Consider the following 56652-nt stretch of genomic DNA (forward strand, 5'->3'; position numbering starts at 1 on the left):
AACGGTCAGCCGGCCTTCGGGCTCTACATGCTCGGCGAGGACGGCGTGCATCGCGCGTTCCAGTTGCACGTCCTCGAGATCGTCGACGGCAAGGTCGGGCACGTGGCGTGCTTCTTCGATCTCGACCTGTTCGAGCGGTTCGGGCTGCCCGCCACCTACCCGGGCTGACGGTCGGGCCCGTATCAGGCCACGGCGGCGTGCAGGTGCTCCTGCGCGAGCAGGCGGTAGGACGCGAGACGCTCGTCGACGTCGTCGATGCCGCTGGCCACGATGACCTCGTCCACCCCGTAGCGGTCCGCGAACTGCGTGATGTAGCGCGACGCCTCGGCCGGCGTGCCGACGGCGGTGAACCTGGTCATTCCCTGGATCTGCCGCCCGGCGGGCGAGTCCATGATGAGGTCGACCTCCTCGGGGGTGAAGGTCTGTCCCCGGCCGACCATCTGCACCACGCGGCGGCGCAGGCCCTGCTCGCGCAGCTCGTGAGCCCGCGCAGCGCTGTCGGAGACCACCGCGTTGACGCCGGCGATCACATAGGGCTCGGCCAGGCTCGCCGACGGGCGGAACGTCTCCCGGTAGACCGAGACGGCCTCACCCAGCGAGTCGGGAGCGAAGTGGGAGGCATTGGCGTAGGGCAGGCCGAGGTGGGCGGCGAGCTGCGCGCCGAACAGCGACGATCCGAGAATGTAGAGCGGCACGTTCGTCCCGGCTCCGGGGACGGCCGCGACGCCCGGTACCCGGCTCGCGCCGGCGAGATACGCCTGCAGTTCGAGGACGTCCTGCGGGAAGGTGTCGGCGGACGACGGATCGCGACGCAGCGCCCGCATGGTGTTCTGGTCCGATCCCGGTGCACGGCCGAGGCCGAGGTCGATGCGCCCGGGATGGAGGGTCGCGAGGGTGCCGAACTGCTCCGCGACGGTCAGCGGGGAATGATTCGGCAGCATCACACCGCCGGCGCCCAGGCGAATGGTGGACGTGTGCGCGGCGACGTGCGCGATGACCACCGAGGTCGCCGACGAGGCGATGGACGGCATGTTGTGGTGTTCGGCGTACCAGACCCGGCGATAGCCCGACTCCTCCGCCGCCTGCGCCAACGCCACACTGGCAGCGAAACTGTCGGCGGCCGTACGGCCCTCGGCGATATGGGCGAGATCCAGAACGGACAGCGACACGACCACGGCAATACCTCTTTCGATAGCGACTTCTCGGAGTGCAACCGCGGGGGTGCCGTCGTTGTTCCCCGGACCTACCGCTCGGTTCCGACGTGCCCGAATCGCCGTCGATAAACCCACTCTCGCATTGTTCCGGGCATCATGGATAAACTCCGGGTCGGAACCGAATTCCACCCGACTCGTCCGTCAGGTCGACCCGTCGCGGTCGGTGTCGGTCGGGGAGTCTCCATCGCATCGAAGAGAAGGGCCGTCATGGCGAAGCAGGTCTACGTGGAATTGGTCGACGACATCGACGGTTCGCCCATCAAATCGGGCAAAGGGGAAACCATCGGATTCGCGGTGGACGGCGTCGATTACGAAATCGATCTCGGTACCAAGAATGCCAAGGAATTCCGGAAGCAGCTCGACTACTGGACCGGCTACGCCACCAAGCTGAACGGGCGCGCCAAGAAGGCGAGTGCGAAGAAGGCGGCACCCACCACCTCGACCCGAGACCCGTTGCAGACCAAGGCGATCCGAGAGTGGGCGGGGCAGAACGGATTCACCGTGTCCGCACGCGGCCGCATTCCGGCCGAGGTCGAAGCGGCCTACAACGCCGCTCAGTAACGCCGCTCGGTCACGCCGCTCGGTCACGCCGCTCGGTCACGCCGCTGCACCACGGCACGTCCGACCAGCCCGAGGGAGACCACGGCCGCACCCACCGCGACGGACGTCGGCGGCAGCGACACCACGAGCGCGCCGCAGCCGAGCAGCCCCACCCACTGCAGAATTCGGGGATAGCGCCGAGCGGTTCCGCGCTGCCGTGCCGCGGCGATATCGGCCACCGCGTAGTACAGCAACACTCCGAACGACGAGAATCCGATCATCTCGCGGATATCGATCGTCGCCGCGAGAATCACGATCACCGCCGCGATCGTCAGGGTGGCCGCCCGCGGGGTCGACCGCGCGTCGTCGATGCGCGCGAGTCGTGCCGGCAGATCACCCTCCCGCGCCATGGCCAGGGTGGTCCGGGAGAGTCCGGCGAGCAGCGCGAGCAGCGCACCCGACGACGCGAGCACGGCGGCGCCGCGCACCGCGGCGTCCAGCGCCGGATGCTCCAGCTCGGCGACGGCCGCCGCGAGCGGAGCGGAGGAGCCGGCCACACCGTCGACCCCGAGAATGCCGAGCACGGTCACCGCGACGGCCGCGTACGTCACCACCACGACCGCGAAGGCGAGCACCACGGCCCGCGGGATGGTGCGCGCCGGATCGCGCACCTCCTCACCGAGAGTGGCGATCCGGGCGTACCCCGCGAAGGCGAAGAACAGAATCCCCGCTGCCCCCAGCACTCCGCCGAGGCCCGGACCGCTCGACGGGACGACGGCGGCCAGGTCGGGTGACGACGCCGCCCCGGCGACCACCGCGGCCAGCAGCACCGCACCCACCACGGCCACGACGACGCGAGTGGCGAACGCGGTGCGGGTGATGCCGGCGAGGTCGATCGCGGTGACCACGAGGACCACCACGACGGCGACCGGGCGAGCATGGTCGGGCCAGGCGTAGGCGCCGACGGTCCAGGCCATCGCAGCGCAACTCGCGGTCTTGCCCACCACGAAGCACCAGCCCGCGGCGAACCCCCACCACTCGTTCAGTTCGGCTCGGCCGTAGGCGTAGACACCGCCCGACGTCGGATGTTGCGCGGCCAACTGGGCGGTGGACGTCGCGTTGCAGAAGGCCACCACGGCGGCGACCGCCAGAGCGGGCAGCAACCAGGACCCGGCAGCCGCCGCGGCCGGACCCAGCGCGGCGAAGATCCCCGCCCCGATCATCGATCCCACCCCGATGGCCACCGCGTCGAACGTTCCGAGTCGTCTCGCGAGCGGCACGGCGGTCACTCTAGGTGGACGGCGGCCGGTGCGCGTTTCGATGAATGGCGATTAACCGAAACCGGCCCGCCGCAGGGTGTGCTGCGTTAGCGTCGGTCGCACCGCTGCCCGCTGTGCTCGTCCCACCCACCCGGAGGAACCCGTGTCCGAGCCGTCCCTGTCCGCCGGTGAGACCACCACACCGCTGCTCACCGACACCATCGGCGACGACTTCGACCGCACCGTCGCCCGCGTCGGGTCGAACGACGCGCTGATCGACGTGGCGTCGGGACGTCGGTGGACGTACGACGAGCTGCGTCGCGACGTCGACGCCGTCGCCCGCGGGCTGCTGGCCGACGGGGTCGCGGTGGGGGATCGCGTCGCCGTCTGGGCACCCAATCGGCCCGAGTGGACGATCCTGCAGTACGCCACCGCCAAGATCGGCGCGGTGCTGGTGACCGTCAACCCGGCCTACCGCGCGCGAGAGCTGCAGTACGTGCTGACGCAGGCGCAGGTGTCGATCCTGGTGGCCGTCACCGCACACGCGACCAGTGACTACGCCGCGATGATCGAGGAGGTCCGCGGCGACTGCCCCGATCTGCGCCGCGTGGTGTTCATGGACACCGACGACTGGGCGGCGGTCGCGCAGGCGGGGGAGACGGTGTCGGCGGAGACGCTGGCGACCCGCTCGGCCGAGCTGACGGCGGACGACGCGATCAACATCCAGTACACCTCGGGCACCACCGGCTTCCCCAAGGGCGCGACCCTGAGCCACCGGAACATCCTCAACAACGGCTACTTCGTCGGCGAGCTCTGCCACTACACGGAACGCGATCGCGTCTGCATTCCGGTGCCGTTCTATCACTGCTTCGGCATGGTGATGGGCAACCTGGCCTGCACCTCGCACGGTGCAGCGATGGTGATTCCGGGTCCGTCGTTCGACCCCGCCGCGGTGCTGCGGGCGGTGTCGGCGGAGCGATGCACGTCGCTCTACGGCGTGCCGACCATGTTCATCGCCGTCCTCGCCGCGCTCGACGGCGCCGGCGACGACAGTGCAGCCGACCACGACCTCGGCAGCCTGCGCACCGGCATCATGGCCGGTTCACCGTGCCCCACCGAGGTGATGAAGCAGGTGATCGAAGTCCTCGGCATGACCGAGGTGTCCATCGCGTACGGGATGACCGAGACGTCACCGGTCTCGTTGCAGACCCGCTCGGACGACACCCTCGAGCAGCGGGTGTCCACCGTCGGTCGCGTCGGCCCGCACCTCGAGGTGAAGATCGTGGACCCGGTGACGGGGGAGACGGTGCCGCGCGGCGAGCCGGGCGAGCTGTGCACCCGCGGCTACTCGGTGATGCTGGGGTACTGGAACAACCCCGAGAAGACCGCCGAGGCCATCGACGACGACCGGTGGATGCACACCGGCGACATCGGGATCATGGACGACGACGGCTACGTCGCCGTCACCGGCCGGATCAAGGACATGGTGATCCGGGGCGGCGAGAACATCTACCCGCGCGAGATCGAGGAGTTCCTCTACACGCACCCCGACATCCTCGACGCGCAGGTGGTCGGCATTCCCGATGCGAAGTACGGCGAGGAACTGCTGGCCTGCGTGCGGCTGCGCGACGGGGCGGCGACCCTCACTGCGGACGACCTGCGCGAGTTCTGTCGAGGACAGCTGGCGCACTACAAGATTCCCCGCTACGTCGAGGTGCTCGACGAGTTCCCCATGACCGTGACGGGCAAGGTCCGCAAGATCGAGCTGCGGGAGCGGTTCGCGCGGTAGGTCAGGCCCGGAACAGCATGGTCTCGGCGGTGAGGCCGGGTCCGAACGCCATCGCGCAGCCGCGACCGGTGTCGCCGCGGTCCATCATCTCCTTCAGCACGAAGAGCACCGTCGCCGAGGACATGTTGCCGTAGTCGTTCAGGACCGTCCGGGACGCCGACAGCCGGTCCGGCGCCAAGTCCAGCGCGCCCTCCACGGCGTCGAGAATGGACCGGCCGCCGGGATGGATCGCCCAGAGGTCGATCGACGACGCCTCCGCGCCCGAGAGCACCGCCTTCATCGTGGGGGCGTCGAGCGCGCGCGACAACGACCCCGGCACCTTGCCGGACAGCACCATGTCGAACCCCATCCCGCCGATCCGCCACGTGATGAGATCACGGGAGTCCTCGATCATCAACGCCTGGAACGATTCCAGGGCCAGGCCCTGCTCCTCGGCCGTGACCAGCACCGCCGCGGCGCCGTCGCCGAAGACGAGGAAGGACAGCATGGTCTCGAGATCCTGCGTGGCCTGCATGTGCAGCGAGCACAGCTCGACGCTGACCACCAACACCCGCGCGGTCGGCTCGGAGCGCACGATGTGGTGCGCGAGCTTGAGTCCGTTGATGCCGGCGAAGCAGCCCATGAAGCCGACCTGCGTGCGCTCGACCGTGGTGGGGACGCCGCACCGGCGCATGATCTCGAAGTCGATGCCCGGCGCGTAGAACCCGGTGCAGGTCAACACGATCAGGTGGGTGATGTCGGCAGTACCGGCGCCCAGCCCCAGGCCGTCGACGGCCCGCACCGCGAGATCCGGTGCGCTGCGCTCGAACTCGATCATGCGGGTCTCGGTGTCGACGGCGTTGGGATCGTCACCGTAGAAACTCGCGACCGACGGGAACGCCGCCCACCGATGGCCGATCTGCGCGCGCTCGGCCATCCGACGGAACAGCAGGTGCCCCCGCCGCTCGGCGAAGGAGTTCTGCGCGTACGCGACGAAGTCGTCGTGCACGTCGTACTCGGGAACCGCGGTGGCGATCGCGTTGACGTAGGCGGTGGTGGGGCTCACCCGAAGGGGGTTCCCGCCCACTGCACGGCCAACCACGACGACAATGGCGGGCATGCGCATCGAAGATCGTGACTGGGTGGAGAACGCGCTGCGGATCGTCGAGGCCGACGCGAACCGCAGCGCGGACACCCACCTGCACCCGTTCCCGCTGCCCGCGTCGTGGGGAATCGACCTCTACCTCAAGGACGAGTCGGTGCACCCCACCGGATCGCTCAAGCACCGTCTGGCGCGTTCGCTGTTCCTGTTCGGACTCGCGAACGGCGACATCGGCCCGCACACCACCCTCGTCGAGGCGTCGTCGGGATCGACCGCGGTGTCCGAGGCCTACTTCGCCCGCCTGATCGGGCTCGAGTTCGTCGCCGTCATGCCGGCGTCCACCTCGCCCGCCAAGATCGCGTTGATCGAGCGATACGGCGGAATCTGCCGCCTGGTCGAGTCCTCGGGCGCGGTGTACGACGTGGCGGAAGAGCTGGGCGCACAGGAGAACTGGTTGTACCTCGACCAGTTCACCAACGCCTCGGTGGTCACCGACTGGCGCGGCAACAACTCCATCGCCGCTTCCATCTTCGACCAGATGTCCCTCGAGCGGTTCCCCGTCCCGTCGTGGGTCGTGGTCGGCGCGGGCACCGGCGGCACGTCGGCCACCATCGGCCGCTACGTCCGCTACCGCCGCGTCCCGACGCGCGTCTGCGTCGTCGATCCCGAGGGCTCGGCGTTCCACGATGCCTGGCTCACCGGTCGACGCGACGTCGTCGGCACGGGGTCCCGCATCGAGGGCATCGGTCGTCCGCGCGTCGAGCCGTCGTTCGTCCCTGCGGTCATCGAACGGATGGAGCGCGTGCCCGACGCCGCGTCGGTCGCCGCGGCCCGCATGCTCGGTCGCGTCACCGGACTGCACGCGGGCGGGTCCACCGGAACCAACCTGATCGGCGCGTTCCGACTGGTGTCGGAGATGCGCGCGGCGGGCGAGCGCGGCAGCATCGTCACCCTGCTCTGCGACGGTGGGGAGCGGTACGAACACACCTACTACGACGACGCGTGGGTCGCCGAGCGCGGCTGGGACCTCGCCGCCGAGCACGAGCGCATCGACCGGTTCCTCGCCACCGGTCAGTTCGCCGACGAGGCGTGAGCGCGGACTAGCCTGGCGGTATGGCCGAGAACGAGCACGAGACCGCGGACTCCCAGCCCGTGTCGTCCGAACCCGCGTCGTCCGAACCCAAAGGCGGCCGCCCGGGCCCCGTCGATCAGGGCGGCGCCGGCGGCATGGCGACCCGGGAGAACGCACCCGAGGTGGCCGAGACCGACGCGCGCGAGGGTACCGACTGACGTGGCCACCATCGGGCGCGCGACCGTCCGGGACGCCGATCCGACTGTGCTGTACCGGATTCTGCGTCTGCGGACGCAGGTGTTCGTCCACGAACAGCGCATCGTGGACGACGAGGAGATCGACGGTCGGGACCTCGAGGAGACGACCACGCTCTTCTGGGTGGAGGAGAACGGCGCCGACGGGACCACCGAGGTCCTGGCCACCCTCCGCCTGCTCCAGGACGACCTGCCGGCGCATGTCGGCCGCGTCGCGACGGCGCAGCAGGCCCGTGGACGCGGCCTCGCGGCCGACCTGGTGCGGGCCGCGCTCGAGCACGCGGGAACCGACGTCGCCATCTCCGCGCAGGCGTACCTCGAGGGCTGGTACGGCCGCCTCGGCTTCGTCCGGACGGGGGAGAACTACCTCGAGGCGGGCATCGACCACGTGCCCATGCTGTTCAGGCGACCCTGACCGGTCAGGCGCGCGGCCACTCGGCGAGCTCCGCGGCGACGGCGGCCGTACTGCGCAGGAAGTCCAGCAGCAGCGCGTCGGGATCGTCGGCCCGACGGACGTCGGCGTAGGGCAGGACGAACTCGCCCAACGCGGAGTCCCAGTACGCGGCGGCCGGGGTCACGGCGGCCTCCTCGTAACCGTCGGGCTGCGGATAGGCGTAGGAGTAGAACACCCCTTCCGACGCTCCGCCGGGCCAGTAGCCCGCGCTCGAGAGTTCGGCGCGGTACGCCTCGTGCATCACCCAGTCCGGGCAGTGGGGGATACCGCCGGGATGGGTCGGCGCGGACCGGCCCGAGAATCGGGTGACCGCCAGATCGAAAGCACCCCAGAAGAAGTGCGACGGACTGGACTTGCCGTCGAACTCCGCGCGGAACCGGGAGAAGACCCGATCCGCCGAGACCAGGGAGCGCCAGAACCGGGTGACCGCCTCGGCGTCGTAGCTCGCGTGCACGGTGTCGTCGGCGAAGGGGATGGCCGTCTCGAGTTCCACCGGCACGGGCAGGTAGGTCACCTCGACGTCGAGAGCCCGCAGCATCGCGTCGAACTCCCGGTGGAAGTCGGCGACGGGCATGGGGCGCAGATCGATGCGGCGGGTGTCGCCGCGCGTGGTCGTGGCGACGAGGGCGTGCGCGACGAAGTCGAAGCGGATCTCCAGGCCGCCGTCGCGGTACGGCATCAGCGAGGTCGTCAGACCCGTCGCGTCGACGTACAGGGTGACGCCCCACCAGTGATTCACCGGCGGCGCGAGCGCCATGCGGACCTTGCCGACGATCTGCGTCCAGAGATGCAGGGTGTCGCGGGTGTCCTGCCAGGACGCCACCTCGAGCTCGGGCCAGAATTCGTGCGTCACACGGCGAATCCAATCACGGTTCGGTGCAGAAATCCCCCGTGAGCGTGGAGAACTGCACCGAAGATCCGGCCCGGTCCGCTAGCGTCGGGCGGGTGACGGACGAGTCGGTGACGGTGCTGGTCTACAGCAGTCGGGCCGAGACGCGTGCGCTGGTGCACGCCGCCCTCGGCACCCGCCCCCATCCCGATCTGCCGCCCGTCACGTATCTCGACGTCGCGACGGGCCCCATGGTGGTCCGACATCTCGACGCCGGAACCGTCGATCTCGCGATCCTCGACGGCGAGGCCGCGCCCGTCGGCGGCATGGGGCTGGCCAAGCAGCTGCGCGACGAGGTCGCACCCTGCCCGCCGCTGCTGGTCCTCACCGGGCGGCCGCAGGACGCCTGGCTGGCGGACTGGTCGCGCGCGGACGCGATCGTCTCGCACCCGATCGACCCGTTCGAGCTCGGCCGCGCGGTCACCGCGCTCCTGCGACCCCACACCTGACCCGAGAGGTCGCGCGGGGATCACGATTCCGACACCGCCGGCGAACCCGAGTGTCGAAACCGAACCGCCCGGGACGGGAACGTCCTAGTGTGTGACTCGGATCACGTGAGAAGAGGTCACCACCTTCGACACGGGCAGGAGTGAGCGGTGAACGCCGACGCATACGTTCCGATTCTGGTTCTCGGTGCGATAGCCGTTGCGTTCGCGGTGTTCTCGGTGTTCGTCGCGTCCGCGGTGGGCCCGAGGCGCTACAACCGAGCGAAGCTCGAGGCGTACGAGTGCGGCGTCGCGCCCACCCCGCAGCGTCCCGGCGGCGGCCGCTTCCCGGTCAAGTTCTACCTGACCGCAATGCTTTTCATCATCTTCGACATCGAGATCGTCTTTCTCTACCCCTGGGCGGTGCACTTCGAGGCGCTCGGCATGTTCGGGCTGCTCGCCATGGGGTTGTTCATCGTCAACGTCTCCGTCGCCTATGCGTACGAGTGGCGACGCGGAGGACTCAGCTGGGAGTGATCGCAGCCGTACACGGGTCCGAGACCCGCGAGAGGTGAGGTGCGCATGGGCATCGAGGAGAAGCTGCCGAGCGGCTTCCTGCTGACCACCGTCGAGGGGCTGGCGGGCTTCGCTCGGAAGGGCTCGCTGTGGCCCGCGACCTTCGGACTGGCCTGCTGCGCGATCGAGATGATGTCCACCACCTCGGGGCGATTCGACCTCGCGCGGTTCGGCATGGAGGCGTTCCGCGCGTCACCGCGTCAGGCCGACCTCATGATCGTCGCCGGACGGGTCAGCCAGAAGATGGCACCGGTCCTGCGGCAGGTCTACGACCAGATGGCGGAACCCAAATGGGTTCTGGCCATGGGGGTCTGCGCCTCGTCGGGCGGAATGTTCAACAACTACGCCGTGGTGCAGGGTGTCGACCACGTGGTGCCGGTGGACATCTACCTGCCGGGCTGCCCGCCGCGTCCGGAGATGCTCATCAACGCCATCCTCACCCTGCACGCGTCCATCGCCCGGATGCCCCTCGGCGTCGACCGCGAGCGGGCCGTGCGGGACGCGGAAGCCGCGGCTCTCTCGGTGCCCGGCACGGACCCGACGTTCCTCGACGTGCCGGCGGTCCCGCGGTGACGGGCCCGACCGATCCGATCGCACCGCGCGGCATGTTCGGCGTGCACGGCTCCGGCGACACGTCCGGCTACGGCCGTCTCGCACCTCCGGCTCCCCGGCACGACACCGCGTCCCGGCCGTACGGCGAGCCGTTCGACACCGTGACGGACGCTCTCGAGCAGGCGCTGGGGCCCCTCGCGGACGACGCCGTCGAGCGGGTGGTGATCCACCGCGGCGAACTCACCGTTCACGCCGCACGGGATCGCCTTCCGGCGGTGTTGTCGGCGTTGCGGGACACCGACTCCCTGCGCTTCGAGCTCTGCCTCGGTGTCAGCGGAGTGCACGTCCCCGCCGACCCGGGCCGTGAGCTGCACGCCGTGTACCACCTGTCCTCCCTCACGCACGGCCGCCGGATCCGCGTGGAGGTCTCGGTCCCGGATTCCGATCCGCACGTGCCGTCCTCGTGCGGGATCTACCCGACCAACGACTGGCACGAGCGCGAGACGTACGACTTCTTCGGGATCCTGTTCGACGGCCACCCGTCGCTCACCCGGATCGAGATGCCCGACGACTGGGAGGGGCATCCCCAGCGCAAGGACTACCCGTTGGGCGGCATTCCCGTCCAGTTCCACGGCGCCACGATTCCACCCCCCGACCAGCGGAGGTCCTACTCCTGATGACACCGCACCAGCAGGTCACCGACGCGCCCGGCGAGCCCCGGGTCTACACCGCGGGCGGGCAGGACTGGGACGAGATCGCCGACCTCGCGAGTTCCGCCGGGGACGAACGCATCATCGTCAACATGGGCCCGCAGCACCCCTCCACCCACGGCGTGCTCCGCCTGATCCTCGAGATCGAGGGCGAGACCGTGACCGAGGCCCGGTGCGGAATCGGCTACCTGCACACCGGTATCGAGAAGAACCTCGAGTTCCGCACGTGGACGCAGGCGGTCACCTTCGTCACGCGCATGGACTACCTCTCCCCGTTCTTCAACGAGACGGCCTACTGCCTCGGAGTCGAGAAGCTGCTCGGCATCACCGACGACATCCCCGACCGCGCCTCCGTGATCCGTGTCCTGCTCATGGAGCTGAACCGGATCTCCTCGCACCTGGTGGCCCTGGCCACGGGTGGCATGGAACTCGGCGCGGTCACGGCCATGCTCTTCGGATTCCGCGAGCGGGAGCTGATCCTCGACATCTTCGAGACGATCACCGGTCTGCGCATGAACCACGCGTACATCCGTCCCGGCGGTGTCGCGATGGACCTCCCGAACGACGCCGTCCCGATGATCCGAGAACTGCTGCAGCTGCTGCCGATTCGACTCCGCGACATGAGCGCGATGCTCGACGACAACCCCATCTGGAAGGGCCGCACCCGCGGGATCGGCTTCCTCGACCTCACCGGATGCATGGCACTCGGGGTGACCGGTCCGTGCCTGCGTGCGACGGGTCTGCCCCACGATCTGCGGCGCGCGGAACCGTACTGCGGCTACGAGAACTACGAGTTCGACGTGATCACCGAGACCGAATCCGACTGCTATGCGCGCTATCTGATCCGCGTCGACGAGATGAAGGAATCGCTGAAGATCGTCGAGCAGTGTCTGGACGCTCTGCGCCCCGGCCCGGTGACGATCGCGGATCGCAAGATCGCCTGGCCCGCGAACCTGGTGTCCGAGGCCGACGGGCTGGGTCAGTCCCGTGACCACGTGAGCACCATCATGGCCGGCTCCATGGAATCGTTGATCCACCACTTCAAGCTGGTCACCGAGGGCATCTCGGTCCCGTCCGGCCAGGTGTACTCCGCGGTGGAGTCGCCCCGGGGCGAACTGGGTGTGCATCTGGTGTCCGACGGCGGAACCCGCCCCTACCGTGTCCATTTCCGAGACCCGTCCTTCACCAATCTCCAGGCGGTCGCGGCCATGTGCGAGGGCGGCATGGTCTCCGACGTCATCGCCGCCGTGGCCAGCATCGACCCCGTCATGGGTGGGGTGGACCGATGAGCGGGCGGGAACCGGTGCTGGTGCCGTTCGGCCCCGCGCCCGAGGAACGGGTCCAGCTGGTGCAGCCCGGCGCTCGTCGGTCGTACCCACCCGAGGTGCGGGAGCGGCTCGAGCGGGACGCGGCCACCGTCGGCGCTCGCTACCCCCGGCCACGCTCGGCCATCATCCCGCTCCTGCATCTGCTCCAAGCGGAGGACGGATACCTCACCCCAGCAGCCGTCGACTTCGTCTCGCACACACTCGATCTCACCGGTGCCGAGGTGGCGGCCGTCGCCACCTTCTACTCGATGTATCGACGCGAGCCCACGGGCGACTACCTGGTGGGCGTGTGCACCAACACCCTCTGTGCGGTGATGGGCGGCGACGCGATCCACGCCGCCCTCACCGAGCACCTGGCGGACGATCCCGGCTCGGTCACTCTCGAGCACCTCGAGTGCAACGCTGCCTGCGACTACGCGCCGGTGGTCATGGTCAACTGGGAGTTCTTCGACAACCAGACTCCGGAATCGGCACGCGCCCTGGTCGACGACCTGCGGTCCGGGCACCCCGTCACTCCCACCCGCGGCGCCACGCTGTGCACGTTCCGCGAGACCTCGCGCATCCTCGCCGGTTTCCCCGACCCCCGGCCGGGCGCCAACGACGCCGCCACCGCGGGCGACGCGACGCTGGCCGGACTGCGGCGGGCACACGAGACCGGTTCCGCCGCAACCGATCCGAGCTCCACCCGGGAGTCGACGACGGCGGCACCGGACGTCCCCACCGACTCCACTCCCGACGAGCCGGCACCCGCGCCGTCCGCCGACGTCCCCGGGAAGGAAGCGCGATGACGCTCACTCCGGTTCTCAGTCGCTACTGGGACCACCCTCGGTCCTGGACGCTCGAGACCTACCGCGAGCACGGCGGATACGACGGATTGGCCGCCGCTCTCGCGACGACGCCCGACGCGGTCATCGGCCTCGTGAAGGACGCCGGGCTGCGCGGTCGCGGCGGCGCGGGATTTCCCACCGGCGTCAAGTGGAGTTTCATCCCGCAGGACGGCCCGACGCCGGCGGACCAGGCGGTGCCGCATTACCTGGTGGTGAACGCCGACGAGTCCGAGCCCGGGACGTGCAAGGACATGCCGCTGCTCCTGGCGACCCCGCACGCGCTGATCGAGGGCATGATCATCGCGGCGTACGCCATCCGGTCCTCGCGCGCGTTCGTCTATCTCCGCGGCGAGGTGGTCCCGGTCCTGCGTCGCCTGCAGACCGCAGTGGCGGAGGCGTACGACGCCGGGTATCTCGGCAGCGACATCCTCGGATCCGGGTTCGATCTCGAGCTCGTGGTCCACGCGGGCGCGGGTGCCTACATCTGCGGCGAGGAGACCGCGCTGCTCGACTCGCTCGAAGGCCGACGCGGCCAGCCGAGATTGCGCCCGCCGTTCCCCGCCGTCGCCGGCCTGTACGCCGGACCGACGGTGGTCAACAACGTCGAGTCGATCGCGAGCGTGCCGTCGATCCTGGCGAACGGGGTGGACTGGTTCCGCTCGATGGGCAGCGAGAAGTCGCCCGGGTTCACCCTGTACTCCCTCTCGGGCCACGTGGAACGGCCCGGCCAGTACGAGGCGCCGCTCGGCATCACCCTGCGCGAGCTGCTGGGTCATGCCGGGGGCGTGCGTGCCGGGCACGAGCTGAAGTTCTGGACGCCGGGCGGATCCTCGACGCCGATCTTCACCGCGGAGCATCTCGACGTTCCGCTGGACTACGAAGGAGTCGCCGCGGCCGGGTCGATGCTGGGCACCAAGGCGCTGCAGATCTTCGACGAGACCACGTGCGTCGTCCGCGCGGTCCGTCGGTGGAGCGAGTTCTACGCCCACGAATCGTGCGGCAAGTGCACCCCGTGCCGGGAAGGCACCTACTGGCTCGTGCAGATTCTCGCGCGGATGGAGGAGGGAACGGCGTCCGAGGACGACCTGCAGAAGCTCCTGGACGTGGCCGACAGCATCCTCGGAAAGTCGTTCTGCGCGTTGGGTGACGGCGCGGCCAGCCCCATCGTCTCCTCGGTGAGGTTCTTCCGCGAGGAGTACCTCGAGCACGTGCGCGGCGGCGGGTGCCCGTTCGACCCCCACGCCTCCACCCTGATGGCCGGGGTGCCGGCATGACCGCCGCGCCGGAGACCCGGACGGTCGACCTCACCATCGACGGTGTCCCGATCAGCGTGCCGGCCGGCACCCTCGTCATCCGCGCCGCCGAGATGCTGGGGATCACCGTGCCGCGGTTCTGCGATCACCCGTTGCTCGATCCGGTCGGGGCGTGCCGACAGTGCCTCGTGGATGTCGAGGGGCAGCGAAAGCCGTTGGCCTCCTGCACCACCACGGTCAGCGACGGCATGGTCGTCCGTACGCAGCACAGCTCCGAGGTCGCCGAGAAGGCGCAGCGCGGTGTGATGGAACTGCTTCTCATCAATCACCCACTGGACTGCCCGATCTGTGACAAGGGCGGTGAGTGTCCGCTGCAGAACCAGGCGATGTCGACCGGCCGCACGGAGTCCCGCTTCACCGAGACCAAACGGACGTACCCGAAGCCGATCCCGCTCTCCACCGAGGTCCTGCTCGATCGGGAGCGGTGCGTGCTCTGCGCCCGCTGCACCCGGTTCTCCGAGCAGGTGGCGGGCGATCCGTTCATCGATCTCCTGGAACGCGGTGCGCTGCAACAGGTCGGCATCTACGGCGCGGAGCCCTTCCGGTCCTACTTCTCGGGCAACACCGTGCAGATCTGCCCGGTCGGGGCCCTCACCAACACCGCGTACCGGTTCCGGGCGCGGCCCTTCGACCTGGTGTCCACCCCCAGCGCCTGCGAGCACTGCGCCGGCGGCTGCGCGCAGCGCACGGACCACCGTCGTGGGAAGGTGCTCCGCCGCCTCGCTGGCGACGATCCCGCGGTCAACGAGGAGTGGAACTGCGACAAGGGCCGATGGGCGTTCGCCTACCTCACCGAGCCCGACCGCCTGACCACGCCGTTGGTGCGCGGTCCGGACGGCGAGCTCGTCTCCGCGTCCTGGCCCGAGGCGCTGGCCGTCGCCGCACGGGGCCTGGCCGCGGCCGGCGGCGACGCAGGCGTGCTGGTGGGCGGACGATCCACCGTCGAGGACGCCTACGCGTACGCGAAATTCGCGCGGGTCGCGCTCGGCACCAACGACGTCGACTTCCGGATGCGCGCGGTCTCGGAGGAGGAGTCGGACTTCCTCGCCGCTCGCGTCGCGGGGCGCGGGCTGGGGGTCACCTATGCCGACCTCGCCGCCGCGCCGATCGTCCTCCTGCTCGCTCTCGAGCCCGAGGAGGAGAGCCCGATGATCTTCCTCCGCGTGCGGAAGGCGGTGCGCACCGGTCGAACTCGCGTCGTCACCGTCGCGTCGCACCGGTCGGACGGCGCGCGCAAGTTGTCGGCCGACCTCGTGCAGGCCGTGCCCGGCGCCGAGGCCGAGGCCCTGCGGACGCTGCCCGACGACGTCCGGGCGCTGCTGGCGATGCCGGGTGCGGTGATCCTGGTGGGCGAGCGCGCCGCCGGTCGCCCCGGCCTGCCGACCGCGGCGGCCGAGACGGCCGACAGCACCGGGGCGTCGCTGGCCTGGGTCCCCCGTCGGGCCGGCGATCGGGGCGCACTCGACGCCGGCGCGCTGCCGACTCTGCTGCCCGGTGGGCGGCGGGTGGACGACGACACCGCGCGCCGCACGGTGGCCGAGGCGTGGGGAGTCGGGGACCTGCCGTCGACGCCCGGTCGCGACGTCGCCGCGATGGCGGACACGTCGTACGCCGCCCTGGTCCTCGGCGGGGTCGACGCCGCCGACGCACCCGACCCCGATGCCGTCCGTGACGCGGTGGATCGCGCGGAATTCGTGGTGGCGCTGAACATTCGCCGGTCGGAGCTGACCGATCGTGCCGACGTCGTGTTCCCCGTCGCCGCGGTGACGGGGAAGGCCGGCACCTACGTCGACTGGGAGGGCCGGCGCCGAGCGTTCCCCGCGGCACTGCCCACGGCGTCGCTGCTTCCCGACGGCCGCGTGCTCGACGCACTGGCGAACGCGATGGGCCACACGCTGGGGACGAGCGATCCGGTGACGACGCTCGCGGAACTCGACCGGCTGGGGTCGGACCCCACGGACCGACCGATGGTCGCCCCGGTGTCGCCCCCGCGTGAAGCCGCCGCTGCCGGCACAGCCGTGCTCGACAGCTGGCGGATGCTGCTCGACGGCGGCAGCCTGCAGGACGGGGAGGACGCCCTCGCCGGGACCGCGCGCACCCCGGTCGTGCGCCTGTCCGAGGCGACGGCCGTCGAGGTGGGCGTCGCCGACGGCGACCCGGTGACGCTGTCCACCGACCACGGCGCGGTGACGTTCCCGCTCGAGATCGCCGATCTGCCGGACCGCGTGGTGTGGGCGCCGCTGCACGCCCCCGGTGCGGCGCTGCAGGAGCATCTCGGCGTCGGCCCCGCCGCGACCGTCCGGGTGGCGGGAGGTGCCCGATGACCCCCGAGGCTCCCGATCTGTCGCTGTTCGGCACGGACCCGCTCTGGCTGGTCGTCGGGAAGGCGCTGGCGGTCTTCGTGTTCCTCGTGCTCACCCCGCTGCTGTGCATCCTGGCCGAGCGCAAGGTCATGGCGTGGATGCAGATGCGGGTGGGGCCGAACCGCACCGGCCCCTTCGGGCTGTTGCAGTCCCTGGCCGACGGCATCAAGCTCGCGCTGAAGGAAGGGCTGGTGCCGGCCGGCGTCGATCGCCCGATCTACCTGCTGGCTCCGGTGATCTCGGTGGTCCCGGCCTTCATGGCGTTCGCCGTCATCCCGTTCGGCCCGACGGTGTCGGTGTTCGGTCACGTCACGCCGCTGCAACTGACGGACATGCCGGTCGCGGTGCTGTACGTGCTCGCGGTGACGTCGATCGGGGTGTACGGCATCGTGCTCGCCGGGTGGTCGTCGGGCTCCACCTATCCGCTGCTCGGGGCGCTGCGGTCGACTGCGCAGGTGATCTCGTACGAGGTCGCGATGGGGCTGAGCTTCGCGGCGGTGTTCCTGCTGGCGGGCACCATGTCCACGTCCGGCATCGTCTCCGCCCAGCAGCGCCTGTGGTTCGTGGTGCTGCTGCTGCCGTCGTTCCTGATCTACGTGGTGTCGATGGTCGGGGAGACGAACCGAGCACCCTTCGACCTCCCGGAAGCCGAGGGCGAGCTGGTGGGCGGCTTCCACACCGAGTACTCCTCGCTGCGGTTCGCGATGTTCATGCTCGCCGAGTACGTCAACATGGTCACCGTCTCCGCTCTGGCCACCACCCTCTTCCTCGGCGGGTGGCGCGCGCCGTTCCCCGTCAGCTGGTGGGAGGGGGCGAACCAGGGCTGGTGGCCGGTGCTGTGGTTCACCGTCAAGGTCTGGGTGTTCCTCTTCGTCTTCATCTGGCTGCGCAGCACCCTCCCGCGCCTGCGCTACGACCAGTTCATGGCCTTCGGCTGGAAGGTTCTGATTCCGGCCGCGCTGCTCTGGGTGATGGTGGTCGCCGCGGTGCGCGTGCTGCTGGTGGATTCACCCCACGTGCGGCCGGCGACCGTCGCGGCGTCCCTCGCCTTCACCGGCGCTCTGGCTCTGGTGCTCCGCGTCCGGCTGCGCCGAGCGCGACTGCCCCGGACGGTGGCGCAGTCGGGCACCGCACCACCGGCGTCCGACGGCGAGGGCGGCGGATTCCCGGTGCCGCCCCTGCCGTCTCGGGTCGCCCGCCCCGACCCCCGAACACCCGGCCCCCGAACACCCGCCGTTCGCGTCACCGACGCCCGAGAGACGGAGCGAGCAGATGTCCCCTGACGGACCCGGCCCACTCGCGGGGTTCGGTGTGACCTTCTCCACGATGTTCAAGAAGGCGCACACCGAGTCCTACCCGGAGAAGAAGCGGCCCACCGCCACCCGGTACCACGGGCGGCACCAGCTCAATCGCTACGCGGACGGACTCGAGAAGTGCATCGGGTGCGAGCTCTGCGCCTGGGCGTGCCCGGCCGACGCGATTCACGTCGAGGGCGCGGACAACACCGAGGCACAACGCTTCTCGCCCGGCGAGCGGTACGGGCGGGTGTACCAGATCAACTACCTCCGCTGCATCGGGTGCGGCCTCTGCATCGAGGCCTGCCCCACCCGCGCGCTGACGATGACCAACGAATACGAGATGGCCGACGACAACCGCGAGGACCTGATCTACGGCAAGGACGAGCTGCTGGCGCCCCTCGCCGACGGCATGGAGGCACCGCCGCACCCGATGGCCGACGGCGCCACCGACGAGGACTACTACCGCGGGACCGTGCGGTGACCGGCGAGGCGGTCGTCTTCTGGATCCTGGCTCCCCTCACCGTGATCGCTGCGCTCGGCGTGGTGGCGTCCGCGAAGGCGGTGTACTCCGCACTGTTCCTGGCCGCGACGATGGTGATGCTCGCGGTGTTCTACATCGTGCAGGGTGCCGTCTTCCTCGGCGTGGTGCAGATCGTCGTCTACACCGGTGCCGTGATGATGCTGTTCCTCTTCGTGCTCATGCTCGTGGGTGTCGACACGTCGGACACCCTCACCGAGAACCTCCGCGGCCATCGCCTCGCGGCCGTGGTGATCGGACTCGGGTTCGGCATCCTCCTGATCGGCGGTCTGGGCAACGCCTCGCTGACCGGGTTCAGCGGGTTCACGGGCTCCACCGGTGGGGGCGCGGGCGTCGGCACCGTGGAAGCCCTGGCCGAGCTGATCTTCGTGCGCTACGTCTGGGCGTTCCAGCTGACCGGCGCCCTCCTGATCACCGCGACCATCGGGGCGATGGTGCTGACGCACCGGGACCAGGTGGGCACCGCGAAGACCCAGAAGCAGTTGTCGCAGGAGCGGTTCCGCCGCGGTGATCGCGTGACGCCGCTGCCGAGCCCCGGCGTCTACGCCCGGCACAACGGCGTGGACCGGCCGGCGCGACTGCCCGACGGCGCCCCGGCGCCCACGTCCGTCGGACGCCAGTTCCGCAACCCGACCGACGGGAGGCAGCCGTGAATCCCGACCACTATCTCTACCTCGCCGCGGCGCTGTTCACCATCGGGGCGTCCGGAGTCCTGCTGCGGCGCAACGCCATCGTGGTGTTCATGTGCGTGGAGCTCATGCTCAACGCGGCCAACCTGGCCTTCGTCACCGTGGCCCGCACCCGCAGCGAGGTCGACGGCCAGGTCTTCGCCTTCTTCACCATGGTGGTCGCGGCCGCCGAGGTGGTGGTGGGTCTGGCGATCATCATGGCCATCTTCCGATCCCGTCGATCCGTCTCGGTCGACGACGACAGTCTGCTGAAGTTCTGACGTGGGCACCTCGGTCGCCCTGCTCCCCGGCCTGCCGCTGCTCGGCGCCGCGGCACTCCTGCTCGGCGGTCGTCGGACCGACCGGTGGGGACACGTCGTCGCCACCGCGGTGGTGTTCGCATCCTTCGGGCTCGCGGTGGCCGCGTTCGTCACCATGCTGGGTCGGCCGATCGACGAGCGCCGCGTCGGTACCGTCCTGTTCTCCTGGGTCCCCGCCCCCGAGCTGTCGGTCGACTTCGGCCTGGCCCTCGACCCGCTGTCGATCTGCTTCGTCCTCCTCATCACCGGGGTCGGCGGTCTCGTCCACGTCTACTCCATGGCCTACATGCGCGACGATCCGCACCGGCGCCGGTTCTTCGCCTACCTGAATCTGTTCGTCGCCGCGATGCTCGTCCTGGTCATGGCCGACAACTTCCTCGGCCTCTACCTCGGGTGGGAAGGCGTCGGGCTCGCGTCGTACCTGCTCATCGGGTTCTGGTCCCACAAGCCGTCCGCGGCCACCGCCGCGCGCAAGGCCTTCGTCGTCAACCGGGTCGGGGACATCGGACTGGCCGTCGCCCTCATGATCATGGTCGCCGAGGTGGGGTCGGTCTCCTACGACGCGGTGTTCGCCGCGGTCGGCACCGAACTCGGCCAGGGCACCACGACGGCGCTCGGACTGCTCCTGCTCCTCGCCGCCTGCGGCAAGTCGGCGCAGGTTCCCCTGCAGTCGTGGCTCGGTGACGCGATGGAGGGCCCCACCCCGGTGTCCGCCCTGATCCACGCGGCCACGATGGTGACGGCCGGGGTGTACCTCATCGTCCGGTCCGGCGCGATCTTCGAGGCCGCGCCCGCCGCGCAGACGGCGGTGGTGGCCGTCGGCGCGGTGACGCTGCTGGTCGGCGCGATCATCGGCTGCGCCAAGGACGACATCAAGAAGGCGCTCGCGGCGTCGACGATGAGCCAGATCGGCTACATGGTGCTCGCCGCCGGACTCGGTCCCGCCGGATATGCCGTCGCGATCATGCACCTGCTGACGCACGGCTTCTTCAAGGCGGGCCTGTTCCTCGGCGCCGGTTCGGTGATGCACGCGATGAACGACGAGACCGACATGCGGCGCTACGGCGGACTCGCGCGCGTCCTCCCCGTCACCGCCGTCACGTTCGGCCTGGCCTATCTCGCCATCATCGGCGTGCCCCCGTTCGCGGGGTTCTGGTCGAAGGACGGCATCATCGAGGCCGCGTTGGACGAGGGCGGGGTGCGCGGCGTCCTCCTCGGCGCCGCCACCGTTCTCGGCGCCGGCATCACGGCGTTCTACATGACGCGAGTCATGATCCTCACCTTCGGCGGCCGAGCCCGCTGGAACGCCGACGAGGTGCACCCTCACGAGGCTCCCGCCTCTGTGCACCCCCACGAGGCTCCCGCCTCGATGACCGCGCCGATGGCGATCCTCGCGATCGGGTCCGTCGGCGCCGGAGCCGTTCTGGCCGTCGGGGATCGGCTCTCGGAGTGGCTGGCCCCGGTGGTCGGCGAGCACGAGCCCGCACACCTCGTCCCCGTCTGGATGGTGACGACCGTCGTCCTTCTCACCGTGGCGGTCGGCGTCGGTCTCGCCGTCCGCCAGTACGCCCGCCGCGACGTCCCGCTCGTTGCCCCGACGGGGAGCCGTCTCACCCGCGCCGCCCGTCGCGATCTCTACGGTGACGACCTCAACGAGGCGATCGCCATGCGCCCCGGTCAGCGGCTCACGGCCGGCATCGTCCGCCTCGACGAGGTCGGTGTGGACGGCGCGGTCGGTGCCGTGGCGACCACCGTGCGCGCCGCCTCGGACCGACTTCGGCTGCTGCAGAACGGATTCGTCCGCACCTACGCCCTGTCGATGTTCGGCGGCGCCGTCCTGGTCCTCGCCGTCACGCTCGCACTCGGATCGGGGTCCTGACATGCTGACCGCTCTCTGGGTCCTGCCCCTGCTCGGCGCCGCGGGCGCCCTGATCGTCCCGCGCGGGTCCGCCGGCGCCGCCCGGGTCGTCGCGTTGGCCTTCTCCCTCGCCGCGCTCGCGCTGTCCGCGGTGGTCGCCGTGCGCTTCGTTCCCGGCGCCATGGGTTACCAGTTCGTCGAATCCGCCACCTGGATCCCGCGATTCGGTGCCGGGTACGTCCTCGGTGTCGACGGCGTCGCACTGACCCTGGTGCTGCTGACGACGGTCCTGGTGCCGCTGCTGCTGCTCGCCGGGTGGCGGGACGTCGCGCCGACGAACGGAGAACACGGCGCGGTGTCCCGCCGCCCGCACACCTACGTGGCGCTGATCCTCGTGGTCGAGTCGATGGTGCTGGTCTCGCTGCTCTCCCTCGACATCCTGCTGTTCTACGTGTTCTTCGAGGCCATGCTCGTGCCGATGTACTTCCTCATCGGCGGCTTCGGTCCGCGAGTCGGCGCCGCACGGGCCGCCGCGGTGAAGTTCCTGCTCTACAACCTCGCCGGTGGCCTGGTGATGCTCGCGGCGGTCATCGGCCTGTACGCGGTCACCGCCGCCGAGGGGTCACCGTTCTCGGCCGGGACCTTCGACGTGCGCGCGATCGCCGACGCCGCCGCCACCGGCGATCTCGGCGCGAGTCCCGCCGTGATCAACGCCCTCTTCCTCGGCTTCCTGGTCGCCTTCGCGGTCAAGGCGCCGCTCTGGCCGCTGCACACCTGGCTGCCGGGTGCGGCCGTCGAATCCACCCCGGCCACTGCGGTTCTCATGATGGCGATCGTCGACAAGGTGGGGACGTTCGGCATGCTGCGCTACTGCCTGCAACTCTTCCCCGACGCGTCGGCCATGTTCGCGCCGTGGATCGTCGGGCTCGCGGTGATCGGCATCGTCTACGGGGCGATTCTCGCGATCGGCTCGACGGACATGATGCGCCTCATCGCCTACACGTCGATCTCGCACTTCGGGTTCATCGTGCTCGGCATCTTCGCCCTCACCGCACAGGCCCAGGCCGGGTCGACGCTGTACATGCTCAATCACGGCATCGCCACGGCCGCACTGTTCCTCGTGGCCGGCTTCCTGGTCGCCCGCCGGGGCACCGCCGAGATCGCCGAGTACGCCGGCGTCGGCCGCACGGCGCCCGTCCTGGCCGGCACGTTCCTCGTCGCCGGCCTGGCCACCCTGTCGCTGCCGGGACTCGCCCCGTTCGTCAGCGAATTCCTGGTCCTGGTGGGCACCTACGCGCGGTACGAGGCCGCCGCGGTCGTCGCCGCCGTCGCGCTGGTCCTGTCCGCGGTGTACATCCTGTGGCTGTACCAACGGGTCATGACGGGACCGACCACCGAGGCCGACCGGCGCATCCGAGACCTGGTCCCCCGCGAACTCGTCGTCGTCGCACCACTTCTCGTGCTCGTGATCGGACTCGGGGTCTACCCCAAGCCGATGCTCGACGTCATCACCCCCGCCGTGGACCGCACCTCGGTCCAGCCGGCCGAGCAAGGAGTGGCAGCACCGTGACCGTTCCGACTCCGTCCGTCGAGTACGCCCTGCTGTCCCCCATGATCATCGTGCTCGCCGCCGCCGTCGTCGCGGTGCTCGTCGAGGCCTTCGTGCCGGCCGAGGCGCGGCGCCGAACCCAGCTCGTCCTCTCCCTCGGCGCTCTCGCCGCGGCGCTCGCGGCCATCGTGGGACTGGCCGGGGCGCAGGACGTCGTCGTCGCGGGGGCACTCGCCGTGGACGGCGTCACGCTGGTCCTGCAGGGCATCGTCGTGGTGGTCACCGCCGGTGCCGTTGCACTGGTCGCTCACCGGACCGTCGACCACCCGGAAGCCGAACGGGTGGACGCGTTCACCCCGCAGGCGTCCGTCGTTCCCGGCAGTCTCGCGGAGGCGCGCGCGGTGACCGCCCGCGTCACCCGCACCGAGGTCTATCCGCTCACCCTGTTCGCCGCCGGCGGGATGATGGTCCTGCCCGCCTCGGCCGATCTGCTGACGATGTTCGTGGCCCTCGAGGTGCTCTCGCTGCCGCTCTACCTGCTCTGCGGACTGGCCCGACGGCGCCGGCTGCTCTCCCAGGAGGCATCGCTCAAGTACTTCCTGCTCGGGGCGTTCTCGTCGGCGTTCTTCCTCTTCGGTGTGGCGCTGCTCTACGGGTACGCGGGCACCGTCGATCTGTCGGGCATCGCCGAGGCGAGTGCCACCGGATCCGCGACCGACCCGCTGCTCGGCGTCATGGGGGTCGGGCTCGTCGCCGTCGGGCTGCTGTTCAAAGTCGGTGCAGTGCCGTTCCATTCGTGGGTTCCCGACGTCTACCAGGGCGCGCCGGTTCCCGTCACCGCGTTCATGGCGGCGGCCACCAAGGTGGCGGCGTTCGGTGCCCTCGTCCGCGTTCTCGTGGTCGCCGCACCCGCACTCGAGGACCAGGTCCGGCCGATGCTGTGGGCGGTGGCCATCGTGACGATGGTGGTGGGCGCCGTCGTCGCCGTCACCCAGACCGACGTGGTGCGCATGCTGGCCTACTCGTCCGTCGCGCACGCGGGGTTCCTGCTCACCGGCGTCGTCGCCGGGGACGCGGGCATCGCCGCGACGCTGTTCTACCTGGCGGCGTACGCCGTCAGCACGCTCGGCGCGTTCGCCGTGGTGTGCGCCGTCCGCGACGACGGCGGCCCGGCCACCACCCTGTCCCGCTGGGCGGGCCTCGGCAGCCGATCCCCGCTGCTCGCGGGAGCGTTCGCCCTGTTCCTGCTGGCCTTCGCCGGAATCCCGCTCACCAGCGGATTCACCAGCAAGTTCGCGGTGTTCGAGGCCGCCCTGTCGGAAGGCGGTGCTGCGCTCGTGGTGATCGGCGTGCTGTCGAGCGCCGTCGCCGCGTCGTTCTACGTGCGGGTCATCGTGGTGCTGTTCTTCACCCCGGCGGAGGGGTCCCCGCCCACCGTCGACGCCGGCCCGGGGGTCACCGTGGTCGTGAGCGCGGCCGCCGCCGTCACCCTCGCCCTCGGCGTCGTCCCGCAGCCCCTGTTCGACCTCGTCGATCGCGCGGCGGCACTGCTCGCGAGGTGACAGGCTGCCGATCATGACCGTTCCACCGCCGCACCGCGACCGGTACGACACGACCGCGCTGCGCGCCGCCTTCGCCGCCCGGCTGTCCGTGCTCTACGGCCGGGAGGTGCCCGCCTACACGACGCTGGTCGACGTGGCCCGCGAGGTCAACGCCGACGTCCTGTCGGCACGCGGCCCGCAGGCGCAGCGGCTCGGGTCCGTCGAGCGGGTGACGGCCGAGCGGCACGGGGCGATCCGCGTGGGGACACCCGCGGAACTCGCCGCCGTGGCCGGCGTCTTCGGCGCCCTCGGGATGGTTCCGGTGGGGTTCTACGACCTGCGCGAGACGGCCGCGGCGGTGCCGGTGGTCTCCACCGCGTTCCGCCCCGTGGATCGAGACGAGCTGGCTCGCAACCCGTTCCGGGTGTTCACCTCACTGCTCGTCGTCGACGACCGGCGGTTCTTCACGGCCGACCTCGCCGCCCGTCTCCGCGAGTTCCTCTCCCGCCGAACACTGTTCCCGCCGGCACTGCTCGCCCTCGCGGACCGTGCGACCCGCGAGGGCGGGTTGGACGCGGACGACGCCGAGGCATTCCTGTCCGCCGCCACCGCCGCGTTCGCACTCTCCCCGGAGCCGGTCGATCGCAGCTGGTATGCCGAACTCTCCCGCGTCTCCTCGGTGGCCGCCGACATCGGGGGCGTCACCAGCACGCACATCAACCACCTCACACCCCGCGTGCTCGACATCGACGAGCTGTACGCGCGCATGCAGGCGCGCGGAATCGAGATGATCGACGAGATTCAGGGCCCGCCGCGCTGGGGTGGGCCGGACCTGCTGTTGCGCCAGACGTCCTTCCGCGCGCTGGCCGAGCCGCGGCGCTTCCGTGAACCGGACGGGCGCATCTCCGACGACACGCTCCGGGTGCGCTTCGGCGAGGTGGAGGCCCGTGGCCTGGCCGCGACACCGCGCGGACGGGCGCTCTACGACCGCCTGCTGACCGAACCCGGTGACGCCACGGCGAACTGGCGCGCTGCCGCCCCCGCCACCGAACGCGGCATGCTCGACGCCGACCTCGCCTACTTCACCCTCGCGCCCGGATCGGAGCGGCCGGACGGGCCCGTCCCGACCACCGTCGCGGAGCTCCTCGACGGTGGATGGGCCGTCGCCACGCCCGTCGTCTACGAGGACTTCCTCCCCGCGTCGGCCGCCGGGATCTTCCGCTCCAACCTCACCGGCGACAGCAGTCGCGACGACGAATCCGACGGCGCGGCCGTCGATCTCGCGTGGCTCGAAGGTGCTGCCGGTCGGCCGATCCACGACCCCTACGTGCTGTACGACGCCGAGCGCGCCGCCTCGCTCGACGCCGTCACCGCGCACTGGGGGCTGCCGACCATCCCGGCTCTGCCGGGAGATCGGTAGCGAGTTCTGCCACACGATCGGCCGCGAACCCGCCGATCCGCGGAATTCGCCGCGATCGTGTGGAGAAACTCGCGCCTCGGGGGGGTCAGCTCAGAGCAGCCACCACCCGCTCGGCCAGCGGTGCGGTCGAGGCGGGATTCTGACCGGTGTAGACGGTGCGGTCCACCACCACGTGCGGCGACCACGCCTCGCCGGAGGAGAACGACGCGCCACCCTCACGCAGCCGGGTCTCGAGCAGCCACGGCGCCTTGTCGGCGAGCCCGGCCTGCTCCTCCTCGGTGTTGGTGAAGCCGGTCAGCTCGTAGCCGGCGAACGGCCACGAGCCGTCGTCCCGCGCCGCCGCGAGCAGCGCAGCGGGCGCGTGGCAGACCGCCGAGACCACCTTGCCGCTGTCGAGGAACTCGGTGACCAGCGAACCGAAGACCGGGGAGACCGCCAGATCCTCCATGGGACCGTGGCCGCCGGGGACGAACACCACGTCGAACGACGACGCCGTCTGGTCCTCGAGCTTCGCCGGCGCGGCGAGCACGTCGTCGATGTCGGCGAGGTACTGCTTCAGTTCCGCGACCTTGCTTTCGTCTCCGCCGTTGGCGTCCACGGCGAGCGAGCCCTGGTCGACGGTCGGGCGCACACCTCCGGGGGTGGCCACGACGACATCCCAGCCGGCCTCGACGAAGGTCCGGTGCGAGGCGACCAGTTCCTCCGCCCAATAGCCGGTGGGGTGCGTCGAACCGTCCTTCAGGGTCCAGTGGTCTGCGCCGGTCACCACGAACAGCAACGTCGTCATGAGAAAAGTCCTCGATCCGGTGGAAGTCGACAGGGGATTGCACGTGTCGCATACCCGCAATCGGGTCGTGGGGAACGCAGGAGCGTCGTCGCACGTTGACCGGGGGAGAACGGCAGATCCCGATCCCCCCGAGAGGTGCACCATGAGCGGCAACGGACAGTTCGGCTTCGATCCCGAGGACTTCGAGCGCGTCGCCCGCGAGGCGAGCGACGGCCTCCGTGACCTCCTGGGCCAGGCGATGCGGAACGCGAACACGGGCGGAAACCCCCTGGGGAACCTCGCGAGCATGTTCACGGCCACCGGTGCGCCGACTCCTGCCCCCGCCCCCGCGACCACCGGGGAGAAGGGCGACGGCGTGTGGGTGATCTACACGATCGACGACGACGGTTCGGCCGGCATCGACCAGGTCTTCGCCACCGAGCTCGACGCGCTGCGGGCGCACCGGGACAACGTCGATCCCCGTCGTAAGGTGCGCTTCCTTCCCTACGGCGTCTCGGTGGGCGTGCTCGCCGCGGGGATCGACCCGACCGCGGACTGAGACCTCCGAGCCGGTCGGCCCATCAGCCACACCGAGAGCTGAACCAGAGGGCCGATCGCCACCGCGTAGAGCACGGTGCCCACACCGACGGTGCCGCCGAGGAGCCAGCCGACCGCGAGCACCGACACCTCGATGCCCGTGCGGATGACCCGAACGGACCACCCGGTGCGCCCCACGATGCCCGTCATGAGGCCGTCGCGCGGTCCCGGACCCATGCCCGCCGAGATGTACATCGCGGTGGCGACGCCGTTGAGGACGACACCGCCGACCAGCAGCGCCGAGCGCACCGGGAGCGACGCGTCGTGGGGCAGCCACGCCGAGGCCAGGTCGACGGACACGGCGATGACCAGGATGTTCGCGACGGTGCCGACGCCAGGACGCTGCCGCAGCGGGATCCACAGCAGGAGAACGACGGCACCCACGCAGGCGGTGATCGTCCCGAAGCTGGCGCCGGTGCGGTGCGCGAGACCCTGGTGCAGCACGTCCCACGGGTTCAGTCCGAGCCCACCGGCGATCATCATCGCCATCGAGAATCCGTACAGGAACAGTCCGACGAACAGGCGCGCCAGGCGAGTCGACAACGACCCGGTCGAGATGTGCATACCGCCCAGTGTCGACCGCGTCGACCGTCCCGTGTGCAGTCCACCCGCCGAGAGTGGACCGGTGCTGTGCAGTGATGAATACTGTGCGGGACCACAACGGCTGAGCTGGGAACGATTCACCCGTCACCACTGACGGGCGGGTACCGGGGGTTCCTTCTCGATCGAAGGACTCCCGATGCCTGCGCCGAAGGTGCCGCTACCGCCCCTACCGCGATCGATTCTCGATCCCGCGTCGGTGGCCGTCGTCGTCTTCCTGGTCGCCCTCCTCGGAATCCACACCCGGCCTCCCGGTCTCCTGGCGTCGATCTGGTTCGCCAACGCCGTCGCGCTCGCCCTCGTCGTCCGCTGGCCGCGGCACCTCCGCGCGTCGTCGGTGTTCGCCCTGTTCGTCGGATGCGTGGCCGCGGATCTCGTGAGCGGAACCGAGCCCTACGCCGCCGCCGTGCTCAACACCGCCAACGCGGTCGGCGTCGTCGCCGGGGCCCTGACCATCCGCTGGCGCCGCCCCGAGCCACTCCTGCTGACCGGCTCGACCGCGTTCGCTCGGCTCTCGATCGGGATCGTCGTGGCCTCGGCCGTGTCGGCCACCGTCGCGACCTGCCTCTCGGGACTACTGGTCGACGTGACGCCCGCCGTGTCCCCCACGGCATGGTTCGCGTCCGAGTTCGTCAGCTATCTCCTGCTCACCACGATCCTGCTGTCCGTCCGAGCCGGCGGTCCGTGGCGCCCGCCCACGCCGCGCTACTTCGACTCGGTCCCCTGGACGGTGGCCGTTCCGGTTCTCGTCGCCGTCACGCTCATGATCGCGGGCATGATCGCCGACGGTCCGCTGCTGGTCGCACTTCCCCTCCCTGCGCTGCTCTGGTGCGCCACCCGAATTCCGTTGTCCGGGACCGCCCTGCTCACCGCGTGCTGGGCGGGGTGGAACCTGCTGATCGCCGGGCGGGTGGGGGTGCTGGGCACCGGAGAGGCCACGCAGAGTCCCGTCGCCACCCTGTCGGTCGCGTTGGTCGCGCTCGGCCCGCTGCTCGTCGCGGCGGTGACGCTGGACCGGATGGCGGTGCAGAACAAACTGCACGAGGACCTCGAGTACGACAGCCTCACCGGCACCCTGTCGCGCGCGGCGTTCCTGCGCCGCAGTCAGCGGCGGCTCAACACCCTCGTCGACGGGTCACAGCCCGTCGCGCTGCTCATGCTCGACCTCGACGACTTCAAGACGATCAACGACACCATGGGACACGCGGCGGGGGACATCGCCCTGGTTCGCTCCGCCGGCTGCATCCTCTCCGCCCTGCCCCACGGCGCCGTCGCCGGACGCATCGGCGGTGAGGAGTTCGCCGTCCTGCTCCCGATGGCCGACCACGAGGACGCCACCGCCGTCGCCGACACGATCCGCCGCGATCACGAACGCCTGCATCTGCTGAGCACCCGCACCGCCACGGTGAGCATCGGGCTCGCGTGGGCACCCGCCGCGCCGGCGTCGGTGTCCCCGCTGCTCGACACCGCCGACCGCGCGCTCTACGACGCCAAGCGCGGCGGCCGCAACACCGTCGTCGCCGTGACCCTGGCCTGACGCGAACCGCACTACGCTGCGGTCATGGCCGAGTGGGACGACGTCCGCCGGATCGCGCTGTCGCTGCCGGAGACCGACGAGCACGCCTCGTACGGTGGCGCGCCCGCGTGGCGGGTGAAGGGCAAGTCGTTCGTCTGGGACCGCCCGCTCGGCGCCGCGGATCTCGACGAACTCGGCGACGACGCCCCGACCGGTCCCGTGCTCGGCGCCCGCGTCGCCGACGAGGGCGAGAAGCGGGCTCTGATCGCCGAGAACCCCACGGTGTTCTTCACCGTCTCGCACTTCGACGGCTACGCGGCGGTCCTGCTGCGCCTCGACGCGGTGTCCCCGACCCTCCTGCGCGAGGTCGTCGTGGAGGCCTGGCTGGTGCGCGCACCCGTCCGGCTACGCCGCGAGCACGAGGAGACGCTCGTGCGCAGCCTCGCTAGCGGTCGAACGCGAGAACCGCCTCCTCCAGAGTGATCACGTCCGCGTACTTGGCGCGCAGGTCGAGCAGATTCGCCTCGTGCATCCCGCCCGCCCGGTCACCGCACGCGTCGGCGACCACGCGCGGCCGGAACCCGTGCTGCAGGGCGTCGGTCGCACTCGCGCGCACACAACCGCTGGTGGTGAGCCCGCAGAGGTACAGGGTGTCGACGCCGTCCGCGGTCAGCGTGGCCGCGAGCGACGTGCCGAAGAACGCACTCGCGTACTGCTTGGTCACCACCACCTCGCCGGGAAGCGGGGCGGGCTCGGCCGGGAACTCGGCCAGTGCCGACCCCTCCTCGAACACGCTGAGCGACGGTATCTTTCGCGTGAACAGACCGCCGTCGACCCCTCCCTTGCCGTAGCTCACCCGCGTGAAGACGACGGGCACGTCGCGGGCCCGTGCAGCCTCCACCAGGCGTGCCGCCGCGGCCACCGCGTCGTCCACCGGCGCCCGCATCGGCGACGAGTCCACCAGGTACGCCTGGACGACGTCGATCACCAGCACCGCCGCGCGTCGGCCCGGCCCCAGCTCGCCACCGAAGCCCGACGCGCGGTAGGACTCCATCGGCTCGCTCACGCGCGCACTGCTTTTCGCACGTTCACCGGCGGACGCGGGGCGGGCAGACCCGTCTCCTCCTCGCAGCGGGCGAGGATCTCGGCGATGTCCGGCCCCTTGTCGAAGACGGTGGTCTCGCCGCGTGCCTCGACCAGCTCGGCACGACGCGCCGTGGTCGCCTCGACGTCGACCGTGCCGGCCGCGTCGCACACGACGCCGTAGCCCGACGCCGCCCCGGCCGGTGTGATCAGACCGCGACGGACCTCGAGGGCGACGAGCTCCGGGTCCCGTTCGGTGGGGTCGCCCCACCCGCCGCCGCCCCACGTCACGAAGTGCAGGACGTCGCCCCGCGCCACCGGGACGTCGTGCACCTTGCTCGCCAGGATCTCGGTGGTGCCGTCGGCGCGCTCGATCCACTTGCGCCCGCGCGCACCGGGTTTGCCGCCGTTGACGCCCCACGGGTAGGTGAGCCAGCGGTCGTCGTGGATCGCGATGGTGCCCGGCTCCTCGAACCGGTACGCCACGTCGACACCGTTGCCGCCGCGGTGCAGACCCGCACCGCCGGTGTCGGCGATGGTCTCCCACCGCTCGATCCGCAACGGGTAGTAGGACTCCAGGTACTCGCACGGGATGTTGACGAACGACGGCCACAGCGAATGCCCGTCCGGACCGTCGCCCATCGGACGGCCGGGAATCCCGCCGAATCCGATGGAGTACAGCTGGAACCACTCGCCGTCGCGCGCCCCACCGTCGTAGTGACCGGAGTACATGAAGTGCGGGGACGACGAGAAGCCGGCCGCGTTGAGGATGCTCGGATTGTTCTTGCCGAGCAGCCCGCCGAACAGGTCGAAGACGCGCCCGATGCCGTGGTTGCGGCCGTTGAGCGCCGCCGGGTACCGGGGTTTCCAGAACGAGTCCTCCGGGATCGTGACGTCGATCAGCGGATAGAAGCCGTCGTTCCACAGGATCTGGGGATCGGCGACGGTGATCACGTAGATGCCGAAGAACATCCGCACGAGGTTCTCGTTGATGAAGTAGTTGATCGGCCCGACGGCCTGCGGTGCGTTCTTCGAGAAGTCGAGGTGGATCTTCTCACCGTGCCGGGTCAGCTCGATGGTGAGTTCGTAGGGGCCGTAACCACATCCGTCGTCGCAGATGAAATCGGAGAACTCGATCGTCTCCCCGTCGACGAACAGCGTGGCCAGCAACACCTTCATCGCCTGGTAGTTCCGCTCGAGCAGAGCGTCGAGGGCGGAGAGGTAGACGTCGACCCCGAACCGGTCGCACAGCTCGACGATGCGCCGGGCGGCGGTGCTGCAGGCCGCGACGAGTCCGTTGAGGTCCGCGCGGTTCCAATCGGGCTTGCGCACCTGGTTGAGGATGATGTCGAGCGCGGTGTCGTTCATCTCGCCGCCGCTGTAGAGCTTGAACGGCGGAATGATCACGCCCTCTTCGTAGATCGTGTGCGCGTCGGTCGGCATGGACGACGGCGTCTTGCCGCCCACGTCGGACATGTGGCCGAACATCGACGACCAGCCGACCACCCGGCCGCTGTGGAAGATCGGCATGACGATCAGCCAGTCGTTGGCGTGGCTGATCGCGGCGCCGCACGCGTACGGGTCGGAGGTGAGCAGGATGTCGCCCTCGCCGACGGTGCCGTCGAAGTTGTCCAGGAAGTCCGGGACGGACAGCCCGAACTGGCCGACGACCATCTTGCCGCTGGGGTCGGCGATGAGTGGGAACTCGTCGTGCTGTTCCCGGATGCCGGGGGAGAGCGCGGTCCGGAAGAGGACCTCGTCCATCTCCGCGCGGGCGTTGCGCAGCGCGTTCTCGATGATGTCGAGGGTGATGGGATCGACGGGAACGGTGGTGAACGGAGTCTGCGAGGTCTCGACGATGGTGGCCATGGTGGTTGCTCCTGATCGGGTTGCGACTCAGCGCGATTCGGGTCCGGCGTGATCCACCGGGGCGAGGAGAAGGCTGCCGCTGGGATGCACGGTGGCGGCGTGTCCGGACAGGACCAGGGTGGTCGAGTCCATCTCGGTGATCACGGCGGGCCCCGTGACGACGTGCCCGGCGAGCAGGCGTGTGCGGTCGTGCACGGGGGCGGTCACGAACTCCCCGTCCATCCAGACTTCGGTGGTGGACACCGGTTCCGGGTCACCGGTGGCCTCGGCCAGCGGGGCCACCGTGACGTCCGGTCGCGGCCCGCTGACCGTGACGCGGAGATTGATCACCTCGCGCTCGTTCTTCAACAGGAACGAGAAGAGCCGCTGATGCTCGGTGTCGAAGGACTCACCGAGTGTGCTCAGCAGTCCCGGACCGTTCAGCGCGGCCGCGTCGACATCGACCGGGATCTCGAAACCCTGGCCCTGATAGCGCAGATCGACCTGGTACTTCGCCGTCTGCTGCTCGGGTGGCACACCCTCCGCCGAGAGCCGCTGCGCCGCCGTCTCGGCGAGATCGCGCAACGCGCTCGACAGGTCGTCGTCGGTGAGGTCGGCGAACGCGCGAATCATGGTGCGGGCACTCTCGTCCCGCACACACGTCGTCGCATCGCCGTAGGCGCAGAGCACGCCCGGGGACGGCGGCACGATCACCGGCCACGAGCCGGTGAGGCGACCGAGCGCGTTGGCGTGCAGCGGACCGGCGCCGCCGAACGACACCAAGGCGAAGTCACGGGGGTCGTACCCCTGCTGCACACTCACCAGACGCAGGGCACCGAACATGTTCTCGTTGACGATGTCGACGATGCCCGACGCCGCGGCCTCGGGGCTCTCCAGGCCCATCGCGTCGGCGATGGTGGCGACGGCACGGCGGCTGGCCTCGACGTCGAGAGCGACCTCGCCGCCCGCGAGCGCACTCGGCAGGTATCCCAGTACGACGTTGGCGTCGGTCACCGTGGGCGCGGTCCCGCCGTTCCCGTAGGCGGCGGGGCCGGGATCGGCGCCCGCCGACTGCGGTCCGACGCGCAGCGCCTTCGTCAGTTCCGGGACGTGGGCGATCGAGCCGCCGCCCGCGCCGACGGTCCGCACGTCGACGCTGGTCGCCCGGACCGCCAGATCACCGACCTTCGTCTCCCGTCCGATCCGCGGCTCGCCGCCGAGCACCAGCGCGACGTCCGTGGACGTGCCGCCCATGTCGAAGGTGAGGAAGTCGGTGTACCCGGCCTGCTCGGCGAACCACACGGCGCCCGTCACGCCGCCCGCCGGACCCGAGAGCAACAGGGACACCGGGTCTTCCGCGGCCTTGGCGGACTGCACCAGGCCGCCGTCGCTGCGCAGGATCGACAGGGGAGCGGTGATGCCGCGGTCCTGGAGCGAGCTGTCCAGGTTGCGGACGTAGCGCGAGACCTCGGGCTGGACATAGCTGTTGGCGACGGTGGTGAGCGTGCGCTCGTACTCCCGCATCTCGGGCAGGACGTGGCTGGACAGCGACACCGGGATGCCCGGCAGTTCCTCCGCCGCCCAGGCTGCCACCTGCTTCTCGTGGGCGTCGTTGGCGTAGGCGTTGATGAGCGAGACGGTCAGGGCCTCGATGCCGGCGCCCGCGAGGGTGCGCAGCTGCGCCCGCGCCTGCTGCTCGTCGAGGGCGGTCACCTCGCTGCCGTCGGCGGCGATGCGGCCGACTACCTCGACCGTGTTCTCCAGTGCCGCCAGGGGTTCGGGCTTCGGCCAGATGATCCAGCCGGCCAGTCCGCCCGGCACGAACGATCTGGCGATCTGCAGGACCTGGCGGAAGCCGTCGGTGGTGACCAGACCCACCCGCGCGCCGCGACCCTCGAGGATCGCGTTGGTGGCGACGGTGGTGCCGTGCAGCACCTGGCCGACGTCCGACGGGTCGATCCCCGCCTCGTCGCACACCTTGGCGATGCCGTTCAGGACGCCGATGGATTGATCCGACGGTGTCGAGGCCGTCTTGGCGCGGTAGGTGGTGCCGGTGGATTCTTCGAGCAGGAGCACGTCGGTGAAGGTGCCGCCGACGTCGACGCCGAGTCGATAGCGCATGGGGGTTCTCCCGGTTTCCGGTCTCGGGGTGGTCAGATGGTGCCGCGGGCGGCGAGAGCGTCGCGGTCGGCGTCGGACAGGCCGAGCAGGCGGCCGTAGACGTCGGAGTTGTGTTCGCCCAGTTCGGGTCCGGCGTGTCGGACCGATCCGGGAGTGTCGCTGAGCTTCGGCACGACCCCGGCCATGGGGATGTCGCCGAGTTCGGGGTGGGCGAGTCGGACGATGGCCTCGCGCGCGGCGAAGTGCGGATCGGCGAACATGTCTCGCGCCGTGTAGATCCGGCCGGCGGGCACCCCGGCCTCGTGGAGGATCTCGAGCACGTCGTCGGTCTTCTGCGCGGTGGTCCACTCGCCGATGAGGTCGTCGAGTTCCTCCATGTTGACCCCGCGCGAGGCGTGGTCGCGGTACTTCGGATTCTCGATCAGATCGGTGCGGCCCATCGCGGTCGCGAGCCGGGAGAACACCGAATCCTGGTTCGCCGCCACGAGAATCATCTCGCCGCCCTCGGTGGGATAGACGTTGCTGGGGGCGATGTTCGGCAGGACCGACCCCGTGCGCTCGCGCTGGTAGCCGCCGATCTCCCACTCCGGCAGCAGCGATTCCATCATCGCGAGGACGGCCTCGTAGATCGCGGAGTCGACGAGCTGGCCGCGCCCGCTGTTCTCGCGGTGGTGCAGGGCGGACAGGACGCCGATGGTCGCGAAGACGGCGGCGAGCGAGTCACCCAGCGAGATGCCCGCCCGCGACGGCGGCTGATCGGGATTGCCGGTGACGTACCGGATTCCGCCCATCGCCTCGCCGATCGAGCCGAAACCGGCGCGTGGGGCGTAGGGGCCGTTCTGGCCGTAGCCCGTCACCCGCGCCATGATGAGCCGCGGGTTGATCTCGCGGAGCTGCTCGAACCCCAGCCCCCACCGCTCGAGCGTGCCGGGACGGAAGTTCTCGACGACGATGTCCGCGTCGGCGATGATGCGGCGCGCCAGGTCCTGGCCCTCCTCGCTGCGGAGGTTGCAGGTGACCGACTTCTTGCCGCGCGCCACCACCGGCCACCAGAGCGACCGGCCGTGCGGCTTCTCGCGGCCCCACTGGCGCATCGGGTCCCCGACTCCGGGGGCTTCCAGCTTGATCACCTCCGCGCCGAAGTCGGCGAGCAACTGGCCGCAGAAGGGCCCGGCGAGGAGCTGACCCATCTCCACCACACGGAGGTCGGACAGGGGGCCGGGGGAGGGTTCGGTCATCGTCGGGGCTCCTGGGTGGTGTCGGGGTTTTCGGGGGGTGCGAGGGACTGCAGCAGAACGTGTTTGGCCGCGCGGACGTGCGCGCGCATCACGGAGTCGGCCCACGTCTCGTCGCGTGCCCGCAGGGCAGCGACCAGGTCGCGGTGATGGGCATGGCTGCGGGAGAGGTCGCCCGGCGCGTAGCGATGGAACGTCCGCATCACCAGCGGCAGCTGGATCACGGCGCCGAGCATCGAGACCAGGCGGCTGCTCGCCGCGGCGGTGCGCACGATGGCGTGGAACTCGTCGTTCAGCTGCGCCATGAGGTCGAGCCGCTGCTCGGCGCCCTGCGCGGCCGCGGCCTCCATGAGGTCGCAGAGTTCGTCGAGGCGGTCGACGTCCTTGTCCTCGATTCGGCGTGCGGCACGGGACGCCGCCATGGCTTCGAGGTTCATGCGGAGGTCGTAGATCTCGTCGAGGTCGTCGGCGGTCCAGGACCGCACCCGCGCCCCACGGTGGGGGAGCACCTCCACCAGGCCTTCCATCTCGAGTCGACGGAGGGCTTCTCGCACCGGCGTGCGGGACGTGGCCGTGAGCTCGGCGATCTCCACCTCACCGAGCCGGGACCCGGGCTCGTACGAGCCCGCGACGATGCCGTCCCGGAGGTGCGCGTACACCCTGTCCACTGCCCTGGTCATCGATCGATCCGCCTTCGAGGTCGAGGATTGTTCACAATGTAGGGCGGCAATCGCGCCTTGTCCCGGTTTACAGCGATATTCGCTCCGCTATTGCATGCAACCCGTGCGAGGTGGACCATCGACGCATGACTGCGGTGGAACTGGTGGAAGTCGGCCCGCGCGACGGGCTGCAGAACGAGAAGACCGTCCTGTCGGTGGAGCAGAAGATCGAGCTGATCGTGCGCGCTCTGGACGCCGGCGTTCGCCGCGTCGAGGCGGTGAGCTTCGTCAATCCCGCCCGCGTGCCGCAGATGGCCGGCGCCGAGGACGTGATGGCCGGGCTCCCACGCGACCGCGGGGCGTCGTACATCGGGTTGGTGCTCAACCGGCGCGGGCTCGACCGTGCACTCGCCGCCGCCGTCGACGAGGTCAACGTGGTGGTCGTGTCCACCGAGGAGTTCAGCCGTCGCAACCAGGGCTGCTCGGTCGACGAGGGCATCGCGGCCGCCGTCGACATCGTGCGCGATGCCCGGGCCGCCGGGGTGTTCGCGACGGTCACCGTGGCGGCGTCGTTCGGGTGCCCGTTCTCCGGCGAGGTCGATCCCGCGCACATCGGTCGGATCCTCGCGCGGGTCGCCGAGGCCGAGCCGTCCGAGATCGCGATCGCCGACACCATCGGCGTCGGTGTTCCCGCACAGGTGCGCACGCTGGCGGAGGTCGCGACCGCGAACGCCCCCGGCGTTCCGCAGCGCTGGCACTTCCACAACACCCGCAACACCGGCTACGCCAACGCCCTCACCGCGCTCGAAACGGGAGCGTCGGCGCTGGACGCGTCGATCGGCGGGTTCGGTGGTTGCCCCTTCGCCCCCGCGGCGACGGGCAACATCGCCTCCGAGGACCTGATCTACGCGCTCGACCGGTCCGGCGTGCGCACCGATGTCGACATGGCGCAGCTGGTCGACGCGGCGGGCTGGCTGGGCTCGGCCCTCGGCGAGGACGTACCTGCACTGCTCGGCCGGGCGGGCGGCTTCCCGCGCGCCCTCGAGTAGTCCGTGCTCTGCGTGGCTACAGTCCGAAGATGACCGACACGCGGACCCTCCGAGCCTCCGACGACAACGTCCTCGAAGTACGGACCGGCGTCACCGGCAAGGCGTCGTCGATGGGGCATCGGTTGACCCTGGTGATGCGCGAGTGGACCGCCACCGTCTCGGAGAAGGCCGGCGAACTGGTCGGCGTGGACGTGACGGTGGACGTGGACTCGCTGACCGTCACGCACGGCGAGGGCGGGGTCACGCCGATGTTCGGGCCGGAGAAGGCCATGGCCCGGTCCAACGCGCTGAAGACGCTGCACAGCAAGGACTTCCCGACCATCCGGTACGTCACCACCGAGGTGACGGGCACCGACGAGGGCTATCGGCTGACAGGGACGCTCACCGTCCACGGCACCGAGCGTCCCCATACCGTCGACCTGCGGGTGGCGCGGGTAGAGGAGCGGTGGCGGGCGTCCTTCGAGACCACCGTCACCCAGACCGACTTCGGCATCGAGCCCTATTCGCAGATGTTCGGGGCCATGAAGGTGGTCGACGACGTCGTGGTCACCTTCGACGCGGGGTTGTGAGGACGAAGGGCGGATCGTGAAATCCGGGCCCCGGTATCCGGGGCCGAGACTTCACGATCCGACGCATTACCCCCGCGCCATGTCCACGAACCGCGACAGGTGCAGCTGGTGGGCCACCGTGATGGTGGCCGTCGGGCCGTTACGGTGCTTGCCCAGGATCAGGTCCGCCTCACCGCCGCGCGGGTCGTCGCGCTCGGTGGCGTCGGGGCGGTAGAGCAGGATGACCATGTCGGCGTCCTGCTCCAGGGAGCCGGACTCACGCAGGTCGGACACCATCGGCTTCTTGTCGGTGCGCTGCTCGGGACCACGGTTGAGCTGACAGATCGCCACCACGGGGACCATGAGTTCCTTGGCCAGCAGCTTGAGCGAACGCGAGAAGTCCGAGACCTCCTGCTGGCGCGATTCGACCTTCTTGCCGGACGACATCAGCTGCAGGTAGTCGATGACGATCAGCTTGAGGTCGTGCCGCTGCTTGAGCCGTCGGGCCTTCGCGCGGATCTCCATCATGGTGAGGTTCGGCGAATCGTCGACGAACAGCGGCGCTTCGCTGATCTCGCTCATGCGGCGAGCGAGGCGCGTCCAGTCGTCGTCGGTCATCTTGCCCGAGCGCATGTCGCCCAGCTTGATCTTCGCCTCGGCCGAGAGCAGACGCATCACGATCTCCGTGCGGCTCATCTCGAGGGAGAACATGACACTCGCCATGCCGTGCTTGATGGAGCACGAGCGCATGAAATCCATACCGAGCGTGGAGTTGTGCGTCGGCACCATCGACCGGCCCGCGAGGTACAGGTGGTCGGCGTTGTCGACCTCCACGCATCGCACCGGGACCGACTCGATCTTCCGGACGGCCGTGATCATGCGGCTCGACGACCGCGCTGTTCCGACCGCCTTGCGGCGCTGCTTGTGCAGCACGTCCTTCCGCGTCAGCCCGAAGACCTGCTCGTCCGTCGCGAAGGTCAGCGTGAACGCGGTCGACGAGGATTCGCGTCGGCCCTTCACCGCCCTGGTCGACATCTGAACGCGGTACCCGAGGCTGACGATCAGCTCGGCGACGTCCATCGCGAGCCGCTCGTGAGTGACGCTGAACTGCACGCTCCCACCACCGGTCACGGTTCCGTCCGTGTCCAACAGGCCGGCCAGCAGGGCGCGGCGCTGCGCCTCGGACGCGCGCAGGTACTCGATCGGGATGTGCTTGTCGTTCAGGACCCCGACGGTGCGGAGGCGCGCCTGCACCGTCCCGACCCGATCGCGGCACCGCTGGCACATCTGCGACCCGGTGCACAGCTCGCCGCACACCGAACACCGCGGCTCCCGCGTCGCGACCGTCGTGAACCGCGCTTTTCCACCGCACGACTGTCCGCACGTCCGAACATGGAGCGGGAACGGAACGAAGAGCGTTCCGCACACGGCGCACGCGCGAGGCAGGACCGGCGGGGGCGGCGGCAGCTGGATCGAGTAGCGCCGGTCGGCGGACCCCGACTGCACCGTCACCAACCCCTCGCTCTCGATGCGGGCGACGATTTCGGGATCGTCCGACGTGATCTGCGCGCACGCGCTGGTGCCGTCGCCGAGCCAGGCACCGAGCGTGTAGGGCGGCACCAGCAGGTCGGCCTCATCGAACTGCAGCGGCGCAGTGTTGGTCACCGAGTGGTTGGTGCGCCCGTCCTTGGTCGCGCACCGGACGGTCGCGGCGATCTCCTCGGTGGTGCGCACCTCGGCGAACGTGCGCTGGTTGCGGTAGCCGTTGTACTGCGTGGCCGCCGCCTGCGCGGACTTGCGCGACGCCCGGGTGTCGGTGAGCCACTGGTGTTCCGCGTCGGCGACGATGACCGTCCCGTCGGAGAACTCCACCTCGTAGCAGGGGCGACCGATCATGACGTCCGTTGCGGCGACGACGCGCGTCGCGCGGCCCGACGCGTCGATCAGGTGATCGCCCACCTCGACCTCGCCCATGGTGGTCCAACCCGTCGGGGTCGGCAGGGGGGTGTCGAGCGCGAGGGCCTTTCCGACACCGGGCCTCGCCGCCACGATGATCATCTGCCCGGGGTGCAGACCGTTGGTCACCTCGTCGAGCTCGGTGAAGCCGGTGGGGACACCGTTGGACATTCCGCCGCGGCTGGCGATGGAGTCGATCTCGTCCATCGTGGGCTGCAGCAGCTCCTCGAGCTGCACGAAGTCCTCGGCGGTGCGGCGTTCGGTGACCTCGTACACCTCGGCCTGGGCGCGGTCGACCACCTCGGAGACGTCCTGGCCGTCGGCGCCGGCGTAGCCGAACTGCACGATGCGCGTGCCGGCCTCCACCAGCCGTCGCAGGATGGCCTTCTCGACGACGATCTCGGCGTAGAACGAGGCGTTGGCCGCCGTCGGCACCGTCTGCGTCAGCGTGACCAGGTAGGGCGGCCCACCGATGCGCTTGAGTTCGCCGCGGCGCTCCAGCTCGGCCGAGACCGTCACCGGGTCGGCCGGATCGCCGCGGCCGTAGAGGTCGAGGATCGCGTCGTAGACCATCTGGTGGGCCGGACGGTAGAAGTCACCGGGCCGCAGGATCTCGAGCACGTCGGCGATCGCGTCCTTGCTCAGCAGCATGCCGCCGAGCACCGACTGCTCCGCCGCCATGTCCTGCGGAGGCTGACGGCCGAAGTCCTCACCGGGCGGCTCGGACGGGCCGGAGTAGTCGCTCGACCCGCGATCGTCCACCACAGCCACAGAAATTCGCCGCCTTCTCGTTCGGGTCGACGGCCGCATCCGGACCGCCGGTGTCGCGGGGTGTTCCCCCGGGACTGTGTACCTCTGCGCACCGACACGACGGCCGATCCAGCGGGCTCGAGATCGGTGCCGGAGGGACGTTAGGGGCTGGGAATCGGCTGCGCAAAGGGGCGTGTGGACCGACCCGGGGATGAAATGTGCAAACGGCAGGACACGGTGTTGACCACCTGTGGACAGCCTGGGGAGCAGCAAGAAAGTTTCAGTGGAATGAGCAGGTCAGAGGCTGTTCATGAAGTTCTTTGCCTGGGGATCGACTCGGTGTCGGCGTGTCTCTGGGAGTTGACAAGTCGGGCGTGTCGGGTCGCGAAGGACCGAAGTTATCAACATGACGGGGCTCACACTCGCCGAATCCGGACGCGCGCCTTGTTTCGGAGACCGAGTCCGGACACGACGACGCCCCGGCCCGCCGTGACAGCGAACCGGGGCGTCGTACAGCGCTGGGCGCGGACCTACGAAGCGGTGACCTCGAGATCGAACGCAGCGGTGACGTCGGGATGCAGCGCGACCGTGATGCGGTGCTTGCCGACGGACTTGATGTGGGACTTCGGCAGCTCGACGCTGCGCTTGTCGACGGTGGGGCCACCGGCGGACTTGAGCGCGGCGGCGACGTCGGCGGCAGTGACCGAGCCGAAGAGCTTGCCCGAATCGCCGGCGGTACGCACCGTCAGCGACACGGAGTCGAGGCCCTCGATGGCCTGCTTGAGCTCGTTGGCGTGGTCGAGACCGCGCACGGCGCGGGCTTCCTGCGCACGACGGATGCCGTCGACCTGCTTCTGCGCGCCACGGGTGGCCACGATGGCCAGGCCGCGAGGCAGCAGGTAGTTCCGCCCGTATCCGTCCTTGACCTCCACGGTGTCGCCGGGCGCACCGAGGTTGTCGACATCAGCGGTGAGGATGAGCTTCATGGTTTCCCTTTCCCCTTATCGCGCAGTCGCGGCGTAGGGCAGCAGGGCCACCTCACGCGAGTTCTTGACTGCGATGGCGATGTCCCGCTGATGCTGGACGCAGTTGCCGGTGACACGACGAGCGCGGATCTTGCCGCGATCGCTGACGTACTTACGCAGCAGCGTCGTGTCCTTGTAGTCGATGGACGTGTTCTTTTCCTTGCAGAAGGTGCAGACCTTCTTCTTGATCACCTTGTCGCGCAACGGCGGTTTGGGCATGGTCGATCTCCAGATCAGATGTGAAACGTGTGTTGGGGTGCCGGTCAGAACGGCGGTTCGTCGTCCCCGCCACGGTTGCCGCCGCCGAACGAGCCCGATGCCTGCGGGGCGCTGCCCCAGGGATCGTCGTTCTGCGAGCTGCCACCGGACGCGGCACGAGGCGATCCGCCCGACCCACCGGAGGAACCGAACCCGCCTCCGCCGCCGCCACCACCACGACTGACCTTGTTGACCTTGGCCGTCGCGTAGCGGAGCGAAGGGCCGACTTCGTCGACCTCGAGTTCGACGACAGTGCGCTTCTCACCCTCACGCGTCTCGAAGGAACGCTGCCGGAGCCGACCCGTGACGACCACCCGGGCGCCGCGAGTCAGGGACTCGGCGACGTTCTCCGCTGCCTCACGCCAGATGTTGCAGCGGAGGAACAGCGCGTCGCCGTCCTTCCACTCGTTGGTCTGGCGATCGAAGGTGCGGGGAGTGGACGCGACGGTGAAGTTCGCGACCGCCGCACCGGCGGGGGTGAATCGAAGTTCGGGATCGGCCGTCAGGTTTCCGACGACGGTGATGACGGTTTCGCCTGCCATGATTCCTCTTTCTCGTACCTCGTCAGTGCCTGCAGTGTCGTGTCCGCCGCCAGCCTAGGGGCGGGCGCCGACAAGGAAGGTCACTTGCCGCGGCGGAGAACCTTGGTGCGCAGAACGGACTCGTTCAGGCCCAGCTGACGATCGAGCTCGGACACCGAAGCAGGCTCGGCATCGATGTCGATGACGGCGTAGATACCTTCGGAGTGCTTCTCGATCTCGTAGGCGAGACGGCGCTTACCCCACACATCGACCTTGTCGATCTTGCCGCCGTCCTTGCGGATGACGTTGAGGAACGTATCCAGCGACGGGGCGACGGTGCGCTCGTCCAGGTTGGGGTCGAGAATGACCATCAGTTCGTAATGACGCATGAGACCTCATCACCTCCTATGGACTGTGAAACGGTCACGGACGATCCGTGACAGGAGGGTCGTTGCGTCAGCAACCCGCCCAGGGTACCTGCCCGACCTGCCGCGACAGAAATCCGCGACCCCCGACGGACGCCCGCACCCGCGTCCGCCACCTAGGCTGACCGCATGGAGACCCGTCGCCGCGCGAGCCCCCTCGTGGCCGCGTCGGTCACGGTCGTCGCGGTGATGACGATGGCGCTCGGGTATCTCAACAAGGCCCGGTGTGCAGGACCGCCGTTCGACGCCGCGGGGCGCAGCGAAGCGTTCGACCGCATCAAGGACTCCGCCGTCTGCTACTCCGACATCCAGTTCCTGTGGCTGGACCGTGGCATCGACCTCCACCTGTTTCCCTACGTCGGCGGTGCGATCGCCCCGGACGGCTCCCTGACCGGCGGCACGGTCGAGTACCCGGTGCTCAGCGGCATGCTGATGTGGCTCGGCGGCCTGGCGAGCGACACGGACGCGGACTTCCTCGCGTGGTCCGCCGTGCTGCTCGCCCCGTTCGGCGCTCTCACCGCGTGGATGCTCGGGCGACTCGGTGGGCGCGTCGCGTTGATCTGGTCGGCGAGCCCCGCGCTGGTGATGTACGCCTTTCACAACTGGGAACTGCCGGTGGTCTCGACGGCCGTCGGTGCGGTGGCCGTGATGGCGACGCGGCTCCCGCTCCGCCTGCGCGCGGTGATCGCCGCCGTGCTGCTCGGCGTCGGTTTCTGTCTCAAGCTCTATCCCGGCGCGTTCGTGCTGCCGCTCGCGGCGTACGTCCTGTACGGCGAGACGGAGCGGAATCGTCGCGACGTGCGCGGTGCTCTGGGCGTGCTCGCTGCGGCCGGCATCACCGTCGCCGCGATCAACGTGCCGTTCGCCGTCGCGGGATTCGACGGGTGGCGGGCGTCGTTCGCGTTCCAGAGCCTGCGGCAGGCGGACATCACCACCAATTCGATCTGGTACTGGGGTGTGCGGTACCTCTTCGAGACGCCCGGTGCCACGCCGGAGGTGAGCGCCGCCGACGACGCCGCGTTCCAGTCGGCGGTCGATCTGCTGTCCCCGAGTTTGGTCCTGCTGTCCTTCGCCGGCGCGCTGTGGGTCGGTCGACGCCGCCTCGCCGCCGTCGGCTCCTACCCCTGGGTGCAGACGAGCGCCGTCATGCTCACCGGCTTCCTGCTGTTCCACAAGGTGCACTCCCCGCAGTACACCCTCTGGATCCTGCCGTTCTTCGTGCTGCTGCGCGTGCCGTGGCCCGTGGTCGGGGCGTACCTGCTGACGGACGTGGCGGTCGGTGTCGGGGTGTTCCGGTGGTTCGCCGCCCTCGCCGCGGGGCAGGACGCCCGGTCCGAGGAGACCCTGGTGGTGCTGGGCGTCTGGGGACGCACCGCCCTGCTGCTGATCCTGCTCGTCCTCTTCGCCCGCGCGACGATGCGGACGCCCGCCGACCACCGGCCCCGCCCGGCCGTCCGCCGTGCGGAACCCGAGGAGGTCCCGGTATGAGTCCCTGGATCGAGCACGAACCCCTGCGCGGCGATCACGTCACGCTCGAGCCGCTGACGGCCGACCACGTCGACGAGCTGGTCGCGGCCGCGGACGACGAGGCCCTCTTCCGGTGGACCAGCGCGCCGATCCGCACCCGCGACGACGCCGCGGCGTACATCGACGCGGCCCTCACCGACCCCACACGGCAACCGTTCCTGCAACGCACCGCCGCGGGTGATCCCGTCGGCACCACGTCGTACTACCTGATCGACCCCGCCCATCGAAGTCTGGCGATCGGCTACACGTGGCTCTCGACGTCCGCGCAGGGCACCGCGATCAATCCCGAGGCGAAGCTGCTGTTGCTCGACCGGGCCTTCGCGCGCGGCGCTGTGCGCGTGGAGTGGCACACCGACGACCAGAACGTGCAGTCACGCGCCGCCATCGCGGCCCTCGGAGCGACCTTCGAGGGGCTGTTGCGCAAGCACCGGCAGCGGACCGACGGGTCGTGGCGCACCACCGCGTTGTTCTCCATGACGGACGACGACTGGCCGTCCGCCCGGCAGGCGCTTCGGGCGCGGATCGACGGCAGACGTTCCGGCGGTCACCGGGGGGAGCGGGGCCCTTCTCGGTCGCACGGCGGGGCGTAGTCCACGCCCGGCAGCAGGGCCGCCCACTCCGGCTCGGTGACCGGCGTACCCGCTCGCGCACAGAGGTCCTCGACCGCGGACTCGGGATCGATCGTCCACTGCCGCACTCTGCCACCCACGCCCCCCGCCACCACGGCGTCCACACCGACGAAGACCGCGTCGTAGACCCGCTCGCCGGTCGCACTCAGCGCTGCGTAGGGCCGCGGCTCGGTCGCATCACGCACGTCCCAGATCCACGCCGAGTCGATCGATGTTCCTCCCACCAGCCGTCCGTCGTCCGCATCGAACGCCAACGAGTACACCTCGGTGTCGGCGGCGGTGCTGCCCAGCGCTCTCATCCGCGCCGGATCGGCCGCCTCGACGAGGGTGACGGTCCCGTCCGCGGTGCCGACGGCCAGCACCGAATCGTCGGCCGACAGCGTGACCGCATTGGCACCGGCCGGCAATCCCGCCAGCTGTCCTATCCGCACCGGGCGGACCGGATCCGTCAGGTCCCACGACTCGACGGTGGCGGCCGACGTGGCGACGTGCACGACCGCACGGTCCTTCCGGAATACCGACAGCGACGGCAGACCGGTCACCGTGAACGTCGACACCGCGCGAGGGGCGGCGGGGTCGATCAGATCGAGAACCGCGATGTCGGGCGCGTCCTGCTGGGAGAGCAGCAGGTACCGGTCGTCGGCGGTGAACGCGAGACCGCCGACCAGCAGCGGCACCACGCCGTCGATCGCGCCGAGCCGCGCCGGCCGTGCGGGGTCGGTGACGTCCCACGTCTCGACGCCACCGGTACTGGTACCGACCGCTGCCGTCGAGCTGTCCCAGCTCAGCGCCGACGCACCGGTGTACACCACCCCCGGACCGGGACGCAGCGTCGTCGGCGTCGGCTCGACGCCACCGGTCCCGGCCGGCCACATCACGGCGCCGTCGCCACGCTGTCCGACACCGGCGAGCACCGACGGGCCACCCTGCCGGTGGACCAGGGTGAAGACGCTCGCCGTCGGTCCGGGCAAGTCGGGGCCGGGTACGCGCCATCGCCGGGTGGTCCCACCTCCGTCGGACGTGATCAGCGATCCGGTGCCACCGAACGCGACGCTGCCGACGTTCGCGGGACCGGGAAGAGTCGTCACCTCGTCGTCGGTGCGTGCCTGCCACACGACCGTGGACGCGTCCGCACTGCCCGCGGCGAAGAACTGACCGGTGAGGTCGAAGGCGACCGTCGTGACGTAGCTGCCGAACCCGCCCAAGGGCGCGAGGTCGGTGAGCGTGCCGTCTCCGCCGATCGTCCACCGCCGAACCTCCCGCCCGGTGGTTCCCGCCGCCAGCGTCGTTCCGTCCGGCGCCACGTCGAGATCGAGATAGCGATAGGTCGAGCCGTCGAACGGGACGGCGAACAGGGCGTCGCCCGTGACGGTGTCCCACACGGCGAGTGCGCGTCCGTTCCCGGCGCCCACCAGGCGACGACCATCGGGTGTGTAGTCCACGACGGTGTTGCCGGCACGGGGGAGGTCGAGCCGAGTCGGTGGCGCCGACGTCTCGTACGACCATCGCAGCACCGTCGACGTCGCGGTCCCCACTGCCAACTCGGCGGTACCCGGCCGGAACACGATCGATTGCGCCGTCGTGTCGACGGGGAGCGTCGCGACCCTGCGCGGCCCGCCCCGAACCGTGATGTCGTACACGGCGACGACCGTGGCGCTGCCGATCGCGACGCGCGTTCCCGAGGCGTCCACCGCCAGCGACTGCACGGGGCCGGCGTCGGTGGTCACGCGCGAGGGCGGGGCCTGCGCGAACGCGCGCGCATCGTCGGGGTCGACGGAGTAGAGGTCCACCGATCCCGAGGAATAGCCCACCGCCAGAACCCGTCCCGCGTCGTCGAGCACGGACTGGGTCGGACCCGCCGGGCCGACGATGCGAGTCGGGACCGCCGACGCCGTGGTGTCCAGGACCGCCGATCGGGCATCGAAGGACGGATCCATCTCGTAGGCCGCCACCGCCAACTGCGCCGACAGAGCCGGATCCTGATCTCGGAGTCGCTGCGACTGCGCGAGCACGACCCGCGCGTCCGCGACCGCCCGAGCCTCGACCGCGTCGTTGCGTTCGGACACCGCGCGTGATCGCGCCGAGACCGCGAGGGTCGCCGCAGCCACCGCGAGGATCGTCATCACCGCCAGTGCCGAGGTCAACGCCGCCCGCACGCGGGCCCGTCGCCGACTCGCATCGGCTGTCCGGCGGAGCTCGGCAGCCGATTCGGTGAGGTACTCCGTCTCGAGCACGTTGAGGTGGTCGCGCCGGCCGCCGGTGGAGAGCAAGGACTCGTACAGGGCCGACCGCGTCTCGCTCAACAGTTCGCCACGATCGCGACCCGTCTCGTTCCAGCCGTGCGCGTACCGCGTCAGCGCGCGGTGATGCACCACCCAGTCCCGGTGGGCCTCGATCAACTCGGCGAAGCGAGGCCACGTGGTCACCAGCGACTCGTGAGTGATCGACACGAACTGCTCGTCGACGGTGACCAACCTGGCGTCGGTGAAGTCGTCGACCACCTCGGAGGCCACCGCCCCCACCTCGGCGAGCGGAACCAGGCGACGCGTCACCGTCGGACCGTCGACGTCCACCAATCGCAGGAGCAGACGCTCGGCGACGGCCCGCTCGTCGGCGTCGTAGTCGCCGAGCACTGCTTCCGCTGTCTGCTCGACCGCCGCGGCGATCCCCCCGGTCCGCCGATAGTCCTCGACGGACAGCACGGACGTGCGCGCACGCTCCCAGGTGGCGAGAAGGACGTGCGAGAGCAAGGGGAGCGCCGATGGCGACAGGCCGTGCTGCGATCGCACACCCAGCTCCGCGAGCAGCACGTCGATCAGCGCGGGGTCGACCCGGGCACCGGCGGTCTCGGCGGGAGCGGTGATCACCCGACGCACCCGCTGCTCGTCCAGCGGTCCGACGACCAGCGGATTCGACGAGAGCGCGGCCGCCGTCGTCGGCTCGGTGAGGGCGGCCGCATAGAAGTCCGCGCGCAGTGCCACCACCGCCACCACGGGGCAGGTCCCCTCGGTGGTCAGGCCCTCGAGGCGGTCGAGGTACCGCCGGCGCTCGCTCGCGTCGAACGCTTCGCCCCACAGTTCCTCGGCTTGGTCGACCACGACGACGTCCGGTCGTGGATCGAGGTCGAGCAGGTCCCGGAGCCTCGACGGCGTGGTGCGCACCGCCGTCCGCGCACCGATGTCGCCGCGCTCGATCCGAGCGAGCAGCCCTGCCGACAGCAACGACGACTTCCCGGCACCGGACGCTCCGACCACGGCCAGAACTCCCCCGCCGGTCAGCCGCCGAACGCGGTCGAGCAGCGCATCGGTCTCGTCCTCCCGACCGTGGAACCACGGGGAGTCGGCGACGGAGAACGGCGCGAGACCTCGGTACGGCGTCGCCGCCGCTCGACGCTGGGTCGCACGCCGCACGCGCAACACCGCTGCCCACCACGCGTCGGCGTCGTCAGCGGTGACCCCGCACGCACCGAGCACACGCCGGAAGGCCTCCTGGTTGGTCGGCGTCGGCACGTGCTTGCCGCTGAACCACCCACCCACCGTCGCCAGGCGGACATCGGCGCGGTCGGCGATCGCCCGCACGGTGGACCCGCTCGCCTGCCGAAGCTCCCGCAGCGCGTCCGCGAAGTCCTCTCTCGACTCCACTGCCGCCAGATCCCGCCCGGCCCCCCAGCTCATGTCGCCGACTCTAGGCGCAGGTCGGCGGCAGATGCGTGTTCGGAGTTCGTTCGGATACAGCGCCCGGGCTGGTCACGAGGCCGGCGCGGAGCAAGCATCGACGGCATGCAGCACCATGCCGATCCCGCCGCGATTCCGACCCTCAGCGAGCGGGAGATCGAAGTTCTTCTCGCGTGGTTCGCCGCCGACTCGAAGACCGACACGGCGAAGGCCCTCTACATCGCCCCGTGCACCGTGCACACCCACATCACGCGAGTACGGGCCAAGTACGAGGCGGTGGGTCGACCGGCACAGACGAAAGCCGCCCTGTTCGCGCGGGCGATCCAGGACGGCTTCACCTCCGTCGAGAGCTGGTGAGCGGTCAGACGGTCACCTTCGCCTCGTCGGCGTGGCCCTCGGCCGCGAGTCGACGGTTACGGCGCACGCTGGACCAGAAGGCCAGACCGATGAGGACGACGCCGACGAGGCCGGTGAGGATCTCGTTGATGTGCACGCCGATGGACACCAGCAGGATCGTCGCCAGGGCGCCGATGGCCCAGTGCGCGCCGTGCTCGAGGTACACGTAGTCGTCGAGCGTGCCCTTGCGCACCAGGAACACCGTGAGCGACCGGACGAACATCGCGCCGATGAAGCCGAGGCCCAGGGCGATGATGATCGGGTCGGCCGTGATGGCGAACGCGCCGACCACGCCGTCGAAGCTGAACGACGCGTCGAGCACCTCGAGGTAGAGGAAGAGGAAGAAGCCGGCCTTGCCGGTCGCCTTGGCCAGGTCCGAGGGGCCCGAGGACGACTCCTCCTCGTCCTCGCCGGGGACGTGGAAGAGATTGCCCAGCCCGTTGACCGCGATGTAGGTGACCATGCCCAGGACGCCGGAGACCATGACGGTGGAGATCTTGTCGTCCTCGGCCAGGAACTCCGCGGCGAGGACCAGGCCGACGCCGGCGACGACGACGGACAGCATGTCGAGCTTGCCCGCCTTGGCCAGCGGCTTCTCGAGCCAGGACAGCCAGGTGTGCTCGCGCTCCTCGAAGACGAAGCCGAGGAAGAGCATCAGCAGGAACATGCCGCCGAACGCCGCGATCTGCGGATGCGCATCGGTGATCAGCGTCTCGTACGACGGGCTGCCGTCCGGGAAGTACGCGGCGTCGTCGGCCGGCGGGTTCAGCGCCAGACGCATGGCGTCCACCGGACCCAGCCCCGCCGCGGCCCACACGATGACCAGCGGGAACACCAGGCGCATGCCGAAGACGGCGATGACGATGCCGATGGTGAGGAAGATCTTCTGCCAGAAGTCGCTCATCCGTCGCAGCACGGTCGCGTTGATGACGGCGTTGTCGAAGGACAGCGACACCTCGAGGATGCCGAGGATCACCACCAGGGCGACGGCTTCCCAGCTGCCGTAGAAGAATGCGACGACGATGGCCACCGCTGTGATCGCGAACGACCACCCGAAGATCTTGAACACCGGACCTGGCCTTCCTGGCGGCATCGACCCGGGAGGGTCGAGCCGAACACGAATGCTGCCCGCCACCCGTATCGGATGGCGGGCAGTTCGAGCGTGACGAGCGGCGCGATCGCGCCGTCCGTGGCTGGACTCTACTCCCGGTGCGGGACGGCCTAGACGTTCACACCGAAGTCGCGGGCGATGCCGGCGAGACCGGACGCGTAGCCCTGGCCGACCGCACGGAACTTCCACTCGCTGTTGTTGCGGTAGAGCTCGCCGAACACCATGGCGGTCTCGGTCGAGGCGTCCTCGCTCAGGTCGTAGCGCGCGAGCTCCGTGCCGTTTGACTTGTCGACCACGCGGATGTAGGCGTTGCGCACCTGTCCGAAGGACTGCGAGCGGGCGTCGGCCTCGTAGATCGAGACCGGGAAGGTGATGGTGTCGATGTTCGGCGGCACCGCGGACAGCTCGACGTTGATCACCTCGTCGTCGCCGTCGCCCTCACCGGTGGTGTTGTCGCCCGCGTGCTCGATCGAGCCGTCCGGGGACTTGAGGTTGTTGAAGAAGACGAAGTGCTGATCGCTGACGACCTTCTTGTCGGTGCCGAGCGCGATGGCGCTGGCGTCGAGGTCGAAGTCGGTGCCCGTGGTGGTCCGCACGTCCCATCCGAGGCCCACGGACACCGCGGTCAGGTTCGGTGCCGCTTTGGTCAGGGAGACGTTGCCGCCCTTGCTCAGGCTGACGCCCATGATGCTTCCTCTCGTCGATGCGTTCTGTGTCACCCGCGCGGAGTCACCCGCTCGGGGAAACCTCGCCGGGTGAATCCTTCTGCACGTTCATACCGCCAACGACCGACGGCGCACACGCGTTCCCGAGGTCCGGCCGTAGGATCGTGAGCGTGACTCACCGGTGGCCCGGGCGGCTCAGCCGTTCGACCGCCCGCGCGGAGGCGGTCGCGACCATTCGCGGCGACACCGTGCGCACCTTCCTGGACATGGACACCCGGCAGAGCATCGCCGCCGGCGGCGTCGACGCGCTCCAGAAACTCGGCCGTGCCGACGACGCACTGCGCGAACGGTGGCGTCGGGTCGAGGAACAGTGCTTCGCGGCCGGCGCCACGTACCTCGCCGCGACGGAACGGCCCGAAACCGACGCGTCCGAGGAAGCCTGGTCCGCCTTCGCCGCGGCGATCGCCGAACTCGGTGGCGCCAGCGCCGCCGTCGACGAGTTCTACGAGGCGTACCGCGGTCGCCTCGAACAGGCCGTCGCCGAGTACGCGGCCGTTCCGCGGCTGGCCGCCGACGCCCGGAGAACCGCGCGGGACACGGCCGCCCGGGTCGACGGTTCGCAGCCCTACCACGAATTCCGTTCCGTCCGAACGGCTCTGCGGAACGTCGAGACCACGCTCGACGCCCTGGGCCACGCCGAGGCGACCGGCCTCGGTCCCGACGTCGTCGCGGCGGCGGCACGCACCCGCGACGCCACCGACGCGCTCCGCACCGCGCTCGCGGACGCGCCCGGCCGCGCCGACGCCGCCACCAAGGCGCTGGCCTCGGTGCGGACACGACTCCAGGCCGTCGGCACCCGGGCGGAGAACATCGCACCGGCGTACTCGGCGCTCCTGCGCGAGTTCGTCGCCGCCGGGTCCGCGGACCTGACGGGCGCCCGCGAGCGCTGCGAGCAGCACATGCGCGCCGCGGCCGCGGACATCGAGGAGGCGACCGTCGCGTCCCGACGCGGCGACCCGGAGGCGGCACTGGACCGCATCACCGCCGCTCGGCAGCACCTGGCCGATGCCGAGGAGGACGTCGACGCCGTCACGGACCGGCTCGCCCGGCTTCGCGAGGTGCGGGACCATCCCGACCGGGTCGAGCAGGGGGTGCGGTTCCGGTTGCGCGACGCGCAATTGCTGGTCGTCGATCGCGGACGGGTTGCCGAGTGGGGGACGGTCCTGGATGCTCAAGTCGCCCGCCTGGAGCGCGCCGGCGAGCAGCTCACCGTGGGCAGGCCCGACTACTGGGCGTACCTGCGTGAACTCGACGCCATCGACGCCTTCGTCGCGGGTGTGATCGACCGCGTGCGCGGCCGACGCGGCTGATCACCCGGCACCGACCCGAAAGGCCCACGAGTGCAGCATTTCTCCCACCTTGACGACGACGTCCGGGCACGGCTGTTCCACAGCCAGCCCGCCGACGTGCCCGCGACCGGTGACATCGTCGACCGCGCGTTGGCGCTGGGGGCCACGCTCTACGTCCCCGCGACGAGGGACGATCTCGCCGCGACCGTCCGTCGGCGAGCGGCGACAGGAGTCCGCTCGATGGTGCTCGATCTCGAGGATGCCGTCGCCGACCACGACCTCGACGGCGCCCGTCGCCACGTGGTGCAGGCGCTGCGCGACCTGGCGGACGACCCGCCCGAGGCCGCGGTGTTCGTCCGCGTCCGCACGGTCGACGACATGCATCGGGTCTGCGACGGAATCGCCACTGCTGCAGCGGCGCCCGCCGGCTTCGTCCTACCCAAGATTCGTCCCTCCGTCGGCGACGCGTTCCTCACCGCGGTCTCCGACCGTGCCGAGCAACTCGGCGTGCCGTTCGGGGTCATGCCGGTGGTGGAGACCCCCGAGGTGGTCCACCGCGAGACCCGCGACGAGGAACTCTCCGCTCTGCGCGAGGTCCTGAGCCGGCACCGTGACCGCGTCCTGGCCGTGCGCATCGGCGCCACCGACATGAGCGGACTGTTCGGCATCCGCCGCGACCGCGATCTCACCATCTACGACGTGCGGGTGGTCGCGGACACCATCGCCGCCATCGTCAACCACCTCGGGCGCACGGACGGAACGGGTTTCGTGGTCACCGGCCCGGTGTGGGAGTACTTCGCCGATCACGAACGGCTCTTCCGGCCGATGCTGCGCCAGACACCCTTCGCCGAGCACGACGCCGTGCGATTCCGGACCCACCTGGTCAGCCGCGACATCGACGGACTGCTCCGGGAGGTCGCTCTGGACCGCGCGAACGGCCTGTACGGCAAGACCGTGATCCATCCGACGCACGTCGCCGCGGTCCACGCCCTGTCTGTGGTGACCCGCGAGGAGTACCGCGACGCTCTGGACGTCGCCGCCGCGGCGGGCGGCGGGGTCCGGGCGTCGGACTACCGCAACAAGATGAACGAGTCGGGGCCGCACCGCACCTGGGCCGAGCGCACGCTGCGCCGAGCGCACGTGTTCGGGGTGACCGCCGACGGCGTCTCGTTCGTCGACGTGATGCGGGCGCTCGTCGTCCCGGAGGGGGAGCGATGAGCGCCGCTGCGACCGGAACACCCTGGGCCACGGCCGAACTGGGACTGCGCGTCGAGCACCTGGCCTCTCCGGTCGGGCTGCGGGTCGACGAGCTGGTCGAGCCCGGCCTGCGCCGGAATCCCAAGCGGGCGCACCTGCTGGTGTCGACGGTGCTCGGCAAGCACATCCCCTGCGATCCCGCGCGGGTGATCGAGGCCGGCACCCGACTCGGCGACCTCTGCGCGGCTGCCCTCGCCGACTCACCGGGGCCCGTCACGGTCTTCGGATTCGCCGAGACGGCAACCGGTCTCGGCCACTGCGTCGCGACGGCGCTCGACGCGTCCGGTTACCTGCACTCCACCCGCCGATCCGTCCCCGGCTTCCCGGTGGTGGGCGGATTCGAGGAGGGCCACTCGCACGCGACCGACCATGCCCTCGTCCCCTCCGACCCCGCCGTCGATCTGCCGCCCGGTCGGCCGCTGGTGCTCGTCGACGACGAGATCTCCACCGGGGCGACCGCACTCGACGCCATTCGAGCGCTGCAGGCACTCGCGCCGCGCGACCGCTACGTCGTGGCCTCCCTGGTGGACATGCGGTCGGAGGTCGACCGCGACCGGATGGACTCCGCCGCTGCGGAACTCGGGGTGCGCATCGACTCCGTCGCGCTGGCGACGGGGCGGGTCACCACGCCCGACGGGCTGACGGACGCGGTGGCCGAGCTCCCGGCCACGCCCGTGCCCGCACCCGCCGATCGGCGGGGAACCGTGACGAGGGTCGAGTTGCCCTGGCCGGACGGCGTGCCCGACGGCGGCCGCCACGGTTTCCGGGAAAGCGAGCGACCCGCGTTCGACCGGGCGATCGACGACGCGGCGAGCACGCTGCGGCCGGTGGTGGGGGACGGCCCCGTCGTCGTGATCGGCCACGAGGAACTGATGTACCTGCCTTTGCGCCTGGCGGATTCGCTCGCGCGCAGCGGTGTTCCGGCTCTGTTCCAGACCACGTCGCGTTCGCCGGCCTACGTGCTGGACGCGCCGGGTTATCCCCTGCGCCGGGGCTGGTCGTTCCGTCCCCCGGAAGGGGGCGACGGGCGTCGCTACCTCTACAACGCCGCGGCGCAGGGTGAGGCGACGATCGTGCTGGTCGTCGACCCGCCCGCCGACACCACCGATCTCACCGCGCCGGACGGCGTCGTCGACGCGCTGACCGCGTCGGGCCTCGACGTGGTCGTCGCCGTCGTCCCGGCCGACCCGGCGCACCTCACCGCGGGACGTCGCCGATGACCACACCGCTGCACGGGCCGACCTTCTCGTCCTACGCGCCCGACGAGGTGTCCTGGTTGCTCCAGGATCTGTCCGATGCCGAGCTGGAGGCGCCGACGGCGGAGCGTGAACGTCGAATCCAATCCGGCACCGCGCATTACGCCGAGTCTCTGCCGGTCGAGTACCAGCCCGACGAGCAGTACCGCGCGCTGTTCGACGCGGTCCTCGCCGACACCGCTCCCCGCCTGGCAACGGCCGTCGGCGTCGTCACCGAGCTGATTCGCGCCGAACGCGGCCCGCACCCGGTCCTGGCCTCGCTCGCGCGCGCCGGGACCCCGATCGGCATCCTGATCCGCCGCTGGGCTCGACACGTGCACGCCGAGACCTGGCCGCACTACACCGTCTCGATCGTCCGCGATCGCGGAATCGACAGCGCCGCACTGGACTACCTGACTCGCCACCACGATCCGTCGTCGGTCGTCTTCGTCGACGGGTGGACGGGCAAGGGCGCGATCGCCCGCGAACTCACCGCCGCCCTGGATGCGCACGCCGCCGCGGGCGGGGCCCGGTTCGACGACCGGCTCGCCGTCCTGGCCGACCCCGGTCACTGCGTGACGACGTACGGCACCCGGGACGACTTCCTCATCGCGTCCGCGTGCCTCAACTCCACGGTGTCGGGCCTGGTCTCCCGCACCGTGTTGAACGACGCACTGATCGCACCCGGCGAATTCCACGGCGCCAAGTTCTACGCCGAGCTCGCCGAAGTGGACGTCTCGAACCGACTGTTGGACACCGTGTCCGACCGTTTCGACGCGGTGCGTGATGCCGTGGAGGACGGGGTACGACAGGTGCAGGCAGGCGACCGGACACCGACGTGGTCCGGATGGCACTCGGTCGAGCAGGTCCGGGAGCGGTACGGGATCGCGAGCGTCAACTTCGTCAAACCCGGGGTCGGTGAGACCACCCGGGTGCTGCTCCGCCGGGTGCCGTGGCGGGTGCTCGTCCGGGATGCCGAGGCCCCCGAACACCGACACATCCGCCTGCTCGCCGACGCTCGGGGCGTCCCGGTGGATGTGGTGCCCGACCTCGCCTACTCCTGCGTGGGCCTGATCAAGGAGCTGGAGTGACAGCCCTCGTCGCCACCGATCTGGACCGCACCCTGATCTACAGTGCGGGCGCGTTGGCCGAGGGGACCGCCCCCGCGTCCCCGACGGTCTGCGTCGAGCATCTCCAGGGAGAACCGCTGTCGCACATGACCGTCCGGGCCACCGAGCTGCTCCGGTCACTGGCACGGATGGCCGTCGTCCTCCCCACCACGACGCGCACCGTCGACCAGTTCCGGCGGATCGACCTGCCCGGCGCGCCGTGGCGGTACGCCGTCACCAGCAACGGCGGCACGATCCTGGCGGACGGCGAACCCGACCACGCCTGGCGCAGCGGCGTCGACCGGGCGGTCCGGGACTCGGCGGCCTCCCTCACCGACCTCGGCGCCGAGCTGGACCGACTCGGCACACCCGACTGGATCCTCAAGCGGCGCACCGCGGACGACCTGTTCTGCTACCTGGTGGTGGATCTCGCCGCCATGCCGTCGACGTTCGTCCAGGACTGGGGTCACTGGTGCGCCGAGCGCGGCTGGAACGTCTCGCAGCAGGGACGGAAGGTCTACGCGATGCCCGACGCGGTATGCAAGTCGCGGGCCGTGGCCGAGGTGCGTGCACGCCTGATCGCCGACGGCACACTGCCCGACACCGCCCCGATCCTCGCCGCGGGCGACGGTGCGCTCGACGCGGAGATGCTGCGCGCTGCGGACGCCGCGATCCGGCCCCGCCACGGCGAACTCCACGCGCTGGGTTGGGAGTGTCCTGGCCTCACCGTCACCACCGCGTCGGGAGGCGGCGCGGCCGAGGAGATCCTGCAGTGGTTCACGAACCGGATTCCGACGGGTGCCGCCACGTAGGCTGGAGCACCACCACCGTCACGAGGTAGGAGCACCGTGTCCACACCGCTGACCAAGGGCCAGAACGCGCCGCTGAACACGCCCGTCGTGCGC

55 protein-coding genes (2 of these 55 running past the window's edge) are annotated in these 56652 nt (G+C 70.3%); 36 read left to right on the forward strand and 19 right to left on the reverse strand.

All coding sequences use genetic code 11. The annotated features are described in order from the left end of the window. Positions 1–168 carry the 3' portion of a sigma-70 family RNA polymerase sigma factor gene (locus RC2_RS09045; protein ID WP_068145689.1) on the forward strand. It extends 834 nt beyond the left edge of the window, so only the last 168 of its 1002 coding nucleotides appear in the window; its start codon lies beyond the left edge, outside the window; the stop codon is at positions 166–168. 14 nt (positions 169–182) lie between these two features. On the opposite strand, the gene RC2_RS09050 is transcribed toward RC2_RS09045, so the two are convergent. Further along, positions 183–1175, reverse strand: a complete 993-nt coding sequence (locus tag RC2_RS09050) for an LLM class flavin-dependent oxidoreductase (protein ID WP_068145686.1) — start codon at positions 1173–1175, stop codon at positions 183–185. Between the two features lie 246 nt (positions 1176–1421). Between RC2_RS09050 and RC2_RS09055 the strand changes: the two genes are divergently transcribed. Next, positions 1422–1775, forward strand: coding sequence for a histone-like nucleoid-structuring protein Lsr2 (locus tag RC2_RS09055; RefSeq protein WP_068145684.1), 354 nt, complete (start codon positions 1422–1424; stop codon positions 1773–1775). A gap of 23 nt (positions 1776–1798) precedes the next feature. Here the strand turns inward: RC2_RS09055 and RC2_RS09060 are convergent, their stop codons facing one another. Then, complete coding sequence (locus tag RC2_RS09060) at positions 1799–3034, reverse strand: APC family permease (protein ID WP_245811030.1); 1236 nt, start codon at positions 3032–3034, stop codon at positions 1799–1801. Between the two features lie 142 nt (positions 3035–3176). Here RC2_RS09060 and RC2_RS09065 point away from each other — a divergent pair, with 142 nt between their 5' ends. Continuing rightward, positions 3177–4802, forward strand: a complete 1626-nt coding sequence (locus RC2_RS09065) for an AMP-binding protein (protein ID WP_072681305.1) — start codon at positions 3177–3179, stop codon at positions 4800–4802. 1 nt (position 4803) lies between these two features. On the opposite strand, the gene RC2_RS09070 is transcribed toward RC2_RS09065, so the two are convergent. Beyond that, complete coding sequence (locus RC2_RS09070; protein WP_068150941.1) at positions 4804–5847, reverse strand: type III polyketide synthase; 1044 nt, start codon at positions 5845–5847, stop codon at positions 4804–4806. A gap of 52 nt (positions 5848–5899) precedes the next feature. Between RC2_RS09070 and RC2_RS09075 the strand changes: the two genes are divergently transcribed. Genes RC2_RS09075 through RC2_RS09080 form a run of 3 tightly spaced genes read left to right on the forward strand, consistent with a single transcriptional unit; the run spans position 5900 to position 7624 of the window. After that, complete coding sequence (locus RC2_RS09075) at positions 5900–6976, forward strand: PLP-dependent cysteine synthase family protein (protein ID WP_068150950.1); 1077 nt, start codon at positions 5900–5902, stop codon at positions 6974–6976. A gap of 20 nt (positions 6977–6996) precedes the next feature. Beyond that, complete coding sequence (locus RC2_RS18935) at positions 6997–7173, forward strand: hypothetical protein (RefSeq protein ID WP_156509763.1); 177 nt, start codon at positions 6997–6999, stop codon at positions 7171–7173. Position 7174: 1 nt separating this feature from the next. After that, positions 7175–7624, forward strand: coding sequence for a GNAT family N-acetyltransferase (locus RC2_RS09080; protein ID WP_068150937.1), 450 nt, complete (start codon positions 7175–7177; stop codon positions 7622–7624). A 4-nt stretch (positions 7625–7628) separates the two neighbouring features. On the opposite strand, the gene RC2_RS09085 is transcribed toward RC2_RS09080, so the two are convergent. Then, positions 7629–8525 (reverse strand): DUF5996 family protein, encoded by an 897-nt coding sequence (locus RC2_RS09085; protein WP_068150933.1) that lies wholly within the window; start codon positions 8523–8525, stop codon positions 7629–7631. A gap of 83 nt (positions 8526–8608) precedes the next feature. Here RC2_RS09085 and RC2_RS09090 point away from each other — a divergent pair, with 83 nt between their 5' ends. The 16 genes from RC2_RS09090 (at position 8609) to hglS (ending at position 25838) form a co-directional block, all read left to right on the forward strand. After that, positions 8609–9001 carry a response regulator transcription factor gene (locus RC2_RS09090; RefSeq protein ID WP_068150930.1) on the forward strand — a complete coding sequence of 131 codons (393 nt, stop codon included), beginning with the start codon at positions 8609–8611 and terminating at the stop codon, positions 8999–9001. Between the two features lie 147 nt (positions 9002–9148). Then, positions 9149–9514: an NADH-quinone oxidoreductase subunit A gene (locus RC2_RS09095; RefSeq protein WP_068150926.1), complete on the forward strand. Its 366-nt coding sequence runs from the start codon at positions 9149–9151 to the stop codon at positions 9512–9514. Between the two features lie 45 nt (positions 9515–9559). Continuing rightward, the gene (locus tag RC2_RS09100) at positions 9560–10126 is read left to right on the forward strand and encodes a NuoB/complex I 20 kDa subunit family protein (RefSeq protein WP_068150923.1); all 567 of its coding nucleotides are present in this window, start codon (positions 9560–9562) and stop codon (positions 10124–10126) included. A gap of 32 nt (positions 10127–10158) precedes the next feature. Further along, positions 10159–10782: an NADH-quinone oxidoreductase subunit C gene (locus RC2_RS09105; protein WP_068150948.1), complete on the forward strand. Its 624-nt coding sequence runs from the start codon at positions 10159–10161 to the stop codon at positions 10780–10782. Then, positions 10782–12104 carry an NADH dehydrogenase (quinone) subunit D gene (gene nuoD / locus RC2_RS09110; protein WP_072681306.1) on the forward strand — a complete coding sequence of 441 codons (1323 nt, stop codon included), beginning with the start codon at positions 10782–10784 and terminating at the stop codon, positions 12102–12104. Before RC2_RS09105 ends, nuoD begins: the two co-directional genes overlap by 1 nt. After that, positions 12101–12931, forward strand: coding sequence for an NADH-quinone oxidoreductase subunit NuoE (nuoE, locus tag RC2_RS09115; protein WP_068149915.1), 831 nt, complete (start codon positions 12101–12103; stop codon positions 12929–12931). Before nuoD ends, nuoE begins: the two co-directional genes overlap by 4 nt. Continuing rightward, positions 12928–14244 (forward strand): NADH-quinone oxidoreductase subunit NuoF, encoded by a 1317-nt coding sequence (gene nuoF, locus RC2_RS09120; protein ID WP_068149912.1) that lies wholly within the window; start codon positions 12928–12930, stop codon positions 14242–14244. The genes nuoE and nuoF overlap by 4 nt, the downstream gene beginning before the upstream one ends. After that, positions 14241–16607, forward strand: coding sequence for an NADH-quinone oxidoreductase subunit G (locus RC2_RS09125; RefSeq protein ID WP_068149910.1), 2367 nt, complete (start codon positions 14241–14243; stop codon positions 16605–16607). Before nuoF ends, RC2_RS09125 begins: the two co-directional genes overlap by 4 nt. Next, entirely contained in the window at positions 16604–17929 is a 1326-nt protein-coding gene (gene nuoH, locus RC2_RS09130; RefSeq protein WP_072681309.1) for an NADH-quinone oxidoreductase subunit NuoH, read from the forward strand. Before RC2_RS09125 ends, nuoH begins: the two co-directional genes overlap by 4 nt. Then, positions 17919–18425: an NADH-quinone oxidoreductase subunit NuoI gene (gene nuoI / locus RC2_RS09135; RefSeq protein WP_072681311.1), complete on the forward strand. Its 507-nt coding sequence runs from the start codon at positions 17919–17921 to the stop codon at positions 18423–18425. Before nuoH ends, nuoI begins: the two co-directional genes overlap by 11 nt. Continuing rightward, the gene (locus RC2_RS09140; RefSeq protein WP_068149106.1) at positions 18422–19135 is read left to right on the forward strand and encodes an NADH-quinone oxidoreductase subunit J; all 714 of its coding nucleotides are present in this window, start codon (positions 18422–18424) and stop codon (positions 19133–19135) included. The genes nuoI and RC2_RS09140 overlap by 4 nt, the downstream gene beginning before the upstream one ends. Continuing rightward, positions 19132–19431, forward strand: coding sequence for an NADH-quinone oxidoreductase subunit NuoK (gene nuoK, locus RC2_RS09145; RefSeq protein ID WP_068149108.1), 300 nt, complete (start codon positions 19132–19134; stop codon positions 19429–19431). The genes RC2_RS09140 and nuoK overlap by 4 nt, the downstream gene beginning before the upstream one ends. Before the next feature lies 1 nt (position 19432). Beyond that, the gene (nuoL, locus tag RC2_RS09150; protein ID WP_068149111.1) at positions 19433–21349 is read left to right on the forward strand and encodes an NADH-quinone oxidoreductase subunit L; all 1917 of its coding nucleotides are present in this window, start codon (positions 19433–19435) and stop codon (positions 21347–21349) included. 1 nt (position 21350) lies between these two features. Further along, a complete protein-coding gene (locus RC2_RS09155; protein ID WP_068149112.1) occupies positions 21351–22898 on the forward strand; it encodes an NADH-quinone oxidoreductase subunit M in 1548 nt (515 codons plus the stop codon). 41 nt (positions 22899–22939) lie between these two features. After that, positions 22940–24439 carry an NADH-quinone oxidoreductase subunit NuoN gene (nuoN, locus tag RC2_RS09160; protein ID WP_245811053.1) on the forward strand — a complete coding sequence of 500 codons (1500 nt, stop codon included), beginning with the start codon at positions 22940–22942 and terminating at the stop codon, positions 24437–24439. 13 nt (positions 24440–24452) lie between these two features. Further along, positions 24453–25838 (forward strand): 2-oxoadipate dioxygenase/decarboxylase, encoded by a 1386-nt coding sequence (hglS, locus tag RC2_RS09165; RefSeq protein WP_068149114.1) that lies wholly within the window; start codon positions 24453–24455, stop codon positions 25836–25838. An 85-nt stretch (positions 25839–25923) separates the two neighbouring features. Here the strand turns inward: hglS and RC2_RS09170 are convergent, their stop codons facing one another. After that, complete coding sequence (locus RC2_RS09170) at positions 25924–26625, reverse strand: type 1 glutamine amidotransferase domain-containing protein (protein WP_068149115.1); 702 nt, start codon at positions 26623–26625, stop codon at positions 25924–25926. A 142-nt stretch (positions 26626–26767) separates the two neighbouring features. On the opposite strand from RC2_RS09170, the gene RC2_RS09175 reads away from it, so the two are divergent. After that, complete coding sequence (locus RC2_RS09175; RefSeq protein WP_068149116.1) at positions 26768–27163, forward strand: Rv0313 family protein; 396 nt, start codon at positions 26768–26770, stop codon at positions 27161–27163. On the opposite strand, the gene yczE is transcribed toward RC2_RS09175, so the two are convergent. Beyond that, on the reverse strand, positions 27109–27765 hold the full coding sequence (yczE, locus tag RC2_RS09180) for a membrane protein YczE (RefSeq protein WP_068149117.1): 657 nt from the start codon (positions 27763–27765) through the stop codon (positions 27109–27111). The two genes, RC2_RS09175 and yczE, sit on opposite strands and share 55 nt — an antisense overlap. Before the next feature lie 175 nt (positions 27766–27940). On the opposite strand from yczE, the gene RC2_RS09185 reads away from it, so the two are divergent. Both RC2_RS09185 and RC2_RS09190 read left to right on the forward strand, forming a co-directional pair. Then, positions 27941–29338, forward strand: a complete 1398-nt coding sequence (locus tag RC2_RS09185) for a GGDEF domain-containing protein (protein ID WP_083529675.1) — start codon at positions 27941–27943, stop codon at positions 29336–29338. Between the two features lie 24 nt (positions 29339–29362). Next, positions 29363–29800 (forward strand): MmcQ/YjbR family DNA-binding protein, encoded by a 438-nt coding sequence (locus tag RC2_RS09190; RefSeq protein WP_068149121.1) that lies wholly within the window; start codon positions 29363–29365, stop codon positions 29798–29800. Here RC2_RS09190 and RC2_RS09195 read toward each other — a convergent pair. Genes RC2_RS09195 through RC2_RS09215 form a run of 5 tightly spaced genes read right to left on the reverse strand, consistent with a single transcriptional unit; the run spans position 29763 to position 36284 of the window. Beyond that, positions 29763–30383, reverse strand: a complete 621-nt coding sequence (locus tag RC2_RS09195; protein ID WP_245811032.1) for an isochorismatase family protein — start codon at positions 30381–30383, stop codon at positions 29763–29765. The genes RC2_RS09190 and RC2_RS09195 overlap by 38 nt on opposite strands. Beyond that, positions 30380–32269, reverse strand: coding sequence for a hydantoinase B/oxoprolinase family protein (locus RC2_RS09200; RefSeq protein ID WP_068149124.1), 1890 nt, complete (start codon positions 32267–32269; stop codon positions 30380–30382). Before RC2_RS09200 ends, RC2_RS09195 begins: the two co-directional genes overlap by 4 nt. Positions 32270–32296: 27 nt before the next feature. Next, entirely contained in the window at positions 32297–34369 is a 2073-nt protein-coding gene (locus tag RC2_RS09205) for a hydantoinase/oxoprolinase family protein (RefSeq protein ID WP_068149127.1), read from the reverse strand. Positions 34370–34401: 32 nt separating this feature from the next. Continuing rightward, positions 34402–35607: a CaiB/BaiF CoA transferase family protein gene (locus RC2_RS09210; RefSeq protein ID WP_068149130.1), complete on the reverse strand. Its 1206-nt coding sequence runs from the start codon at positions 35605–35607 to the stop codon at positions 34402–34404. Continuing rightward, a complete protein-coding gene (locus RC2_RS09215) occupies positions 35604–36284 on the reverse strand; it encodes a GntR family transcriptional regulator (protein ID WP_072681315.1) in 681 nt (226 codons plus the stop codon). The genes RC2_RS09210 and RC2_RS09215 overlap by 4 nt, the downstream gene beginning before the upstream one ends. Before the next feature lie 125 nt (positions 36285–36409). Between RC2_RS09215 and RC2_RS09220 the strand changes: the two genes are divergently transcribed. Further along, positions 36410–37312: a hydroxymethylglutaryl-CoA lyase gene (locus tag RC2_RS09220; protein ID WP_068147292.1), complete on the forward strand. Its 903-nt coding sequence runs from the start codon at positions 36410–36412 to the stop codon at positions 37310–37312. A 29-nt stretch (positions 37313–37341) separates the two neighbouring features. Beyond that, positions 37342–37881 carry a YceI family protein gene (locus RC2_RS09225; RefSeq protein WP_068147295.1) on the forward strand — a complete coding sequence of 180 codons (540 nt, stop codon included), beginning with the start codon at positions 37342–37344 and terminating at the stop codon, positions 37879–37881. Positions 37882–37947: 66 nt separating this feature from the next. Here the strand turns inward: RC2_RS09225 and dnaB are convergent, their stop codons facing one another. The 5 genes from dnaB to rpsF all read right to left on the reverse strand — a co-directional run bounded on the left by dnaB (position 37948) and on the right by rpsF (position 42759). Next, positions 37948–40587, reverse strand: a complete 2640-nt coding sequence (dnaB, locus tag RC2_RS09230) for a replicative DNA helicase (protein WP_068147297.1) — start codon at positions 40585–40587, stop codon at positions 37948–37950. A 509-nt stretch (positions 40588–41096) separates the two neighbouring features. After that, on the reverse strand, positions 41097–41552 hold the full coding sequence (rplI, locus tag RC2_RS09235) for a 50S ribosomal protein L9 (protein WP_068104522.1): 456 nt from the start codon (positions 41550–41552) through the stop codon (positions 41097–41099). Positions 41553–41567: 15 nt separating this feature from the next. Beyond that, positions 41568–41810, reverse strand: a complete 243-nt coding sequence (gene rpsR / locus RC2_RS09240) for a 30S ribosomal protein S18 (RefSeq protein WP_068104520.1) — start codon at positions 41808–41810, stop codon at positions 41568–41570. Positions 41811–41854: 44 nt separating this feature from the next. Further along, positions 41855–42391: a single-stranded DNA-binding protein gene (locus tag RC2_RS09245; RefSeq protein ID WP_068147300.1), complete on the reverse strand. Its 537-nt coding sequence runs from the start codon at positions 42389–42391 to the stop codon at positions 41855–41857. An 80-nt stretch (positions 42392–42471) separates the two neighbouring features. Continuing rightward, positions 42472–42759 (reverse strand): 30S ribosomal protein S6, encoded by a 288-nt coding sequence (gene rpsF / locus RC2_RS09250; RefSeq protein ID WP_068104516.1) that lies wholly within the window; start codon positions 42757–42759, stop codon positions 42472–42474. A 165-nt stretch (positions 42760–42924) separates the two neighbouring features. On the opposite strand from rpsF, the gene RC2_RS09255 reads away from it, so the two are divergent. Next, complete coding sequence (locus RC2_RS09255) at positions 42925–44283, forward strand: glycosyltransferase 87 family protein (RefSeq protein WP_068147306.1); 1359 nt, start codon at positions 42925–42927, stop codon at positions 44281–44283. Further along, on the forward strand, positions 44280–44912 hold the full coding sequence (locus RC2_RS18655; protein ID WP_068147309.1) for a GNAT family N-acetyltransferase: 633 nt from the start codon (positions 44280–44282) through the stop codon (positions 44910–44912). Before RC2_RS09255 ends, RC2_RS18655 begins: the two co-directional genes overlap by 4 nt. Here the strand turns inward: RC2_RS18655 and RC2_RS09265 are convergent. Next, entirely contained in the window at positions 44867–48625 is a 3759-nt protein-coding gene (locus RC2_RS09265; protein ID WP_068147312.1) for an nSTAND1 domain-containing NTPase, read from the reverse strand. The two genes, RC2_RS18655 and RC2_RS09265, sit on opposite strands and share 46 nt — an antisense overlap. A gap of 105 nt (positions 48626–48730) precedes the next feature. On the opposite strand from RC2_RS09265, the gene RC2_RS09270 reads away from it, so the two are divergent. After that, on the forward strand, positions 48731–48982 hold the full coding sequence (locus RC2_RS09270) for a LuxR C-terminal-related transcriptional regulator (protein ID WP_068147315.1): 252 nt from the start codon (positions 48731–48733) through the stop codon (positions 48980–48982). 4 nt (positions 48983–48986) lie between these two features. Here the strand turns inward: RC2_RS09270 and RC2_RS09275 are convergent, their stop codons facing one another. After that, entirely contained in the window at positions 48987–50114 is a 1128-nt protein-coding gene (locus RC2_RS09275; RefSeq protein WP_068147318.1) for a DUF475 domain-containing protein, read from the reverse strand. A 128-nt stretch (positions 50115–50242) separates the two neighbouring features. Continuing rightward, positions 50243–50818 (reverse strand): TerD family protein, encoded by a 576-nt coding sequence (locus RC2_RS09280; RefSeq protein WP_068147321.1) that lies wholly within the window; start codon positions 50816–50818, stop codon positions 50243–50245. A gap of 149 nt (positions 50819–50967) precedes the next feature. Here RC2_RS09280 and RC2_RS09285 point away from each other — a divergent pair, with 149 nt between their 5' ends. The 6 genes in view from RC2_RS09285 to RC2_RS09310 are tightly spaced (at most 36 nt apart) and all read left to right on the forward strand, a layout consistent with a single transcriptional unit that may run on beyond the window. Next, a complete protein-coding gene (locus RC2_RS09285) occupies positions 50968–52167 on the forward strand; it encodes a hypothetical protein (RefSeq protein ID WP_082895446.1) in 1200 nt (399 codons plus the stop codon). A gap of 30 nt (positions 52168–52197) precedes the next feature. Further along, positions 52198–53364: an HpcH/HpaI aldolase/citrate lyase family protein gene (locus tag RC2_RS09290; protein ID WP_068147325.1), complete on the forward strand. Its 1167-nt coding sequence runs from the start codon at positions 52198–52200 to the stop codon at positions 53362–53364. Then, entirely contained in the window at positions 53361–54623 is a 1263-nt protein-coding gene (locus tag RC2_RS09295; RefSeq protein WP_068147328.1) for a phosphoribosyltransferase family protein, read from the forward strand. The genes RC2_RS09290 and RC2_RS09295 overlap by 4 nt, the downstream gene beginning before the upstream one ends. After that, complete coding sequence (locus RC2_RS09300; protein WP_068147331.1) at positions 54620–55729, forward strand: cysteine protease StiP family protein; 1110 nt, start codon at positions 54620–54622, stop codon at positions 55727–55729. Before RC2_RS09295 ends, RC2_RS09300 begins: the two co-directional genes overlap by 4 nt. Beyond that, complete coding sequence (locus RC2_RS09305; protein ID WP_068147333.1) at positions 55726–56559, forward strand: HAD family hydrolase; 834 nt, start codon at positions 55726–55728, stop codon at positions 56557–56559. The genes RC2_RS09300 and RC2_RS09305 overlap by 4 nt, the downstream gene beginning before the upstream one ends. Positions 56560–56595: 36 nt before the next feature. After that, positions 56596–56652, forward strand: the start of a protein-coding gene (locus RC2_RS09310) for a TerD family protein (protein ID WP_174552307.1). 1137 nt of this gene lie beyond the right edge of the window; the window shows 57 of its 1194 coding nt (coding positions 1–57); it begins with the start codon at positions 56596–56598; its stop codon lies beyond the right edge, outside the window.

The organism is Rhodococcoides corynebacterioides NBRC 14404 (assembly GCF_001894765.1).
GTDB classification, from domain to species: Bacteria; Actinomycetota; Actinomycetes; order Mycobacteriales; family Mycobacteriaceae; genus Rhodococcoides; species Rhodococcoides corynebacterioides.

What these genes read in the sequence shown, in the direction of transcription:
- RC2_RS09055 (WP_068145684.1), top strand. Translation starts at nt 1,422, where the DNA reads ATGGCGAAGCAGGTCTACGTGGAATTGGTCGACGACATCGACGGTTCG.
- RC2_RS09075 (WP_068150950.1), top strand. Translation starts at nt 5,900, where the DNA reads ATGCGCATCGAAGATCGTGACTGGGTGGAGAACGCGCTGCGGATCGTC.
- RC2_RS18935 (WP_156509763.1), top strand. Translation starts at nt 6,997, where the DNA reads ATGGCCGAGAACGAGCACGAGACCGCGGACTCCCAGCCCGTGTCGTCC.
- RC2_RS09100 (WP_068150923.1), top strand. Translation starts at nt 9,560, where the DNA reads ATGGGCATCGAGGAGAAGCTGCCGAGCGGCTTCCTGCTGACCACCGTC.
- RC2_RS09105 (WP_068150948.1), top strand. Translation starts at nt 10,159, where the DNA reads ATGTTCGGCGTGCACGGCTCCGGCGACACGTCCGGCTACGGCCGTCTC.
- nuoD (WP_072681306.1), top strand. Translation starts at nt 10,782, where the DNA reads ATGACACCGCACCAGCAGGTCACCGACGCGCCCGGCGAGCCCCGGGTC.
- nuoE (WP_068149915.1), top strand. Translation starts at nt 12,101, where the DNA reads ATGAGCGGGCGGGAACCGGTGCTGGTGCCGTTCGGCCCCGCGCCCGAG.
- nuoF (WP_068149912.1), top strand. Translation starts at nt 12,928, where the DNA reads ATGACGCTCACTCCGGTTCTCAGTCGCTACTGGGACCACCCTCGGTCC.
- RC2_RS09125 (WP_068149910.1), top strand. Translation starts at nt 14,241, where the DNA reads ATGACCGCCGCGCCGGAGACCCGGACGGTCGACCTCACCATCGACGGT.
- nuoH (WP_072681309.1), top strand. Translation starts at nt 16,604, where the DNA reads ATGACCCCCGAGGCTCCCGATCTGTCGCTGTTCGGCACGGACCCGCTC.
- nuoI (WP_072681311.1), top strand. Translation starts at nt 17,919, where the DNA reads ATGTCCCCTGACGGACCCGGCCCACTCGCGGGGTTCGGTGTGACCTTC.
- RC2_RS09155 (WP_068149112.1), top strand. Translation starts at nt 21,351, where the DNA reads ATGCTGACCGCTCTCTGGGTCCTGCCCCTGCTCGGCGCCGCGGGCGCC.
- nuoN (WP_245811053.1), top strand. Translation starts at nt 22,940, where the DNA reads ATGATCATCGTGCTCGCCGCCGCCGTCGTCGCGGTGCTCGTCGAGGCC.
- hglS (WP_068149114.1), top strand. Translation starts at nt 24,453, where the DNA reads ATGACCGTTCCACCGCCGCACCGCGACCGGTACGACACGACCGCGCTG.
- RC2_RS09170 (WP_068149115.1), bottom strand. Translation starts at nt 26,625, where the DNA reads ATGACGACGTTGCTGTTCGTGGTGACCGGCGCAGACCACTGGACCCTG.
- RC2_RS09175 (WP_068149116.1), top strand. Translation starts at nt 26,768, where the DNA reads ATGAGCGGCAACGGACAGTTCGGCTTCGATCCCGAGGACTTCGAGCGC.
- yczE (WP_068149117.1), bottom strand. Translation starts at nt 27,765, where the DNA reads ATGCACATCTCGACCGGGTCGTTGTCGACTCGCCTGGCGCGCCTGTTC.
- RC2_RS09185 (WP_083529675.1), top strand. Translation starts at nt 27,941, where the DNA reads ATGCCTGCGCCGAAGGTGCCGCTACCGCCCCTACCGCGATCGATTCTC.
- RC2_RS09190 (WP_068149121.1), top strand. Translation starts at nt 29,363, where the DNA reads ATGGCCGAGTGGGACGACGTCCGCCGGATCGCGCTGTCGCTGCCGGAG.
- RC2_RS09200 (WP_068149124.1), bottom strand. Translation starts at nt 32,269, where the DNA reads ATGGCCACCATCGTCGAGACCTCGCAGACTCCGTTCACCACCGTTCCC.
- RC2_RS09205 (WP_068149127.1), bottom strand. Translation starts at nt 34,369, where the DNA reads ATGCGCTATCGACTCGGCGTCGACGTCGGCGGCACCTTCACCGACGTG.
- RC2_RS09210 (WP_068149130.1), bottom strand. Translation starts at nt 35,607, where the DNA reads ATGACCGAACCCTCCCCCGGCCCCCTGTCCGACCTCCGTGTGGTGGAG.
- RC2_RS09215 (WP_072681315.1), bottom strand. Translation starts at nt 36,284, where the DNA reads ATGACCAGGGCAGTGGACAGGGTGTACGCGCACCTCCGGGACGGCATC.
- RC2_RS09220 (WP_068147292.1), top strand. Translation starts at nt 36,410, where the DNA reads ATGACTGCGGTGGAACTGGTGGAAGTCGGCCCGCGCGACGGGCTGCAG.
- RC2_RS09225 (WP_068147295.1), top strand. Translation starts at nt 37,342, where the DNA reads ATGACCGACACGCGGACCCTCCGAGCCTCCGACGACAACGTCCTCGAA.
- rplI (WP_068104522.1), bottom strand. Translation starts at nt 41,552, where the DNA reads ATGAAGCTCATCCTCACCGCTGATGTCGACAACCTCGGTGCGCCCGGC.
- rpsR (WP_068104520.1), bottom strand. Translation starts at nt 41,810, where the DNA reads ATGCCCAAACCGCCGTTGCGCGACAAGGTGATCAAGAAGAAGGTCTGC.
- RC2_RS09245 (WP_068147300.1), bottom strand. Translation starts at nt 42,391, where the DNA reads ATGGCAGGCGAAACCGTCATCACCGTCGTCGGAAACCTGACGGCCGAT.
- rpsF (WP_068104516.1), bottom strand. Translation starts at nt 42,759, where the DNA reads ATGCGTCATTACGAACTGATGGTCATTCTCGACCCCAACCTGGACGAG.
- RC2_RS09255 (WP_068147306.1), top strand. Translation starts at nt 42,925, where the DNA reads ATGGAGACCCGTCGCCGCGCGAGCCCCCTCGTGGCCGCGTCGGTCACG.
- RC2_RS18655 (WP_068147309.1), top strand. Translation starts at nt 44,280, where the DNA reads ATGAGTCCCTGGATCGAGCACGAACCCCTGCGCGGCGATCACGTCACG.
- RC2_RS09265 (WP_068147312.1), bottom strand. Translation starts at nt 48,625, where the DNA reads ATGAGCTGGGGGGCCGGGCGGGATCTGGCGGCAGTGGAGTCGAGAGAG.
- RC2_RS09270 (WP_068147315.1), top strand. Translation starts at nt 48,731, where the DNA reads ATGCAGCACCATGCCGATCCCGCCGCGATTCCGACCCTCAGCGAGCGG.
- RC2_RS09275 (WP_068147318.1), bottom strand. Translation starts at nt 50,114, where the DNA reads ATGCCGCCAGGAAGGCCAGGTCCGGTGTTCAAGATCTTCGGGTGGTCG.
- RC2_RS09280 (WP_068147321.1), bottom strand. Translation starts at nt 50,818, where the DNA reads ATGGGCGTCAGCCTGAGCAAGGGCGGCAACGTCTCCCTGACCAAAGCG.
- RC2_RS09295 (WP_068147328.1), top strand. Translation starts at nt 53,361, where the DNA reads ATGAGCGCCGCTGCGACCGGAACACCCTGGGCCACGGCCGAACTGGGA.
- RC2_RS09300 (WP_068147331.1), top strand. Translation starts at nt 54,620, where the DNA reads ATGACCACACCGCTGCACGGGCCGACCTTCTCGTCCTACGCGCCCGAC.